The organism is Bacillus sp. 7705b (genome assembly GCF_002289525.1).
In the GTDB taxonomy this organism is placed as follows: domain Bacteria; phylum Bacillota; class Bacilli; order Bacillales; family Bacillaceae; genus Bacillus; species Bacillus halotolerans.
Genome location: NZ_NSDH01000039.1, coordinates 115343 through 159837 on the forward strand (window position 1 = coordinate 115343; position 44495 = coordinate 159837).

General features: G+C 44.3%; 41 protein-coding genes, 1 tRNA gene, 1 pseudogene, 1 riboswitch and 1 other annotated feature (1 of these 45 cut by a window edge). Of the genes and pseudogenes, 38 read left to right on the plus strand and 5 right to left on the minus strand.

The window, feature by feature from the left end; all coding sequences use genetic code 11:
• From etfB to CJU60_RS15730, 6 genes are all read left to right on the plus strand, one after another.
• Positions 1 to 367 carry the 3' end of an electron transfer flavoprotein subunit beta gene (gene etfB / locus CJU60_RS15700; RefSeq protein ID WP_024122404.1) on the plus strand. The gene continues 407 nt to the left of window position 1, outside the view, so 367 of the gene's 774 nt are visible here — the last part of the coding sequence; its start codon lies beyond the left edge, outside the window; the stop codon is at positions 365 to 367.
• Between the two features lie 35 nt (positions 368 to 402).
• Positions 403 to 1380: an electron transfer flavoprotein subunit alpha/FixB family protein gene (locus CJU60_RS15705; protein ID WP_095714266.1), complete on the plus strand. Its 978-nt coding sequence runs from the start codon at positions 403 to 405 to the stop codon at positions 1378 to 1380.
• A 205-nt stretch (positions 1381 to 1585) separates the two neighbouring features.
• Positions 1586 to 3073 (plus strand): alpha-N-arabinofuranosidase, encoded by a 1488-nt coding sequence (locus CJU60_RS15710; RefSeq protein ID WP_095714267.1) that lies wholly within the window; start codon positions 1586 to 1588, stop codon positions 3071 to 3073.
• A 308-nt stretch (positions 3074 to 3381) separates the two neighbouring features.
• Positions 3382 to 3696, plus strand: coding sequence for a thioredoxin (gene trxA / locus CJU60_RS15715; RefSeq protein WP_003222500.1), 315 nt, complete (start codon positions 3382 to 3384; stop codon positions 3694 to 3696).
• A gap of 135 nt (positions 3697 to 3831) precedes the next feature.
• Complete coding sequence (gene uvrC / locus CJU60_RS15720; protein WP_024122401.1) at positions 3832 to 5604, plus strand: excinuclease ABC subunit UvrC; 1773 nt, start codon at positions 3832 to 3834, stop codon at positions 5602 to 5604.
• 64 nt (positions 5605 to 5668) lie between these two features.
• Positions 5669 to 5848, plus strand: a riboswitch (Lysine riboswitch).
• Between the two features lie 125 nt (positions 5849 to 5973).
• Positions 5974 to 7206 carry an aspartate kinase gene (locus CJU60_RS15730; protein ID WP_095714268.1) on the plus strand — a complete coding sequence of 411 codons (1233 nt, stop codon included), beginning with the start codon at positions 5974 to 5976 and terminating at the stop codon, positions 7204 to 7206.
• A 41-nt stretch (positions 7207 to 7247) separates the two neighbouring features.
• On the opposite strand, the gene CJU60_RS15735 is transcribed toward CJU60_RS15730, so the two are convergent.
• A complete protein-coding gene (locus tag CJU60_RS15735) occupies positions 7248 to 7694 on the minus strand; it encodes a YslB family protein (protein ID WP_010335208.1) in 447 nt (148 codons plus the stop codon).
• Positions 7695 to 7986: 292 nt separating this feature from the next.
• Between CJU60_RS15735 and sdhC the strand changes: the two genes are divergently transcribed.
• The 12 genes from sdhC (at position 7987) to CJU60_RS15795 (ending at position 16902) form a co-directional block, all read left to right on the plus strand.
• The gene (gene sdhC, locus CJU60_RS15740) at positions 7987 to 8595 is read left to right on the plus strand and encodes a succinate dehydrogenase cytochrome B558 (protein WP_003237652.1); all 609 of its coding nucleotides are present in this window, start codon (positions 7987 to 7989) and stop codon (positions 8593 to 8595) included.
• A gap of 33 nt (positions 8596 to 8628) precedes the next feature.
• Positions 8629 to 10389 carry a succinate dehydrogenase flavoprotein subunit gene (gene sdhA / locus CJU60_RS15745; protein ID WP_024122398.1) on the plus strand — a complete coding sequence of 587 codons (1761 nt, stop codon included), beginning with the start codon at positions 8629 to 8631 and terminating at the stop codon, positions 10387 to 10389.
• Positions 10390 to 10391: 2 nt separating this feature from the next.
• Positions 10392 to 11153 carry a succinate dehydrogenase iron-sulfur subunit gene (sdhB, locus tag CJU60_RS15750; RefSeq protein WP_024122397.1) on the plus strand — a complete coding sequence of 254 codons (762 nt, stop codon included), beginning with the start codon at positions 10392 to 10394 and terminating at the stop codon, positions 11151 to 11153.
• Positions 11154 to 11211: 58 nt separating this feature from the next.
• Positions 11212 to 11655, plus strand: a complete 444-nt coding sequence (locus CJU60_RS15755; RefSeq protein WP_095714269.1) for an acyl-CoA thioesterase — start codon at positions 11212 to 11214, stop codon at positions 11653 to 11655.
• Between the two features lie 115 nt (positions 11656 to 11770).
• Positions 11771 to 11995: a spore germination transcription factor GerE gene (gene gerE, locus CJU60_RS15760; protein ID WP_003184172.1), complete on the plus strand. Its 225-nt coding sequence runs from the start codon at positions 11771 to 11773 to the stop codon at positions 11993 to 11995.
• 239 nt (positions 11996 to 12234) lie between these two features.
• Positions 12235 to 12675 (plus strand): MarR family winged helix-turn-helix transcriptional regulator, encoded by a 441-nt coding sequence (locus CJU60_RS15765; RefSeq protein WP_003222521.1) that lies wholly within the window; start codon positions 12235 to 12237, stop codon positions 12673 to 12675.
• A gap of 7 nt (positions 12676 to 12682) precedes the next feature.
• Positions 12683 to 13501: a glutamate racemase gene (gene racE / locus CJU60_RS15770; protein ID WP_095714270.1), complete on the plus strand. Its 819-nt coding sequence runs from the start codon at positions 12683 to 12685 to the stop codon at positions 13499 to 13501.
• Positions 13502 to 13616: 115 nt separating this feature from the next.
• Positions 13617 to 14717, plus strand: a complete 1101-nt coding sequence (gene gerM, locus CJU60_RS15775) for a spore germination protein GerM (protein ID WP_029441379.1) — start codon at positions 13617 to 13619, stop codon at positions 14715 to 14717.
• Between the two features lie 110 nt (positions 14718 to 14827).
• Positions 14828 to 15565 carry a ribonuclease PH gene (rph, locus tag CJU60_RS15780; RefSeq protein ID WP_024122393.1) on the plus strand — a complete coding sequence of 246 codons (738 nt, stop codon included), beginning with the start codon at positions 14828 to 14830 and terminating at the stop codon, positions 15563 to 15565.
• A gap of 12 nt (positions 15566 to 15577) precedes the next feature.
• Complete coding sequence (locus CJU60_RS15785) at positions 15578 to 16174, plus strand: XTP/dITP diphosphatase (RefSeq protein WP_095714271.1); 597 nt, start codon at positions 15578 to 15580, stop codon at positions 16172 to 16174.
• A gap of 14 nt (positions 16175 to 16188) precedes the next feature.
• The gene (locus CJU60_RS15790; RefSeq protein ID WP_095714272.1) at positions 16189 to 16698 is read left to right on the plus strand and encodes a YfcE family phosphodiesterase; all 510 of its coding nucleotides are present in this window, start codon (positions 16189 to 16191) and stop codon (positions 16696 to 16698) included.
• A 130-nt stretch (positions 16699 to 16828) separates the two neighbouring features.
• Positions 16829 to 16902 (plus strand) — tRNA-Arg (locus CJU60_RS15795).
• A gap of 56 nt (positions 16903 to 16958) precedes the next feature.
• On the opposite strand, the gene CJU60_RS15800 is transcribed toward CJU60_RS15795, so the two are convergent.
• The 3 genes from CJU60_RS15800 to CJU60_RS15810 form a co-directional block, all read right to left on the minus strand.
• Complete coding sequence (locus tag CJU60_RS15800) at positions 16959 to 17786, minus strand: YsnF/AvaK domain-containing protein (RefSeq protein ID WP_095714273.1); 828 nt, start codon at positions 17784 to 17786, stop codon at positions 16959 to 16961.
• A gap of 186 nt (positions 17787 to 17972) precedes the next feature.
• Complete coding sequence (locus CJU60_RS15805) at positions 17973 to 18428, minus strand: GNAT family N-acetyltransferase (RefSeq protein ID WP_095714274.1); 456 nt, start codon at positions 18426 to 18428, stop codon at positions 17973 to 17975.
• Between the two features lie 170 nt (positions 18429 to 18598).
• Positions 18599 to 18937 carry a hypothetical protein gene (locus CJU60_RS15810; protein ID WP_095714275.1) on the minus strand — a complete coding sequence of 113 codons (339 nt, stop codon included), beginning with the start codon at positions 18935 to 18937 and terminating at the stop codon, positions 18599 to 18601.
• Positions 18938 to 19387: 450 nt separating this feature from the next.
• Positions 19388 to 19637, plus strand: a binding site (T-box leader).
• A 121-nt stretch (positions 19638 to 19758) separates the two neighbouring features.
• Between CJU60_RS15810 and ilvB the strand changes: the two genes are divergently transcribed.
• The 13 genes from ilvB (at position 19759) to yihA (ending at position 36854) form a co-directional block, all read left to right on the plus strand.
• Complete coding sequence (ilvB, locus tag CJU60_RS15820) at positions 19759 to 21483, plus strand: acetolactate synthase large subunit (protein ID WP_095714277.1); 1725 nt, start codon at positions 19759 to 19761, stop codon at positions 21481 to 21483.
• Positions 21480 to 21998 (plus strand): acetolactate synthase small subunit, encoded by a 519-nt coding sequence (ilvN, locus tag CJU60_RS15825; protein ID WP_095714278.1) that lies wholly within the window; start codon positions 21480 to 21482, stop codon positions 21996 to 21998. The genes ilvB and ilvN overlap by 4 nt, the downstream gene beginning before the upstream one ends.
• A gap of 23 nt (positions 21999 to 22021) precedes the next feature.
• Positions 22022 to 23050, plus strand: a complete 1029-nt coding sequence (gene ilvC / locus CJU60_RS15830) for a ketol-acid reductoisomerase (RefSeq protein WP_024122384.1) — start codon at positions 22022 to 22024, stop codon at positions 23048 to 23050.
• Positions 23037 to 24593: a 2-isopropylmalate synthase gene (locus CJU60_RS15835; protein WP_024122383.1), complete on the plus strand. Its 1557-nt coding sequence runs from the start codon at positions 23037 to 23039 to the stop codon at positions 24591 to 24593. Before ilvC ends, CJU60_RS15835 begins: the two co-directional genes overlap by 14 nt.
• Positions 24594 to 24613: 20 nt before the next feature.
• Positions 24614 to 25711, plus strand: a complete 1098-nt coding sequence (gene leuB, locus CJU60_RS15840) for a 3-isopropylmalate dehydrogenase (protein WP_095714279.1) — start codon at positions 24614 to 24616, stop codon at positions 25709 to 25711.
• 51 nt (positions 25712 to 25762) lie between these two features.
• On the plus strand, positions 25763 to 27181 hold the full coding sequence (gene leuC, locus CJU60_RS15845; RefSeq protein WP_095714280.1) for a 3-isopropylmalate dehydratase large subunit: 1419 nt from the start codon (positions 25763 to 25765) through the stop codon (positions 27179 to 27181).
• A 12-nt stretch (positions 27182 to 27193) separates the two neighbouring features.
• A complete protein-coding gene (gene leuD, locus CJU60_RS15850; RefSeq protein WP_095714281.1) occupies positions 27194 to 27793 on the plus strand; it encodes a 3-isopropylmalate dehydratase small subunit in 600 nt (199 codons plus the stop codon).
• A gap of 121 nt (positions 27794 to 27914) precedes the next feature.
• A complete protein-coding gene (ddcA, locus tag CJU60_RS15855) occupies positions 27915 to 28919 on the plus strand; it encodes a DNA damage checkpoint antagonist DdcA (RefSeq protein WP_024122379.1) in 1005 nt (334 codons plus the stop codon).
• A gap of 227 nt (positions 28920 to 29146) precedes the next feature.
• Positions 29147 to 30421: a trigger factor gene (gene tig, locus CJU60_RS15860; RefSeq protein ID WP_024122378.1), complete on the plus strand. Its 1275-nt coding sequence runs from the start codon at positions 29147 to 29149 to the stop codon at positions 30419 to 30421.
• A 271-nt stretch (positions 30422 to 30692) separates the two neighbouring features.
• Positions 30693 to 31955, plus strand: a complete 1263-nt coding sequence (clpX, locus tag CJU60_RS15865) for an ATP-dependent protease ATP-binding subunit ClpX (RefSeq protein ID WP_024122377.1) — start codon at positions 30693 to 30695, stop codon at positions 31953 to 31955.
• 152 nt (positions 31956 to 32107) lie between these two features.
• Positions 32108 to 33766, plus strand: a complete 1659-nt coding sequence (gene lonB / locus CJU60_RS15870) for an ATP-dependent protease LonB (protein WP_024122376.1) — start codon at positions 32108 to 32110, stop codon at positions 33764 to 33766.
• Between the two features lie 179 nt (positions 33767 to 33945).
• Positions 33946 to 36270: an endopeptidase La gene (gene lon / locus CJU60_RS15875; protein ID WP_095714282.1), complete on the plus strand. Its 2325-nt coding sequence runs from the start codon at positions 33946 to 33948 to the stop codon at positions 36268 to 36270.
• Positions 36267 to 36854, plus strand: a complete 588-nt coding sequence (gene yihA / locus CJU60_RS15880; RefSeq protein ID WP_024122374.1) for a ribosome biogenesis GTP-binding protein YihA/YsxC — start codon at positions 36267 to 36269, stop codon at positions 36852 to 36854. Before lon ends, yihA begins: the two co-directional genes overlap by 4 nt.
• A 23-nt stretch (positions 36855 to 36877) precedes the next feature.
• Here the strand turns inward: yihA and CJU60_RS15885 are convergent, their stop codons facing one another.
• Entirely contained in the window at positions 36878 to 37375 is a 498-nt protein-coding gene (locus tag CJU60_RS15885) for a hypothetical protein (protein WP_024122373.1), read from the minus strand.
• Between the two features lie 230 nt (positions 37376 to 37605).
• On the opposite strand from CJU60_RS15885, the gene hemA reads away from it, so the two are divergent.
• The 7 genes and pseudogenes from hemA to CJU60_RS15920 form a co-directional block, all read left to right on the plus strand.
• Positions 37606 to 38973, plus strand: a complete 1368-nt coding sequence (gene hemA / locus CJU60_RS15890; protein WP_010335179.1) for a glutamyl-tRNA reductase — start codon at positions 37606 to 37608, stop codon at positions 38971 to 38973.
• Between the two features lie 7 nt (positions 38974 to 38980).
• Entirely contained in the window at positions 38981 to 39811 is an 831-nt protein-coding gene (locus tag CJU60_RS15895; RefSeq protein ID WP_010335178.1) for a cytochrome c biogenesis protein, read from the plus strand.
• A gap of 36 nt (positions 39812 to 39847) precedes the next feature.
• Positions 39848 to 40789: a hydroxymethylbilane synthase gene (gene hemC / locus CJU60_RS15900; protein ID WP_095714283.1), complete on the plus strand. Its 942-nt coding sequence runs from the start codon at positions 39848 to 39850 to the stop codon at positions 40787 to 40789.
• A complete protein-coding gene (gene hemD / locus CJU60_RS15905; RefSeq protein WP_095714284.1) occupies positions 40779 to 41567 on the plus strand; it encodes a uroporphyrinogen-III synthase in 789 nt (262 codons plus the stop codon). Before hemC ends, hemD begins: the two co-directional genes overlap by 11 nt.
• Positions 41564 to 42538: a porphobilinogen synthase gene (gene hemB, locus CJU60_RS15910; RefSeq protein ID WP_024122369.1), complete on the plus strand. Its 975-nt coding sequence runs from the start codon at positions 41564 to 41566 to the stop codon at positions 42536 to 42538. Before hemD ends, hemB begins: the two co-directional genes overlap by 4 nt.
• A gap of 29 nt (positions 42539 to 42567) precedes the next feature.
• Positions 42568 to 43860 carry a glutamate-1-semialdehyde 2,1-aminomutase gene (hemL, locus tag CJU60_RS15915; protein WP_059293481.1) on the plus strand — a complete coding sequence of 431 codons (1293 nt, stop codon included), beginning with the start codon at positions 42568 to 42570 and terminating at the stop codon, positions 43858 to 43860.
• Between the two features lie 134 nt (positions 43861 to 43994).
• Positions 43995 to 44495 (plus strand): annotated as a pseudogene (locus CJU60_RS15920) (stage VI sporulation protein D); the annotation flags it as partial.

Below are 44495 nucleotides of genomic sequence, written 5' to 3' on the forward strand. Positions count from 1 at the left end.
CATTCCATGCATCACGACGATCACCAAACTTGACATCAATGGAAGTGACGCAGAAGCGGAAAGGGACGTTGAAGGGGATGTTGAAAAAATCAAAACGACTCTTCCTTTGCTGGTCACAGCTCAGCAAGGCTTAAATGAACCGCGCTACCCATCGCTTCCGGGGATCATGAAAGCCAAGAAAAAACCGCTTGAAGAGCTTGAGCTGGATGATCTGGACTTGGATGAAGAAGATGCTGAACCAAAAATGAAAACAATTGAACGTTTTCTGCCTCCGAAAAAAGAAGCCGGAAAGCTTCTGCAGGGTGAGCCTGCCGAACAGGCAAAAGAGCTCGTATCATTGCTCCGCAGCGAGGCGAAAGTCATTTAGCGCTTGCACATTCAAAGAAACAGGGGGATGTTAGGATGGGAAAAAAAGTGATCGTACTCGGAGAAATTCGTGACGGAGAACTGCGAAATGTCACCTTTGAAGCGATCTCCGCTGGAAGAACCATTTCAGGTGATGGAGAAGTGATCGGTGTTCTTATAGGAGAAAACGTATCACAGCATGCAGAGGAGCTTATCCACTACGGTGCAGACAAAGTTCTCACAGCTGAGGACCCAAAGCTCAAGGCATATACGGCAGACGGATACAGCCAAGTGATGCGAACCATTATTGAAAAGGAGAAACCTGATGCGGTCGTATGCGGACACACTGCAATGGGGAAGGATCTGTCGCCGAAGCTTGCAGCCCGGCTCCAAACGGGATTGATTTCTGACGCTACAGATGTAAGCGTTACCGGAGAGAACGTTGTTTTCACAAGACCGATTTACTCAGGGAAGGCATTTGAACGTGTCATTTCAACGGATCCGATGACGCTTGTGACGATTCGTCCAAACAACATTCAAGCGTTAGAAAAAGACGCCAGCCGGGCAGGCAGCGTTGAAAGCATCGAAGTTTCCCTTACGGATCTCCGTACCGTCATACAAGAGATCGTCAAAAAAACAGCGGACGGCGTTGATCTCTCTGAAGCGAAAATCATTGTTGCGGGCGGCCGCGGTGTAAAAAGCAAGGAAGGCTTTCAGCCGCTGCAGGAGCTTGCCGAGGTGCTGGGCGCAGCAGTCGGCGCTTCACGCGGGGCGTGTGACGCTGATTATTGTGACTATGCTCTTCAAATCGGACAGACCGGAAAAGTTGTCACTCCTGATTTGTATATCGCCTGCGGAATTTCCGGTGCCATTCAGCATTTGGCGGGGATGTCCAACAGCAAGGTAATTGTCGCCATCAATAAAGATCCTGAAGCCGATATTTTTAAAATAGCTGATTACGGTATTGTAGGAGATTTATTTGAAGTCGTCCCATTACTGACTGAAGAATTCAAACAGCTGAATATTCACTCATAAAGGGAAGCCCCGGACTGCAAAAGTTCGGGGTTTTTGAATACATACGTACAAATATTTAGTAATAAAAAAAGTCGTTGACATGTACGGACATATATAATAAGGTTACTTTAAAAGCGCTTACATTCATGCTGGCTCCTCAGACAAAACACAGATCCTATATTTGACTGTGGTGCTTTTCATATTTGTATGAAAGGAATGATCAAGCATGTCTGAACATACAGCAGTAATTCAAACAGATATTGTAAAAGGAACGATCAACAAAAATATATACGGTCATTTTGCTGAGCATTTAGGAAGAGGGATTTATGAAGGGATTTGGGTCGGAACGGAATCAAGCATTCCTCATATAAACGGTATAAGAAAAGATGTGTTAGAAGCGCTGAAACAGCTGCGTATTCCTGTCCTCCGATGGCCGGGAGGCTGCTTTGCGGATGAATATCATTGGGCTAATGGTGTGGGTGACCGCAAGACGATGCTCAATACTCACTGGGGCGGTACAGTTGAATCGAATGAATTCGGGACACATGAATTTATGATGCTGTGCGAGCTGCTTGAGTGCGAACCTTACATTTGCGGCAATGTAGGAAGCGGAACAGTTCAGGAAATGGCAGAATGGATCGAATATATGACCTTTAAAGAAGGCACGCCCATGTCGGATTGGAGAAAACAAAACGGAAAAGAAGAGCCTTGGAAGCTGAAATATTTTGGGGTGGGCAATGAAAATTGGGGCTGCGGCGGCAACATGCACCCTGAGTACTATGCCGATCTATACCGCCGTTTTCAAACGTATGTCCGCAATTACAGCGGCAATGAAATTTATAAAATTGCCGGCGGTGCAAACGTCGATGATTTTAATTGGACGGACGTGCTCATGAAAAAAGCCGCTGGCCTGATGGATGGGCTAAGCCTTCATTACTACACGATTCCGGGAGATTTCTGGAAGGGCAAAGGATCGGCCACAGAATTTACAGAGGACGAATGGTTCATCACGATGAAAAAGGCCAAATACATTGATGAATTGATTGAAAAACACGGCACAATTATGGACCGGTATGATCCGGAACAGCGGGTCGGACTGATTATTGACGAATGGGGCACATGGTTTGACCCTGAGCCAGGAACAAACCCAGGCTTTTTATATCAGCAAAACACGATTCGTGACGCGCTGGTCGCAGCTTCTCACTTTCACATTTTCCATCAGCATTGCCGCCGGGTGCAAATGACCAACATCGCACAGACGGTAAACGTGCTTCAAGCTATGATTCTGACTGATGGAGAACGGATGCTATTAACGCCGACATACCATGTGTTTGATATGTTTAAGGTACATCAGGATGCCTCTCTTTTAGATACTGAAACAACGTCCGCTGACTATGAATGGAAGGGAGAAACGCTGCCTCAAATCAGTGTGTCAGCATCAAGAAATGCTGAGGGCGATATAAACGTCAGCATCTGTAACATTGATCATCAAAATAAAGCAGAGGTGGAGATCGAGCTGAGAGGTCTTGACAAGACTGTGGATCATTCCGGCGTTATCCTGACTGCTGAAAAGATGAACGCCCATAACACGTTTGATGATCCGGAGCACGTAAAACCTGAAGCGTTCAGCCGTTATTCTGTAAATAAAAACAAATTGAAAGCAAAGCTGCCGCCAATGGCAGTTGTCTTACTCACATTACGGACTGATTCTTAACCAAAAAAAGGAGCGCCGATCCACTAGAGGACAGCGCTCTTTTTTGTTTTGAAACAGCTCCAAAAGGGCATGGTAAAGTATATGACGGTTATAGAAGGGATGTTGTCCTATGCTTCGTACAATTTTAATGATCATTGGCGCAATCGTGGTGATCGGAGCGATTATCAGATTCGTGTTTTAATGCCCCATTCTTCTATGAGTAAACCGATTGTGATCAGGAAAAAATAATTTATAAGCATTTAAATAGCGTGAACGAATGGGAGATGCTATACTAAAAATCATCATTTCACAATTGGAGGAATTCTATAATGGCTATCGTAAAAGCAACTGATCAATCTTTCTCAGCTGAAACAAGCGAAGGCGTCGTACTTGCTGATTTCTGGGCTCCTTGGTGCGGACCTTGTAAAATGATTGCACCTGTTCTTGAAGAATTGGATCAAGAAATGGGCGACAAACTGAAAATCGTAAAAATCGATGTAGATGAGAACCAAGAAACAGCAGGCAAATACGGCGTTATGAGCATCCCGACACTTCTTGTCTTAAAAGATGGAGAAGTTGTTGAAACATCTGTAGGCTTCAAACCGAAAGAAGCGCTTCAAGAGCTTGTAAACAAACATCTTTAATGTTCGGCTGCTTACATGCCAGAGCGATTCCAATTGAGGGATCGCTTTTTTTATTCGCCAATCGTGAACCATGGAGAAAAACACCTGTTCGTGTTAAACTGGAAACAAAGGACTAACTATAAGGAAGGGTAACATATGAACAAACAACTGAAAGAAAAACTCGCCCTCCTTCCCGATCAGCCCGGGTGTTATTTAATGAAGGACCGTCAGCAGACAGTGATCTACGTAGGAAAAGCAAAAGTGCTGAAAAACAGAGTGCGCTCCTACTTTACCGGGTCTCATGACGCAAAAACACAGAGGCTTGTGACGGAAATCGAGGATTTTGAATATATCGTGACGTCCTCCAATCTTGAAGCGTTAATTTTAGAAATGAACTTGATCAAAAAGCATGATCCGAAATATAACGTCATGCTGAAAGATGATAAAACCTATCCTTTTATAAAACTCACCCATGAACGCCACCCAAGGCTGATTGTCACCCGCAATGTCAAAAAAGACAAAGGGCGCTATTTCGGACCCTATCCGAATGTGCAGGCCGCAAGGGAGACGAAAAAGCTGCTCGACCGTCTCTATCCTCTCAGAAAATGCTCAAAGCTTCCCGACAGAGTGTGTCTTTATTATCACCTCGGACAATGTCTTGCTCCGTGTGTAAAGGACATTTCTGAAGAGACAAACAGAGAGCTGGTTGAGAATATTACCCGTTTCTTAAAGGGCGGCTATAACGACGTTAAAAAAGAGCTTGAAGAGAAAATGCTTGAGGCGGCTGAGAACCTTGAATTTGAACGGGCAAAGGAGCTTCGTGACCAAATTGCCCATATCGAATCAACGATGGAAAAACAAAAAATGACGATGAACGACTTAGTCGACCGTGACGTATTCGCTTACGCTTATGATAAAGGCTGGATGTGCGTACAGGTCTTTTTCGTACGGCAAGGAAAGCTCATCGAACGTGACGTCAGTATGTTTCCGCTTTATCAGGAAGCAGATGAAGAGTTCCTTACCTTCATCGGGCAGTTTTATTCAAAAAACAACCATTTTCTGCCGAAGGAGATTTTAGTGCCGGACAGCGTCGATCAATCGATGATTGAGCAGCTGTTGGAAACAAACGTCCATCAGCCGAAAAAAGGGTCGAAGAAAGAATTGCTTATGCTGGCACATAAAAACGCAAAAATCGCGCTTAAAGAAAAATTCTCTTTAATCGAACGTGACGAGGAGCGTTCAATCGGTGCTGTGCAGAAACTCGGAGACGCCTTAAATATTTATACCCCGCACAGAATCGAAGCGTTCGATAACTCGAATATACAAGGGACAAACCCGGTTTCGGCGATGATTGTGTTCATCGACGGCAAACCATACAAAAAGGAATACCGCAAATACAAAATCAAAACTGTCACAGGGCCTGATGATTACGGCTCAATGAGAGAGGTTGTCAGACGAAGATATACAAGAGTGCTTCGCGAAAACCTGCCGCTCCCTGACCTGATCATTATAGACGGAGGGAAAGGCCAGATCAACGCGGCCCGTGACGTCATAGAAAACGAACTCGGCCTTGATATCCCGATTGCCGGCTTGGCGAAGGATGATAAACACAGAACCTCCAATTTATTAATCGGCGATCCGCTGGAGACGGTTTATCTTGAACGAAACAGCCAGGAATTTTACCTGCTTCAGCGCATTCAGGATGAGGTGCACCGGTTTGCGATCAGCTTCCACAGGCAAATCCGCGGGAAAAGCGCGTTCCAGTCTGTGCTAGACGATATACCCGGAATCGGAGAAAAAAGAAAGAAAATGCTGTTAAAGCATTTCGGTTCCGTCAAAAAAATGAAGGAAGCAAGCCTCGAGGACATCAAAAAAGCGGGTGTACCCGCAGCGGCGGCACAGCTGCTTTATGATAAATTGCAAAAATAATGTTGTCCTTTTGAAAAAGTTCTGATAAAATGTGAACTAATTTCATAATTAGATCGTGTAATATGGTGAAGATAGAGGTGCGAACTTCAAGAGTAAGCCTTTGGAGAAAGATGGATTCTGAGAAAAAGGCTGAAAGGGGAGCGTCGCCGAAGCAAATAAAACCCCATCGGTATTATTTGCTGGCCGTGCATTGAATAAATGTAAGGCTGTCAAGAAATCATTTTCTTGGAGGGCTATCTCGTTGTTCATAATCATCGTGATGATTAATTGATAAGCAATGAGAGCAATTCCTCTCATTGCTTTTTTTATTGTGGACAAAGCGCTCTTTCTCCTCACCCGCACGAACCAAAATGTAAAGGGTGGTTATACATGGGTCTCATTGTACAAAAATTCGGTGGTACTTCCGTCGGCTCAGTCGAAAAAATTCAAAATGCAGCAAACCGCGTCATTGCGGAAAAACAGAAAGGCCATCAAGTCGTTGTTGTCGTATCAGCTATGGGGAAATCCACTGACGCATTGGTCAGCCTTGCAAAAGACATCACTGATCAGCCGAGCAAACGTGAAATGGATATGCTGCTGGCAACAGGCGAGCAGGTCACCATTTCTTTGCTTTCCATGGCGCTGCAGGAAAAAGGCTATGACGCCGTTTCCTATACAGGATGGCAGGCGGGGATCCGCACCGAGGACGTCCATGGCAACGCCAGAATTACGGATATAAACACGTCTGCCTTAGAAAGCCAGCTTCAAAAGGGAAAAGTAGTTGTTGTGGCAGGATTTCAAGGCATGACAGACGACAGTGAAATCACGACTTTGGGCAGGGGCGGTTCAGACACAACAGCAGTGGCTTTGGCTGCCGCATTAAAAGCGGACAAATGTGATATTTATACCGACGTGCCCGGCGTGTTTACAACCGATCCGCGCTACGTGAAATCAGCGAGAAAGCTTGCCGGCATCTCTTACGATGAAATGCTGGAGCTTGCCAATTTAGGCGCCGGTGTTCTTCATCCAAGAGCTGTTGAATTCGCAAAAAATTACCAAGTGCCGTTAGAAGTGCGTTCAAGTACAGAAACAGAAGCGGGAACATTAATTGAGGAGGAATCATCCATGGAGCAGAACCTTATCGTCAGAGGCATCGCGTTCGAAGATCAAATCACAAGGGTAACCATCTACGGGCTGACAAGCGGCCTGACCACTTTGTCTACCATCTTTACAACTCTTGCAAAACGAAACATTAATGTGGATATCATTATCCAAACGCAGGCGGGAGACCATGAGACCGGTATTTCCTTCTCTGTTAAATCAGAAGACGCGGATCAGGCTGTTGCCGTACTTGAAGAGTACAAAGACGCGCTTGAATTCGAAAAAATTGAGACAGAAAGCAAATTAGCCAAAGTATCCATTGTTGGATCAGGCATGGTATCAAATCCCGGTGTAGCGGCTGAAATGTTTGCTGTACTGGCGGAAAAAAACATATTAATCAAAATGGTCAGCACATCTGAAATCAAAGTTTCAACAGTAGTGAGCGAAAATGACATGGTAAAAGCGGTGGAAGCACTGCACGATGCATTCGAGCTCTCGAAACATCCTTCAGCTGTGTCATGACAACCAAAAAGGCGGGACTCATGCAGTCACCGCCTTTTTCATTAAACAGGGTCTTTCATATCCCATTTAACAGTCAGAACCACTTTATCGGCTCTCTTTTTTACTTGTTCGTATGATTCGGCAATCTGATCATTCATCAATTGAATTTGCTCGGCGATGAAGCCAGCTTCCAGCTGAAAGCAAGGTTCTTTCTGATATTTTAGCCGATTGGAAATGATCTGTCCTTCAAGCTCGAATTCTAGCTCCTGTTTCTTTGCGCTAACGTTTGTGAGGGTTCCCCAGCCTGCTTCTTCAAAGAAAGCCGGAAATTCTTCCCATGATTCAAGAGGAAACTTTCGGGCGAGATGTTTCCCTGCCCAATACATCATGGAAGAGTAATCTTGGCCAAGCATGTCTGGGAGAACAATCTCTCGTATCAGTTCATAGGCATAGGCGTTCATTTCAATTTCTTTTAGATTATGTATTGATGCTTCATATTTAGACTTCATATCTGTCTCCCCTCTCTCCTTCGTATATTATAGCCCAAACAGGGGGGAGGATTACAGAATGATCCTGTAATTCTCATGAAAAATTAAGAAAGAATTATATATTGATAAAATAAAATTTTTGAATCAACTAATCAATTCGGAAAATTAGAATTTATGTACGCGTTTTCTTGACGCCCTTTTGTGGTAGGAGTAAAATGAAATTGTCAATAAATCTTAATAAAGTGCTTACAATTGAAAGAAGTGGGGGAAGAGATTTAGCACATTTCGCACTTATCAAACAGGGGGTAAAGTAATGTCTGGGAACAGAGAGTTTTATTTTCGAAGATTGCATTCCTTGCTTGGCGTCATACCGGTCGGCATCTTTTTGATTCAGCATTTGGTCGTCAACCAGTTTGCCGCAAGGGGCGCGGAAGCATTCAATAATGCTGCTCATTTTATGGATAGTCTGCCTTTCAGGTATGCTCTGGAAATCTTTATTATCTTCTTACCTTTAATTTATCATGCAGTTTATGGTGTGTACATAGCGTTTACTGCGAAAAATAACGCAGGACAATATAGCTATATGCGAAACTGGCTCTTCGTCCTGCAGCGTGTAACCGGTATCATCACTCTCATTTTTGTGAGCTGGCATGTGTGGGAAACCCGCATTGCTGCACAGATGGGCGCTGAGGTCAATTTCGACATGATGGCGAATATCTTGAGCTCGCCGGCTATGCTGGGCTTTTACATTGTAGGTGTTTTATCGACAATTTTCCACTTCTCGAACGGTTTATGGTCTTTTGCTGTCACGTGGGGCATCACTGTAACGCCACGTTCTCAAAGAATTTCGACGTACGTTACGCTGATTATCTTTGTTGCACTGTCATACGTAGGCTTAAAAGCGATTTTTGCATTTGTATAAGAGTACTAGATTACTAGAGGGAGAGGGGCTATCATGAGTCAAACAAGCATTATTGTAGTCGGCGGGGGTCTTGCCGGCCTCATGGCGACAATCAAAGCAGCGGAATCAGGAATGGCGGTTAAGCTGTTTTCCATCGTTCCTGTGAAACGTTCTCATTCGGTTTGTGCCCAAGGCGGCATCAACGGAGCAGTCAATACAAAAGGGGAAGGCGACTCTCCGTGGGAACATTTTGACGATACTGTATACGGGGGAGACTTTCTTGCCAATCAGCCGCCGGTTAAGGCGATGTGTGAAGCGGCGCCATCAATCATCCACTTATTAGACCGGATGGGCGTCATGTTTAACCGGACGCCTGAGGGGCTGCTTGATTTCCGCCGATTTGGGGGTACACAGCACCACAGAACAGCTTATGCAGGTGCGACGACTGGCCAGCAGCTGCTTTACGCTTTGGACGAGCAAGTGCGCAGATACGAGGTTGCCGGTCTGGTCACAAAATACGAAGGCTGGGAATTCCTTGGCGCTATATTAGATGATGACAGAACCTGCCGCGGAATTGTCGCGCAAAACCTGACAAACATGCAAATTGAATCCTTCCGTTCTGACGCTGTCATTATGGCGACAGGCGGACCGGGAATCATTTTCGGTAAATCCACAAACTCCATGATTAATACAGGGTCTGCTGCATCGATCGTTTATCAGCAGGGAGCGTATTATGCAAATGGAGAATTCATTCAAATCCACCCGACAGCTATACCGGGGGATGATAAATTAAGGCTGATGAGTGAATCGGCGCGCGGTGAAGGCGGACGTGTGTGGACATACAAAGACGGTAAGCCGTGGTATTTCCTTGAGGAAAAATATCCTGCATATGGAAACTTGGTGCCGCGTGATATTGCAACACGCGAAATATTTGATGTGTGTGTGAATCAGAAACTCGGCATCAACGGCGAGAACATGGTGTATCTCGATCTGTCTCATAAAGATCCAAAAGAGCTTGATATTAAGCTCGGCGGCATCATTGAAATTTATGAGAAGTTTATGGGAGACGACCCGCGTAAACTTCCGATGAAAATCTTCCCTGCGGTTCATTATTCAATGGGCGGCTTATGGGTAGATTACGATCAAATGACAAATATCCCGGGACTGTTTGCCGCTGGAGAATGTGATTACTCCATGCACGGCGGCAACCGCTTGGGAGCAAACTCCCTGCTCTCTGCGATTTACGGAGGAATGGTAGCCGGACCGAATGCTGTGAAATATGTAAACGGCTTAGAATCTTCCGCAGAGGATATGTCTTCATCGATATTCGATGCCCACGTGAAAAAAGAAGAAGAAAAATGGGCTGAGATTATGAATATGGACGGAAACGAAAATGCGTACGTCCTCCATAGAGAGCTCGGGGAATGGATGACGGCGAATGTGACGGTTGTCCGCCATAACGACAAGCTGTTGAAAACAGATGACAAAATTCAGGAGTTAATGGAGCGGTATAAAAAGATTAACATCAATGACACGACAAAATGGAGCAACCAGGGAGCTATGTTTACACGCCAGCTTTCAAACATGCTTCAGCTTGCCAGGGTGATTACACTGGGTGCTTACAACCGTAATGAAAGCAGGGGCGCCCATTATAAACCGGATTTCCCTGAGCGTAATGATGATGAATGGCTCAAAACAACAATGGCTAAACATGTAAGCCCGTATGAAGCGCCTGAGTTTGAGTATCAGGATGTCGATGTATCACTGATAACGCCTCGGAAACGGGATTACTCGAAGAAGAAGGTGGCGAAATAATCATGAGTGAGAAAAAGACCATACGATTTATTATCACACGTCAAGATACACCCGACAGCACGCCTTACGATGAAGAATTTGAAATACCATACCGCCCGAACCTGAACGTCATTTCCGCTTTAATGGAAATCCGCCGGAATCCGGTTAACGTGAAAGGTGAAAAGACAACTCCTGTCACATGGGATATGAACTGTCTTGAAGAAGTGTGCGGCGCATGTTCAATGGTTATAAACGGAAAGCCCCGCCAGTCTTGTACGGCGCTTGTTGACCAGCTTGAACAGCCGATCCGCTTAAAACCGATGAAAACATTCCCGGTCGTGCGTGATCTGCAGGTTGACCGCAGCAGAATGTTTAATTCTCTGAAAAAAGTAAAAGCGTGGATACCGATCGACGGCACGTACGATTTAGGACCGGGACCGAGAATGCCGGAAAAACGCCGCCAGTGGGCATATGAATTATCAAAATGCATGACGTGCGGTGTCTGCCTGGAAGCCTGCCCGAATGTAAACAGCAAATCGAAATTCATGGGGCCTGCTCCGATGTCTCAGGTCCGTCTGTTTAACGCCCATCCGACAGGAGCCATGAACAAATCCGACCGGCTGGAAGCGCTGATGGATGAAGGAGGCCTTGCAGATTGCGGCAACTCGCAAAACTGCGTTCAATCCTGTCCGAAAGGCATTCCGCTTACCACTTCTATCGCTGCCTTAAACAGGGATACAAACTTACAAGCATTCCGCAATTTCTTCGGAAGCGACAGAGTATAAGATGAAAAAACCTCTTCCGCATGGGAGAGGTTTTTTTAACAATAAGGAGATGAGTGAAATGAAGCTTCCTGCTTACATTGACATGCCGTTTCAAAAATGGAAAGAATCCTTTTCTTTTTTTAATGAAGTATCTGTACGATTTTCTGAAACAGATATGTTTGGGCATATGAATAATGTAATCCCTTTCATCTATTTTGAAGAAGCGAGGATATCTTATTTTAAAAATCTGAATATGATGAAACAACATAAGCAAACCATGACAGTCGTCGCCAGTCAGCAATGTGATTATCTGCGCCAAGTTATGCCTTATGAAGACTTGCGTATTTATGTAAAAACAAGCGCTGTCGGCAGTTCATCCCTCACCTTGCATTACCTCGGAGAAAACAGCGTAGGGGAGCCTTGCTTCACTGGAGCTGTTGTCATGGTTCAAGTGTCAAAGGATAGCGGAAAGGCTGTCAGCTGGACGAGTGAGGAGAAAGAAAAGCTTCTCCATACACCATAAACTAATTCTTCTGTAAACGTCACCTCCTGCGCCCTCCTGACATATGATATCTTGACTATATCAAAACCCATTCGTTTCAGATTCGCTCTCACCTTAGCAAGGAGGGTTACAATACTTGAAGGAGAAAGAATTTCAATCGAAGCCGCTGCTAACGAAAAGAGAAAGAGAAGTGTTCGAATTGCTCGTTCAAGATAAGACAACAAAGGAGATTGCAAGCGAGCTATTTATCAGTGAGAAAACCGTTCGAAACCATATTTCAAATGCCATGCAGAAATTAGGTGTGAAAGGGCGTTCGCAAGCCGTTGTTGAGCTTCTTAGAATGGGTGAGCTAGAGCTTTAATCCTTGCCGGTATTCCTTCTTTTCAGGAGGGAGCCGGTTATTGCTGTTTGTTTGAAAAGTTCCAAATTCCTATATTAAACTTGGATGATACGATATAAAACGAGATTTTCAATTTGCTTTCATTTGCCTAATGTCCCTCTATTTCTCGTCCCGCGAGTCTTGCATTTTCTTTAAAAAAGAAGGAAAATAGACACGGAACGCTTTTGTGCGTAAGAGATCCTTGAGTGAGGGATGGACAAATGACATCAAAACCTTTGGAGCATGTTGCGGACATTGAAAAGTCGCTCCGCCACATCGCCGCGATCATTAAACAAAAAGGAAGAGAAATCCTAAACCAATACGCGATCACGCCGCCGCAATTTGTCGGTCTGCAATGGCTTTATGAATTAGGAGACATGACAATCGGCGAACTATCGGGGAAAATGTATCTGGCATGCAGCACGACGACGGATCTCATCGACCGTATGCAAAAAAATGAGCTTGTCGAGCGGGTAAAGGATCCGGCGGACAGACGTGTCGTCAGGATACACCTTCTGCCCGAAGGAGAACGCATTATCCAAGAGGTCATTACAAAAAGGCAGGAATACCTGCGTGATATGTTCGAAACGTTTACAGATGAAGAAATAGCCATCTTCGAAAAATCATTGATGAAACTGCAGCATGAAATGAAGAGAAAATGAGGCGATTTTGTTGGAACAACCAATAGGAGTCATTGATTCCGGGGTTGGCGGGTTAACCGTTGCAAAGGAAATCATGAGACAGCTACCAAAAGAAAATATAATCTACGTAGGGGATACAAAACGGTGTCCGTACGGGCCGCGTCCTGAAGAAGAAGTGCTTCAATACACGCGGGAGCTGACAAATTATTTGTTGAAAAACCACCACATTAAGATGCTGGTGATCGCCTGCAACACCGCGACAGCAATTGCACTGGAAGACATCCAGCGCGACGTTGATATTCCGGTGGTCGGGGTGATCCAGCCTGGTGCGCGGGCAGCGATAAAAGTGACAGAAAATCAGCATATCGGTGTAATCGGCACAGAAAACACCATTAAGAGCAATGCTTATGAAGAAGCCCTTCTGGCATTAAATGCCGAACTGAAGGTCGAAAATCTTGCCTGTCCGCTGCTTGTGCCGTTTGTGGAAAGCGGAAAGTTTCTGGACAAAACAGCAGACGAGATTGTCAAAACATCATTATCTCCATTAAAAGATACATCGATTGACTCGCTGATTTTAGGCTGCACCCATTATCCTATTTTAAAAGACGCAATTCAAAGATATATGGGAGAGCATGTGAATATTATTTCGTCAGGCGATGAAACAGCCCGGGAAGTGAGTACGATTCTATCGTATAAAGGACTGCTGAATCAATCTCCGTTTGCCCCGGATCATCAATTCCTGACTACAGGAGAACGGGATCAGTTTGCGAAAATAGCAGATGACTGGTTTGGCCATGAAGTAGGTCACGTAGAATGCATCTCTTTGCGAGAACCAATTAGAAGATAGTTTTGCCCCGCAACGGCGTGTTGCGGGTTTTTTCTGTTTTTAATGGAATTCATCGGTCTATTTCCCGCAGAGGCTCGTATACATAGTAGTACAAACAGCCTTAGGAGGGAAAAGTATGCTGAAAAAAGGACCTGCAGTCATTGGTGCCACTTGTCTCACCTCTGCCTTGCTTTTATCCGGGTGCGGTTTATTTCAATCCGATAAGACAGCTGAGGAAATCGATCCGCCTCAAGACGTTACATACGTAAATGATGAAGCGGGGACCGATTCAAATACAACAGCAGCCGAAAAAACAAAAAATGAAAAAAGTGATACCGAAAAAGCGAATCAGGACTCTTCTACAGTGATGAGGGAGCTTTATCTCATTGATAAAAACGGTTATGTCGTTGCGCAAACGATGCCTCTTCCGAAAAGTGAAGGAACGGCTAAGCAGGCGCTTGAATACCTTGTGCAGGGCGGGCCTGTGTCAGAGATTCTGCCGAATGGCTTCAGAGCCGTTTTGCCGGCTGACACAACTGTTAACGTAGACATCAAAAAAGATGGCACTGCTATAGCGGACTTCTCGAAAGAATTTAAAAACTATAAGAAGGAAGATGAACAGAAAATCGTCCAATCGGTGACGTGGACGCTGACTCAATTCAGTTCAATTGATAAAGTGAAGCTGAGAATCAACGGCCATGAACTGAAGGAGATGCCTGTAGGCGGCACGCCGATCTCAGACGATTTAAGCCGTAAGGACGGGATTAATTTGGAAACTGCCGGCGTCAATGATCTCACAGCTACACATCCGCTGACAGTCTATTATTTAGCGGAAAACGATGACAGTGAATATTACGTGCCGGTAACAAAACGAATTGACAATTCCAAAACAGACGACATTACAGCGGCTATTAATGAACTGGCTGAGGGCCCGAGCAAGGCGAGCGGCCTGTTGACGGATTTCAGCGAAGATGTGAAATTGGTCAGTAAGCCGAAAATCAAAGATGGACGTGTAACGTTAGATTTTAATCAATCCATTTTCGGAAGCGCCGATGAAAAGACGAAAATGATTTCTTCAGAAGTGCTCAACAGCATTGTGCTGACTTTAACAGAGCAGCCGGATGTAAAAAGCGTATCTGTTAAAGTGAACGGAAAAGCCGAGCTTGTGAACGAAAAAGGCGAAAAACTTTCAGAAGCGGTATCCAGACCGTCTCAAGTGAATACGGGTAGTTTTTAAATTGGGATTTTTGATATACTAGAAAGAAAGAGGTTAGCGTTCCGGCTGCCTCTTTCTTTATTCAATTCCGGGACAAAAATGGTTTATGTACATACAATCGGAGGTAAAACATGAGACATGACGGAAGACAACATGATGAGCTGCGTCCAATCACGTTTGATTTGGACTTTATCAGCCATCCGGAAGGGTCTGTTCTAATAACAGCGGGGAATACAAAAGTAATCTGCAACGCATCTGTAGAGGATCGCGTACCGCCGTTTTTGCGGGGCGGAGGCAAAGGCTGGATTACAGCTGAATACAGCATGCTGCCGCGGGCTACAAATCAAAGAACGATCAGAGAATCTTCCAAAGGGAAAATTTCCGGCAGAACGATGGAAATTCAGCGTTTGATCGGCCGCGCGCTTCGGGCAGTCGTTGATTTAGAGAAACTGGGCGAACGGACGATTTGGATTGACTGTGACGTCATTCAGGCGGACGGAGGAACGAGAACGGCTTCCATTACCGGAGCATTTCTTGCCATGGCGATTGCGGTTGGCAAGCTTCTCAAAGCAGGAACGATTAAAACAAACCCGCTCACTGATTACCTGGCAGCGATCTCTGTCGGAATTGATAAAGAGCGGGGAATTTTGTTAGATTTAAATTATGAAGAAGATTCTGCTGCTGAAGTTGATATGAATGTCATCATGACAGGCAGCGGCCGCTTTGTGGAGCTTCAGGGAACAGGGGAAGAGGCAACCTTTTCACGTGAGGATCTGAATGGGCTTCTCGGTCTTGCAGAAAAAGGCATTCAGGAACTGATTGACAAGCAAAAAGAAGTACTGGGCGATTCTCTTCCAGAACGGAAATAATGACAGAAAGGCTTGATCATCATGAAAGAAGCAATTATTGCAACTCACAATCCGGGAAAAGTGAAGGAATTTAAAGAAATCCTTGAGCCGAAAGGGTACGAGGTAAAATCATTAGCTGAAATCGGGTTTACAGATGAAATTGAAGAGACAGGCCATACGTTTGAAGAAAATGCGATTCTAAAAGCGGAAGCGGTGGCGAAAGCAGTGAACAAAATGGTCATTGCAGACGACTCCGGCTTGTCCGTTGATAATTTAGGAGGCCGTCCCGGCGTCTATTCAGCACGCTATGCAGGGGAACAGAAAGATGACCAGGCGAATATCGATAAAGTGCTGAGCGAGCTGAGAGGCATCGAAAAAGAACAGCGTACGGCACGTTTTCGCTGCGCGCTTGCCGTAAGTATTCCGGGAGAGGAAACAAAAACAGTCGAAGGTCATGTTGAAGGTTATATTGCCGAAGAGCCGAGAGGAGAATACGGATTTGGCTATGACCCGATCTTTATCGTCAAAGATAAAGATAAAACTATGGCCGAGCTGACAAGTGATGAAAAAAATATAATCAGCCACAGGGCTGACGCGCTTAAAAAGCTGTCGAAGCTGTTGGAGGCATAAGGGGGAGCTTATATATGAACGTGCTGATGATCAGTGACAGCCATGGGCTTGAAGAGGAGCTTCAAACCATAGCGAAACGTCATGAAGCGGATGTTGATCTCATGATTCATTGCGGAGACTCTGAGCTTGAAACCGGCCATCCGGCGTTAGAGCCTTATTCCGTTGTAAAAGGCAATTGTGATTTTATCGGCGATTTTAAGGACGAGCTCCTGCTGGCGGCCGGTTCCAAAAAAATATTGGTTACGCACGGACACCTTCATGGTATTAAACAGACCTTATTAAACGTATACTATCGTGCAGAGGAGCTCGGAGCGGATATCATTTGCTTCGGGCATTCACACATCGCAGGAAGCGAAATGCTGCGCGGAAAACTGCTGATTAATCCCGGCAGCATCCGCCTTCCAAGAGTGCGCAGCACAGAAAGCTATGCTATACTGTCTTTAGAAAATGATACAGCAACAGTGCGTTTTTATAACCAAGCAGGCGATGAAATCATTGATTTGCAACACCGGGTAACCCTATGAAATATCACATGAGGAAGAAAATTTTCTTCCTCATGAAAAAAATTCTAAAAAACCGTTGACTTATCATTGCATCCCATATATAATAAATCTTGTCGCTGATAGTTAAAGCGAAAACAAAAAAACAAAACGTGTCCCAGTAGCTCAGCTGGATAGAGCAACGGCCTTCTAAGCCGTCGGTCGGGAGTTCGAATCTCTCCTGGGACGTACCAAGAAAAAACCTCAAATCTTAAAGGATTTGAGGTTTTTGTTTATGATGATTTTTATTTGTTATTTAACGTATCATCATCCAGATCGCGGACATTTCCTTCTTTATTCAGTCGCGGTTCTTCTTTTTTCACAGTTTCGGAAATATGTTCGTTTTCTTCGACAGTCCGTTTTCCGACAACCACTTCATCCGTAACAACTGGTTTTTTTGTCACTTCGAGCTTTTCCTCAACGATAGGAACTCTGACCGTTTCTGAGTCATTTACGGGAGAAGCGTCTGCCGTGTTTTCATCCACCGGACGGCGTTCAACGTAAATTTCATCATGTCTTACCGGAATGTCCATATCTCTTTGTTCTGTTTTGACTTCTTTTCCAATTTCCACTTCTCCGGTTTGGATATCTTCTTTATCCACTTTCAGCTGTTCTTCTCGAAGCGGCATGGTTTTTTCTTCTTTTGTTGTATAATCCACTGTCTCATTTGGATTTGCAAAGCCGCCTGAAAGGGTATTACCGTTATCAATAGTCGCATCTAAGTCTGCGTCTGTATCGACGGCTACGAGAAGCTTTCCGTCATCCAGGTCCTCTTGGTACTTGTCTATTTCGTCATTTGAGATATCCAGGTCTGATAATGCTTTGCTGTGCGCGCCTGTATCATCCATTGTGAAATAATCTTTCAGTTTATCGAAAAAGGATTCAGAATCGCTATCATTTGCTTCAAGGGTTTGATTTACTTCTGTCCCTGTACGAGATTCGAGATAATCAGTATCCCGGCGATTTGTGACAACAGAAATATCGTCAGAATCATACCCCTTTGTTAGTAAGCCTTCAATCACTGCAATGGTCTCTTGCGGAGTTTCGTATACACCAACTACACTTTTTGTCATATTAATCTCCTCCTCTGTAAAAATAAAATTTTATCGTTCTTGTCGTCTTTAATTCCCGTTACGTTTTAAAATAAACAAAATAGAAAACACTTGGTGCTGCCAACAGCATTCAGGCGAAAGACAGGAGGAAATAAAAAAGATAGATAAGACAGAAACATAGTCCCGCACTTATCTATCCTTTATATTTCACAATTCCTTTGTCATAAACACGCTGTTCGGATCTTCTATATAGTCTGCAAACGGCTGGCAATACCGAAAACCGAAGCTTTCATAAAGTTTTCTTGCCGGCTCGAAAGAAGTCATTGACCCCGTTTCCAAACTCAATCGCTGATAGCCGCGCCGCTTGGCTTCTACTATAATGTGCTGAAGAACCTTGCTGGCAACGCCCTTTCTTAAATGGGAAGAAGAGGTTCGCATCGACTTAATTTCTCCATGCCGGCTGTCCAGTTCCTTAAGTGCTCCGCAGCCGGCTAATTCATTGTCGTCCCAAGCGCTCCAAAATGTAATCTCAGGTTTTTTCAGCCTTTCTATGTCTAGGGCATGAACACTTTCAGCCGGAGACATGAGAGTCATGCTATGTAAATGCTCACTCACTAATTCGATCACTTGATGTCCGGTCAAATCATCTACTTTAATATGCAAAATGAATTCCTCCTCAAAAACCGTCACTCTGAACAGACTTATCATTTATCTTAAAATATATCCTTTTTGCTTCCAAATAGTAAGATAGGAAACCTCACAGTCTATTAACTTTATTAAAGATGAATAAATTAACAAGTGCCGAACATAGATGTTCGGCACCTCATGATATTTTAATATCGAAATCCTCCGTGTACTCCAGATGCTCCGCCGAATCCTCCGGCGTGCGTTGCGGGAATACTGAAACCGCCGCCATGGCCGCTATAGCCGGCACCTGAAAATTGCTGCCCGTAAAATCCTGAAGCATATGGAAATGAGGAGTACATAGCAGAGGGGGTGCTTTGCGGGCTGTATGCCTGGCTGTACGGCTGTCCGTACGGCTGTCCGTATCCAAAGCCTCCAAATGGCTGATGGCCTTGCTGATAAAAGCTGGGAGCTGCCGGATAAAATGGCTGGGGAAAGTTTGGAAAACCCCCGGGAAATCCTTGGATGTCTGCAAATGATTTATTCATCGTATCACCTTTTCTTTGCAAGATAACACCAGTGTATGACGAAAAATAATGAAAGAGCCTATCCGAACTGAAATCGTTTTTTTTGCGAGAAGATCTTTCATATAGACGTCTCATCGAAACAATAACACGTCATATTATGTGACATATTTATATGAAATTGAAAAATTCGAGTGTAAACTTGATAGATTAATAAAAAAATTACAAAAACTTTTATCTTTTGAAATTCCTTATATACCAATAATGAAAGCGTATACAGTATAGTTTGATTAATCTAAATTGTCTAATAATTTTAAAAAATGCTGTTGACACTGCGTCCAAAGCGGCGTAATATGAGTTCAACAAAAGATAAACGCAAGTTTCACAAGCACAAATGATTGCAATAGGATTCTAAAAAAATGAAAAACAAACGATCTTCTTGGACGGCAGAAAAGCTGTTCAAGAGACTGAATATGAAAAGCGCAGATGAGGATAAGTAGCCTTGAAAAAGCTTTCCACAGAGAACCGGATTAGCTGAGAACCGGCGAAGCTTTACAAGGTGAACTCGCCTCAGAGTGCCAGTCTGAAATCCCAGTAGGACTTGGCCGGGTGAACGATGATGTTTACTCGTTATTAAAACGGATAGGAATATCCATGAGACGGCCGTATGAAAGGCCGTAAACAAGGGTGGTACCGCGGAAAGAAGAGCCTTTTCGCCCCTTTTGGCTATCGCATTCAATGCGCGGCTGATTGTGGGCGGAAGGGCTTTTTTTATTGAATAATCAGCTATAAAGCTAATAAATGATGATCTTTAGAGGATGAAAATCCAAAAGGAGGAACTAAAAATGGGGACTAATGTACAGGTGGATTCAGCATCTGCCAAATGTACACAGACGATGAGCGGAGCGTTAATGCTGATTGAATCATTAAAGAAAGAAAAAGTAGAAATGATATTCGGTTATCCGGGCGGAGCTGTACTTCCGATCTACGATAAACTGTACAATTCAGGAATGGTACATATCCTTCCCCGGCACGAGCAAGGCGCCATTCATGCAGCAGAAGGATACGCGAGAGTTTCTGGAAAACCAGGGGTCGTTATTGCGACATCAGGCCCGGGAGCGACAAACCTTGTTACTGGACTTGCGGATGCCATGATTGATTCACTGCCTTTAGTCGTCTTTACAGGGCAGGTGGCAACCTCCGTTATCGGCAGCGACGCTTTTCAGGAAGCGGACATTTTAGGAATTACAATGCCGGTTACAAAACACAGCTATCAGGTCCGCCAGCCGGAAGATCTGCCGCGCATCATTAAAGAAGCATTCCATATTGCGACAACGGGAAGACCGGGACCTGTATTAATCGATATTCCGAAAGATGTTGCAACAATTGAAGGGGAATTCAGCTATGATCACGAGATGAATCTCCCGGGATATCAGCCGACAACGGAGCCGAATTATTTGCAGATCCGCAAGCTTGTGGAAGCTGTAAGCAGCGCAAAGAAACCGGTTATCCTAGCGGGTGCGGGCGTATTGCACGGAAAAGCGTCAGAAGAATTAAAAAATTATGCCGAGCAGCAGCAAATTCCAGTTGTACACACGCTTTTAGGACTTGGGGGTTTCCCGGCAGACCATCCGCTTTTCTTGGGGATGGCGGGTATGCACGGCACTTATACAGCGAACATGGCCCTTCATGACTGTGATCTTTTAATCAGTATCGGCGCCCGTTTTGATGACCGCGTCACAGGAAACCTGAAACATTTTGCGAGAAACGCAAAGATTGCCCACATTGATATTGATCCGGCTGAAATCGGAAAAATCATGAAAACACAGATTCCGGTTGTCGGCGACAGCAAGGTTGTCCTGCAAGAGCTGATCAAACAAAACGGCAAACAAGGCGATTCAAGCGAATGGAAAAAACAGCTTGCCGAGTGGAAAGAAGAGTATCCGCTCTGGTATGTAGACAATGAAGAAGAAGGCTTTAAACCTCAAAAACTGATTGAATACATTCATCAATTTACAAAAGGGGAAGCCATTGTCGCAACGGATGTCGGCCAGCATCAAATGTGGTCAGCGCAATTTTATCCGTTCCAAAAGGCAGATAAATGGGTGACATCAGGTGGTCTTGGAACAATGGGTTTCGGCCTTCCGGCAGCGATCGGCGCACAGCTGGCCGATAAAGATGCAACCGTGGTGGCGGTGCTTGGAGACGGCGGTTTTCAAATGACGCTACAGGAACTTGATGTTATTCGCGAATTGAATCTGCCGGTTAAAGTTGTGATCTTAAATAACGCTTGTCTCGGAATGGTAAGACAGTGGCAGGAGATTTTCTATGAAGAGCGTTATTCAGAGTCTAAATTCGCTTCACAGCCTGACTTTGTCAAATTGGCAGAAGCATACGGCATTAAAGGCATCAGAATCTCCTCTGATGCAGAAGCGAAGGAAAAGCTGGAAGAGGCATTGACATCAAAAGAACCGGTTGTCATTGACGTTCGGGTCGCCAGCGAAGAAAAAGTATTCCCGATGGTGGCTCCGGGGAAAGGGCTGCATGAAATGGTGGGGGTGAAACCTTGAAAAGAATTATCACATTGACTGTGGTGAACCGCTCCGGCGTGTTAAACCGGATCACCGGTCTATTTACAAAAAGACACTACAACATTGAAAGCATTACAGTTGGACACACAGAAACAAGCGGCGTTTCCAGAATTACCTTTGTCGTTCACGTTGAAGGAGAAAATGATGTTGAACAGCTGACAAAACAGCTTAACAAACAAATTGATGTACTGAAAGTCACTGACATCACAAATCAATCAATTGTCCAAAGGGAGCTGGCCTTAATCAAGGTCGTTTCCGCACCGTCAACGAGGACAGAGATTCACGGAATTATAGAGCCGTTCAGAGCTTCTGTCGTTGATGTCAGCAGAGACAGCATCGTTGTACAGGTGACTGGCGAATCTAACAAAATTGAAGCGCTGATTGAATTACTAAAACCGTATGGAATCAAAGAAATTGCGAGAACAGGTACAACGGCTTTTGCGAGGGGCACTCAGCAAAAGTCGTCATCCAATAAAACAATATCTATTGTATAAAACAAAACAAGGGAGAGATTGAAATGGTAAAAGTATATTATAACGGTGATATCAAAGAGAACGTATTGGCTGGAAAAACAGTAGCGATTATCGGTTATGGCTCACAAGGGCATGCACACGCGCTGAACCTGAAAGAAAGCGGAATTGACGTGATTGTCGGTGTCAGACAAGGAAAATCTTTCACTCAGGCGCAAGAAGACGGACATCGAGTATTTTCAGTAAAAGAAGCTGCGGCTCAAGCTGAGATCATTATGGTTCTTCTTCCGGATGAACAGCAGCAAAAAGTATATGAAGCTGAAATCAAAGATGAGCTGACTGCAGGCAAATCATTGGTCTTCGCTCACGGATTTAACGTTCATTTCCACCAAATTGTTCCACCGGCAGATGTTGACGTATTTTTGGTAGCGCCTAAAGGTCCTGGACATTTGGTTAGAAGAACATATGAGCAAGGAGCAGGCGTACCGGCGTTGTTCGCGATCTATCAAGATGTGACAGGTGAAGCGAAAGATAAAGCTTTGGCATACGCAAAAGGAATCGGCGGAGCAAGAGCAGGCGTTTTGGAAACGACATTTAAAGAAGAAACAGAAACGGATCTGTTCGGTGAGCAAGCTGTACTTTGCGGAGGATTAACTTCCCTTGTAAAAGCTGGATTTGAAACATTAACTGAAGCTGGTTATCAGCCGGAACTTGCATACTTTGAATGTCTTCATGAGCTGAAATTGATCGTTGACCTTATGTATGAAGAAGGCTTGGAAGGCATGAGATACTCTATTTCTGATACTGCTCAATGGGGAGATTTCGTATCCGGGCCGCGTGTTGTAGACGCAAAAGTAAAAGAATCAATGAAAGAAGTCTTAAAAGACATCCAAGACGGAACATTTGCAAAAGAATGGATCGTAGAAAACCAAGTAAACCGTCCTCGTTTCAACGCAATCAATACGAGCGAAAACGAACATCAAATCGAAGTGGTGGGAAGAAAGCTTCGTGAAATGATGCCGTTTGTCAAACAAGGCAAGAAGAAGGAAGCGGTGGTCTCCGTTGCGCAAAATTAATTTTTTCGATACGACGCTTCGTGATGGTGAACAATCCCCTGGAGTAAACTTAAATACACAGGAGAAACTTGCCATAGCAAAGCAGCTCGAAAGACTCGGGGCAGATATCATTGAAGCGGGATTTCCCGCTTCGTCCCGAGGTGACTTTTTAGCTGTGCAGGAAATCGCAAGAACCATAAAAAATTGTTCTGTGACAGGTCTTGCCCGCTGTGTAAAAGGTGATATTGATGCGGCCTGGGAAGCGTTAAAAGACGGTGCTCAGCCAAGAATTCACGTATTCATTGCCACATCGGACATTCATTTAAAACACAAGCTGAAAATGACGCGTGAACAGGTCATCGAAAGAGCGGTTGAAATGGTGAAATACGCAAAAGAGCGTTTCCCGATTGTTCAATGGTCTGCTGAAGATGCCTGCCGAACTGAACTGCCGTTTTTAGCGGAAATCGTAGAAAAAGTGATTGACGCAGGGGCTAGTGTCATCAACCTTCCGGATACAGTCGGCTATTTGGCTCCGGCAGAATACGGGAATATCTTTAAATATATGAAAGAGAACGTTCCAAACATTCATCAAGCAAAGCTGTCAGCTCACTGCCACGATGATTTGGGAATGGCAGTCGCCAATTCTCTCTCAGCGATCGAAAATGGCGCCGATCAAATTGAATGTGCGATTAATGGAATTGGTGAAAGAGCCGGAAATGCTGCATTAGAGGAAATTGCAGTTGCCCTTCATATCAGAAAAGATTTCTATCAAGTCGAAACAGGCATTACGCTAAATGAAATAAAACGCACTAGTGATTTAGTAAGCAAGTTCACAGGTATGGCTGTTCCGCGAAATAAAGCGGTAGTGGGCGACAACGCATTTGCTCATGAATCAGGCATCCACCAGGACGGTTTCTTAAAGGAAAAATCAACATACGAAATTATTTCACCAGAGCTTGTCGGTGTAACGGCAGATGCGCTTGTCCTAGGCAAGCATTCAGGACGCCATGCATTTAAAGACCGGCTGACTGCATTGGGATTCCAATTTGATAGTGAAGAGATTAATAAGTTCTTTACGATGTTTAAAGAGTTAACTGAGAAGAAAAAAGAAATCACTGATGAGGATCTTGTCTCTCTTATTTTAGAAGAAAAAGTAACAGACCGCAAGATTGGGTATGAATTTCTTTCTCTGCAAGTCCATTATGGAACATCTCAGGTCCCTACGGCTACGGTTTCTTTGAAAAATCAAGAAAACGCCCAGCTTATTCAGGAAGCGGCAACAGGAGCCGGAAGCGTGGAAGCGATATACAATACCCTTGAACGCTGTATTGATAAAGATGTGGAGCTCTTAGACTACCGCATTCAGTCCAATAGAAAAGGCGAAGACGCATTTGCCCAGGTTTATGTAAGAGTAGTAGTAAACGGAAAAGAATCAGCAGGGCGGGGCATAGCGCAAGACGTATTAGAAGCTTCGGCGAAAGCCTATCTGAACGCTGTCAACCGTCAATTGGTTTTCCAGTCTAATATGAACGGACTGCAAAACCATACAGCTGTCGGATCATAATAGAAAGGAGAACGGTTAACTTGAAGAAACGGATTGCTCTATTGCCCGGAGACGGGATCGGCCCTGAAGTATTAGAATCAGCGACAGACGTGCTGAAAAGTGTTGCCGGTCGCTTCAGCCATGAATTTGAATTTGAATACGGCCTTATTGGAGGAGCGGCAATTGACGAACACAACGACCCTCTCCCAGAGGAAACCATTGCGATTTGTAAAAAGGCTGATGCTATTTTGCTTGGTGCTGTCGGCGGCCCGAAATGGGATCAAAACCCTTCGGAGCTGAGACCCGAAAAAGGTCTGCTCAGCATTAGAAAACAGCTTGACCTGTTTGCGAATTTACGGCCTGTGAAAGTGTTTGAAAGCCTTTCTGACGCTTCGCCTTTGAAAAAAGAATATATTGATAACGTTGATTTCGTTATCGTTCGTGAACTGACAGGCGGTTTGTATTTCGGCCAGCCGAGCAAACGCTATGTAAACAGTGAAGGTGAACAAGAAGCGGTAGACACACTGTTTTATAAGAGGGAAGAAATTGAACGCGTGATCAGAGAGGGCTTTAAAATGGCGGCTGCCAGAAAAGGCAAGGTTACCTCTGTTGATAAAGCGAACGTTCTTGAATCAAGCAGGCTGTGGCGGGAAGTGGCTGAATACGTCGCAAAAGACTATCCTGATGTGAAACTTGAGCATATGCTCGTTGATAACGCGGCTATGCAGCTGATTTATGCACCGAATCAATTTGATGTCGTGGTGACTGAAAATATGTTTGGTGACATTTTAAGCGACGAAGCGTCCATGCTAACAGGTTCTCTCGGAATGCTTCCGTCAGCCAGCTTATCAAGCTCAGGACTCCATCTGTTCGAGCCTGTACACGGCTCAGCACCTGACATAGCAGGGAAAGGGATGGCAAATCCATTCGCGGCGATATTATCAGCGGCAATGCTTTTGAGAACATCTTTCGGGCTTGAAGAAGAAGCGAAAGCTGTAGAAGATGCAGTCAATCAGGTTCTTACTTCCGGAAAAAGAACAAGAGACTTGGCGAGAGGCGAAGAATACAGCAGCACTCAGGCCATTACAGAGGAAGTAAAGACGGCATTGATGAGTGAAAATACAATTTCTAACGTGTGACAGCTTATGGTGTAAGCGGTCTTAGTTCATAGGTAGAGGGAGGAAATAAAGATGATGCCTCGAACGATCATCGAAAAGATTTGGGATCAGCATATTGTAAAACATGGTGAGGGAAAACCGGATCTTCTCTATATTGATTTGCATCTCATCCATGAGGTGACATCCCCTCAGGCATTTGAAGGGTTGAGACAAAAGGGAAGAAAGGTCAGGAGACCGCAAAATACATTCGCAACGATGGATCACAACATTCCAACCGTCAATCGCTTTGAGATAACGGATGAAGTTGCGAAACGCCAAGTGACAGCGCTTGAGCGGAACTGCGAAGAGTTTGGCGTACGCCTTGCCGATCTTCACAGCGTAGATCAGGGGATTGTCCATGTAGTCGGGCCCGAGCTTGGCTTAACGCTTCCGGGAAAAACGATCGTATGCGGCGACAGCCATACTTCCACTCACGGTGCATTCGGCGCCCTGGCATTTGGAATCGGAACGAGTGAGGTTGAGCATGTTCTTTCTACACAGACACTCTGGCAGCAGCGTCCGAAAACGCTTGAGGTGCGTGTAGACGGGACACTGCAAAAAGGGGTAACGGCAAAGGATGTCATTCTTGCTGTTATCGGTAAATACGGCGTGAAATTCGGCACCGGTTACGTTATTGAATACACTGGGGAAGTATTCAGAAACATGACGATGGATGAGCGGATGACCGTTTGCAACATGTCAATTGAAGCCGGAGCAAGAGCAGGTTTGATTGCGCCTGACGAAGTGACATTTGAATATTGCAAAAACCGCAAGTATACGCCAAAAGGAGAAGAATTTGATAAAGCCGTAGCAGAATGGAAAGCACTTCGCACTGATCCAGGCGCTGTTTACGATAAATCAATTGTGCTTGACGGCAATGAAATTTCTCCTATGGTGACATGGGGTATCAACCCGGGAATGGTTCTTCCTATCGATTCTGAAGTTCCGGCGCCGGAAAGCTTTTCAGCGGAAGATGACAAAAAAGAAGCGATTCGCGCTTATGAATATATGGGGCTGACTCCTCATCAGAAAATTGAAGACATCAAAGTGGAGCACGTATTTATCGGTTCCTGTACAAATTCACGCATGACTGACCTCCGCCAGGCTGCCGATATGATCAAAGGAAAAAAGGTGGCTGAAAGTGTTAGAGCAATCGTCGTGCCTGGATCTCAGAGCGTAAAACTTCAGGCTGAAAAGGAAGGGCTTCATCAGATCTTCTTAGACGCTGGATTTGAGTGGAGAGAATCAGGCTGCAGCATGTGTTTGAGCATGAATAATGACGTTGTTCCTGAAGGAGAGCGCTGTGCGTCAACCTCTAACCGCAACTTTGAGGGCAGACAAGGAAAAGGCGCGAAAACACATCTCGTCAGCCCTGCGATGGCTGCGATGGCCGCCATTCACGGCCATTTCGTGGATGTCAGAAAGTTTTATCAGGAAAAAACAGTTGTGTAAGGAGTGCACGAGATGGAACCTTTGAAAACACATACGGGGAAAGCGGCCGTATTAAATCGTATTAATGTCGATACAGACCAGATCATTCCGAAACAATTTCTAAAGAGAATTGAAAGAACGGGCTACGGCCGTTTTGCATTCTTTGACTGGAGATACGATGCGAATGGCGAACCAAACCCGGAATTTGAATTAAACCAGCCGGCTTATGAAGGGGCGTCCATTTTAATAGCGGGAGAAAACTTCGGCTGCGGGTCATCGCGTGAACACGCTCCGTGGGCGCTTGATGACTACGGCTTTAAAATCATTATCGCACCGTCATTTGCTGATATTTTCCACCAAAACTGCTTTAAAAACGGTATGCTGCCGATTCGCATGCCGTATGACAATTGGAAAAAGCTTGTCGGACAATACGAAAATCAGTCACTGCAAATAACAGTCGATCTTGAAAATCAGCTTATTCACGACAGCGAAAGCAATCAGATCTCATTCGAAGTCGATCCGCATTGGAAAGAAATGCTGATCAACGGCTATGATGAAATTTCATTAACGCTTTTACTTGAAGATGAAATTAAGCAATTTGAGTCGCAGAGAAGCTCTTGGCTTCAAGCTTAAAAAAAGCTGCCCGGCAATTTGTCCGGCAGCTTTTTTTGCCTGGCAGAACCTTTCCTTTCTTGTTTTTGTGTACGGGTGTTGATACACTTGAACAAAATAAATGCCTGAAAGGAATATAGGTATGACGCATGACAAGAAAAACGCAAAAATTATTCCTTTTCCTCATTTGAAAGACCGTCTGGTGGAAAAAGGAATGTCCTCGCTGAAGGAGAAAAAGTATCAAGAGGCGCTGGAACTGTTTTCAGAAGCAATGAAATATGATGATACTGAATCAGATCTTCACTTGGGCATGGCCATTTGCTTTTTGGAGCTGGGCGAATTGGAAGAGGCAAAACGTGTATGCGAAAAGATGCTGAAAGAAGGATACGGCCAGTATTTTACAGTTTTACAAGTATACATGACGATCTTAATTCAGCTTAAGAAATACGAAGAAGTCAAAAGCACGATTGAGGCCGTCCTGGAGGAAAATCAGCTGCCCGCGGAAAGCGCCGAGCAATTTTATAAACTGCTTGATTTCAGCCGCAAAATGACCGACCCAGAGCGAGAAGACGAGGCTTGGGCCGAAGAGTATGAAGATGTGATTGACACGGAGAAAGTGTTAGCCAGCCCAGAGGAACAAATGAATTTAATCCATTCATTGAAAGACCGCAATGTAGCGAAGTATACGGGGCTGTTAAAAACAATTCTTGAAGATCCCGCTGCTCACCCGATTATCAAGACGATGATCGTGATGTTAATGGCGGAACACGACTACAGCAAACCGGTCCACATTACAAAATTCGGCGACTCCATGACAATCGAGCCGAGCGAGACTGTCCCGCCTGACGCCTCCCCGATTTTGCACCGCGTTCTCCGTGTGTTGGATGAAACGCTTGGGAATGAAAATCCGACCCTGTATGCTGCGGTAGAAGAACTGTGGAGAAGACATTTGTATGTTTTATATCCATTTCAGCCAAAACTGCTGTCTGCCGATCTTTGGGCGGCGGCCCTGCATAAAGTCGGCTATGAAATGCATGGGATTGAGATTGAAAGAGAAGAGCTGCATATGATGTATGAGTTTACCGACAGAGAACTTGATGAAGCGTGCACAATGATTAAAGATATTGAAGAAATTTCTTATTTGTAAATCACGCCATATAGTTGAAAGCGGTATGTGTTATGTTATAATATAATGGTTGTATTTGTGTATAACGGGTTATAAGAAATACGGTTGGACAGGCTTTGCAGTTCATTATTAAAATGTATACATAATGATTCTGATCTTTGGCAGCTTCGTTTTTGATGGACGAAGCCGAATGATTGCTTTAGAATGGAAGACCGACACAACCTGAATAGATTTTTGGAGGGAAACACATGTCTGTAAAATGGGAAAAACAAGAAGGCAACGAAGGCGTTTTAACGGTTGAAGTTGATGCTGAAACATTTAAAACGGCACTTGATGATGCATTTAAAAAAGTAGTTAAGCAAGTTTCAATTCCTGGATTCCGTAAAGGGAAAATTCCTCGCGGTTTATTCGAACAGCGCTTTGGCGTAGAAGCTCTTTACCAAGATGCTTTGGATATTCTTCTTCCTGTAGAATACCCTAAAGCGGTTGAAGAAGCCGGAATCGAGCCTGTAGACCGTCCTGAAATCGATGTTGAAAAAATCGAAAAAGGCGAAAGCTTAATCTTCACTGCAAAAGTAACAGTGAAACCTGAAGTGAAGCTTGGCGAATACAAAGGCTTAGGCGTCGAAAAAGACGACACAGCTGTAACTGACGAAGATGTTCAAAACGAACTAAAAGGGCTTCAAGAGCGTCAAGCTGAGCTTGTTGTAAAAGAAGAAGGCGCTGTTGAAGAAGGAAACACAGTTGTTCTTGACTTCGAAGGATTCGTTGACGGCGAAGCATTCGAAGGCGGAAAAGCTGAAAACTATTCACTTGAAGTGGGTTCAGGTTCATTCATCCCTGGCTTCGAAGATCAGTTAGTCGGCCTTGAAGCAGGTGCTGAGAAGGATGTTGAAGTAACATTCCCTGAAGAGTACCACGCTGAAGATCTTGCCGGCAAACCAGCTGTTTTCAAAGTGAAAATTCACGAAATCAAAGCGAAAGAGCTTCCTGAGCTTGACGATGAATTCGCAAAAGATATCGATGAAGAAGTGGAAACACTTGCTGAATTGACTGAAAAAACGAAGAAACGCTTAGAAGAAGCTAAAGAAAACGAAGCTGACGCTAAATTGCGTGAAGAGCTTGTTCTGAAAGCTTCTGAAAACGCTGAAATCGATGTTCCTCAAGCGATGATCGACACTGAGCTTGACCGCATGCTGAAAGAATTCGAACAGCGTCTTCAAATGCAAGGCATGAACCTTGAGCTTTACACTCAATTCTCAGGCCAAGACGAAGCTGCGTTAAAAGAGCAAATGAAAGAAGATGCTGCAAAACGCGTAAAATCTAACCTGACTCTTGAGGCGATTGCGAAAGCGGAAAACCTTGAAGTAACAGATGAGGAAGTTGATGCTGAGCTTTCTAAAATGGCTGAAGCATACAACATGCCTGTTGAAAATATCAAACAAGCCATCGGTTCTACTGACGCGATGAAAGAAGATTTAAAAGTTCGCAAAGCAATTGATTTTCTTGTAGAAAACCGTTAATATGGTGCATAATAATAGTAATAATAAAACAGGGCGCGAATGATTCGTGCCTTGTTTTGTACAATTATGATATATCTCTTTTTCTTGGGGCAATATAGTTAATGCAGGCTGTTTTTTGTCATACATATAGAATGTGCAAGTCAGAAACACAATGTTACCGTCTTTTTGGAAAGTATGGTAAAATGCAATACATACTCGTTTCGTTTCAAGAATCATTTTCTTTTGCTCTGCCGGTAAAAGAAAAAGTGAGACAAGATTAAGGGGTGAAAGAATGTTTAAATTCAACGAGGAAAAAGGACAATTAAAATGCTCGTTCTGTGGAAAAACACAAGATCAGGTTCGTAAGCTTGTAGCTGGACCTGGTGTATATATATGTGACGAATGTATCGAACTCTGCACTGAAATTGTGGAGGAAGAACTCGGAACAGAAGAAGAAGTAGAATTTAAAGATGTGCCGAAGCCGCAGGAAATTCGTGAAATTCTGAATGAATATGTAATCGGTCAGGATCAGGCGAAGAAATCACTTGCTGTTGCGGTGTATAACCACTACAAACGCATCAACTCCAACAGCAAAGTGGACGATGTCGAGCTTTCGAAAAGTAACATTTCATTAATCGGCCCGACAGGAAGCGGTAAAACCCTTCTTGCGCAAACTTTAGCCCGTATTTTAAATGTGCCGTTTGCGATTGCTGACGCTACGTCCCTGACAGAAGCTGGATATGTAGGTGAAGATGTAGAGAATATTCTCTTGAAACTCATCCAAGCTGCTGACTATGACGTGGAAAAAGCGGAAAAAGGCATTATTTATATTGATGAAATCGATAAAGTGGCAAGAAAGTCTGAAAACCCGTCTATTACACGTGATGTGTCAGGGGAAGGCGTGCAGCAGGCATTGCTAAAAATTCTTGAAGGAACTGTGGCGAGCGTGCCGCCTCAAGGCGGACGTAAGCACCCTCATCAAGAGTTTATTCAAATTGATACAACAAACATTTTGTTCATTTGCGGCGGTGCCTTCGATGGTATCGAACAAATCATCAAACGCCGTTTAGGACAAAAAGTGATTGGCTTCGGTTCAGATAATAAGGCTGCAGATCTGGAGAAAGAAGACCTTCTTTCAAAAGTGCTTCCAGAAGACTTGCTCCGTTTCGGATTAATTCCTGAATTCATCGGACGTCTTCCGGTTATTGCAAGCCTTGAAAAGCTTGACGAAGAAGCGTTGGTTGCGATCTTAACAAAACCGAAAAACGCTCTTGTGAAGCAGTTCAAGAAAATGCTTGAGCTTGATAATGTTGAGCTTGAGTTTGAAGAAGAAGCGCTGTCTGAAATTGCTAAAAAAGCAATTGAGCGTAAGACAGGAGCACGCGGACTCCGTTCCATCATTGAAGGCATTATGCTTGATGTGATGTTTGACCTGCCTTCCCGTGATGACATTGAAAAATGTGTGATTACTGGGGCGACTGTAACGCATGGAGAACCGCCTCGCCTTTTGTTAAAGGATGGAACTGAGGTTAGCCAAGATAAAACGTCTGCTTAAAAATGAAAATGAACCTCCTGAGTGGTAACATTCAGGAGGTTTTTTTGTTGTGTAAACTCTTCCGGAAAACGTTTATTCCCCTCTTTTGTGGGAGATACTAGCAATCAGAGGAATGAATTGGATACATAAATTGTTTTTCAGGAGGGACCACCATGAGTTGGACAGGGATCGCATTATTTATTCAGCTGTTTTTTGGGATTATCATTGGTTTGTATTTTTGGAATTTGCTTAAAAATCAAAGGACACAAAAAGTCACGATAGATAAGGAATCAAAGAAGGAAATGGAGCAGCTTCGCAAAATGCGGGCTATCAGCCTGTCCGAACCGTTATCTGAAAAGGTGCGCCCTAAAAGCTTTCAAGATATCGTCGGTCAGGAAGACGGGATTAAAGCGTTAAAAGCGGCATTGTGCGGACCGAATCCCCAGCACGTCATTGTCTATGGACCGCCGGGAGTCGGAAAAACAGCTGCTGCAAGGCTTGTGTTAGAGGAAGCCAAAAAACATAAGCAATCACCTTTTAAAGAGCAGGCTGTTTTTGTGGAACTCGATGCGACAACGGCTCGATTTGATGAAAGAGGAATTGCCGATCCGCTCATTGGATCTGTACATGATCCGATATACCAAGGGGCCGGAGCGATGGGACAGGCGGGTATTCCGCAGCCGAAGCAGGGGGCTGTCACGCATGCCCACGGCGGTGTATTGTTTATTGATGAAATTGGGGAGCTGCATCCGATTCAAATGAATAAAATGCTGAAGGTGCTTGAGGACCGGAAAGTCTTTTTAGACAGCGCTTATTACAGCGAAGAAAATACACAAATACCGAACCATATTCACGATATTTTTCAAAATGGGCTTCCGGCTGATTTTCGTCTGATCGGTGCGACAACAAGAATGCCTAATGAAATCCCTCCGGCAATCCGATCCCGCTGTTTAGAGGTGTTTTTCCGCGAGCTTGAGAAAGATGAGCTGAAATCAGTTGCCAAAACAGCAGTGGATAAGATTGAAAAGAATATTTCTGAAGAGGGGCTTGATTTGCTGACCAGCTATACGCGGAACGGCCGGGAAGCCGTCAATATGATTCAAATCGCGGCGGGAATGGCGGTGACCGAAGATCGGAAGGACATCACCATTGAGGATATAGAATGGGTGATTCATTCCAGCCAGCTTACCCCTAAGCACGAGCAGAAAATCGGCACTGCACCGCAAATCGGCATTGTAAACGGACTCGCAGTGTATGGCCCTAACAGCGGTTCGCTGCTGGAAATCGAAGTGAACGTAACACCGGCTCAGGATAAAGGTTCAATTAACATTACCGGAATAGCAGAAGAAGAAAGCATCGGCAGCCAATCAAAATCAATTCGCCGGAAAAGCATGGCAAAGGGCTCCGTTGAGAATGTGCTAACCGTACTGCGTACAATGGGAATGAAGCCTTCAGACTATGATATCCACATTAATTTTCCGGGCGGCATTCCGATTGACGGGCCGTCGGCAGGTATTGCCATGGCGGCGGGAATTTTTTCAGCCGTTCATAAAATTCCGATTGACAACACGGTTGCCATGACAGGCGAGATCAGTCTAAACGGACTTGTAAAACCGATTGGAGGCGTGATCCCGAAAATTAAAGCGGCAAAACAGTCCGGTGCCAAAAAAGTTATTATCCCGCATGAAAATCAGCAATCGATCTTAAAACAGATTGAAGGGATCAAAATTGTGGCGGTGAAAACGTTCCAGGAAGTGCTTGATGAAATTTTAGTGAACCCGCCTACTGAACAAAAACCGTTTAACATGCAAATGAATAAAGAATCGGTCTGACCCTATTTTAAAAATAGGGTTTTTTTCATGAAGGACATCTTTTCCTTTTTCAGATCAGAAAGAAAGGGTATACTACGAGGAGACTGTGTTATAGAAAATGAAACCATGCCGTTTATTGTACAAGGATGAAAAAGTTGTATTATAATGGTTCATACTAAAGTCACGGAGGTGTCAGTCACATGGCAGAAGAATTAAAACGCAGCATCCCGCTCCTCCCTTTAAGAGGTTTATTAGTGTACCCGACAATGGTTTTGCACTTAGATGTAGGACGTGACAAGTCGGTTCAGGCCCTTGAACAGGCAATGATGCATGATCATATGATATTTTTAGCTACTCAGCAGGATATTTCGATAGACGAACCGGGTGAAGACGAAATTTTTACTGTCGGCACCTATACGAAAATTAAACAAATGCTGAAGCTTCCGAACGGTACGATTCGTGTGCTGGTGGAGGGTATACAGCGCGCCCAGATCATTGAATACAATGAGCATGAAGATTATACATCAGTAGACATTCAGCTGATCCATGAAGATGATTCAAAAGATACAGAAGACGAAGCGCTGATGCGGACTTTGTTGGACCACTTTGATCAGTACATAAAAATTTCTAAAAAAATCTCAGCCGAAACGTACGCCGCGGTTACTGATATCGAAGAGCCGGGCAGAATGGCAGACATTGTTGCTTCTCACCTGCCTCTTAAACTAAAGGATAAGCAGGATATTTTAGAAACGGCTGATGTCAAAGACAGACTGAACAAGGTCATTGATTTTATCAACAATGAAAAAGAAGTGCTTGAAATCGAGAAAAAAATCGGCCAGCGCGTCAAACGTTCAATGGAGCGTACGCAAAAGGAATACTATTTGCGCGAACAGATGAAGGCGATCCAAAAAGAGCTTGGCGATAAAGAAGGCAAAACAGGTGAAGTTCAAACGCTGACCGAAAAAATCGAAGAAGCGGGCATGCCTGACCATGTGAAGGAAACGGCTCTTAAGGAATTAAACAGATATGAAAAAATTCCGTCCAGTTCTGCCGAAAGTTCTGTTATCCGCAATTATATTGACTGGCTGGTCGCTCTCCCATGGACGGATGAGACAGAAGATAAGCTTGATTTAAAAGAGGCTGAACATCTTTTGGACAAAGAACATCACGGACTTGAAAAAGTGAAAGAGCGTATTTTAGAGTATTTGGCTGTTCAGAAGCTGACAAAATCCTTAAAAGGTCCGATTCTCTGTTTGGCTGGACCTCCAGGGGTCGGAAAAACGTCCTTGGCCAAATCGATTGCTAAAAGTATGGATCGGAAATTTGTCAGAATTTCACTTGGCGGGGTGCGCGACGAATCAGAAATTCGCGGGCACAGACGGACATATGTCGGGGCAATGCCGGGACGTATTATTCAAGGCATGAAAAAAGCCGGCAAGCTGAATCCGGTCTTCTTACTAGACGAAATTGACAAAATGTCTTCTGATTTCAGAGGCGATCCGTCATCCGCAATGCTTGAAGTGCTTGATCCAGAGCAAAACAGTACCTTCAGCGACCACTACATTGAGGAGACTTTTGATCTGTCAAAAGTGCTCTTTATCGCTACGGCTAACAATTTAGCGACAATCCCGGGACCGCTTAGAGACAGAATGGAAATCATTAATATTGCGGGCTACACGGAAGTGGAAAAACTTGAAATTGTGAAAGATCACCTTCTTCCGAAGCAGATCAAGGAGCATGGGCTCAAAAAGAGCAACCTGCAGCTGCGTGATCAGGCCATTCTTGATATTATTCGCTATTATACGAGAGAAGCAGGTGTGAGAAACCTCGAACGCCAGCTTGCTGCCATCTGCCGCAAGGCCGCAAAAGCCATTGTTTCTGAAGATAGAAAACGGATTACAGTTACGGAGAAAAATCTTCATGACTTTATCGGAAAACGAATTTTCAGATATGGACAAGCAGAAACGGAAGATCAGGTGGGCGTCGTCACAGGGCTGGCTTATACAACTGTCGGCGGAGATACGCTGTCGATCGAAGTATCGCTTTCTCCAGGGAAAGGAAAATTGATCCTGACGGGTAAGCTTGGCGATGTCATGAGAGAGTCTGCTCAGGCGGCTTTCAGCTACGTGCGTTCAAAAACAAAAGAACTTGGCATTGAACCTGACTTTCATGAGAAGTATGATATTCATATACATGTTCCTGAGGGTGCGGTGCCTAAAGATGGTCCGTCTGCCGGTATCACAATGGCGACTGCGCTTGTTTCTGCTTTAACAGGACGGGCTGTATCGCGTAAAGTCGGAATGACTGGCGAAATTACGCTTCGCGGACGCGTGCTTCCGATCGGCGGACTGAAAGAAAAAGCACTCGGGGCACATAGAGCGGGATTGACGACCATTATTGCGCCTAAAGATAATGAAAAAGATATAGAGGATATTCCAGAAAGTGTCAGAGAGGGGCTTACCTTTATATTGGCATCCCACTTAGACGAAGTTTTGGAACATGCCTTAGTAGGAGAGAAGAAATGAAAGTCACAAAGTCAGAAATCGTAATCAGTGCAGTTAAACCTGAACAGTACCCTGAAGGGGGGCTTCCGGAGATTGCACTGGCCGGAAGATCGAACGTTGGAAAGTCATCTTTTATCAATTCATTGATTAATCGTAAAAATCTTGCGAGAACATCATCAAAACCGGGAAAAACACAAACATTAAATTTCTACATTATTAATGACGAATTGCATTTTGTTGATGTACCGGGTTACGGTTTTGCCAAAGTGTCAAAATCCGAGCGTGAAGCTTGGGGAAGAATGATTGAAACCTACATTACGACACGCGAGGAATTGAAAGCAGTGGTGCAGATCGTTGATTTGCGGCATGCACCGTCTAATGATGATGTGCAAATGTATGAATTCTTAAAGTATTACGGCATTCCTGTTATTATTATCGCTACAAAAGCGGATAAGATCCCGAAAGGAAAATGGGACAAACACGCGAAGGTTGTAAGACAGACATTAAATATTGATCCGGAAGACGAGCTGATTCTCTTCTCCTCAGAAACGAAAAAGGGGAAAGACGAAGCTTGGGGAGTGATCAAAAAAATGATAAACCGGTAGAGAATACTCTCTGCCGGTTTTATTTATCGTATAGATTTTTTTCGTTTTATCAATAATAACAATAAACTGATTCCGATAAATACAAACGGCCAATACTCTTTCAGCAGGGCCGTGGGAATATGCGCAGACTCGAGCCATGCCATAATCTGTTTGAAAAAGTAAAGAAACAGGGAAAAACAAATCATCGAAACAGCTTCATATACATATTCTTTTTTCTGAACGGTTGAAACGAGCAGTGAGAAGCCGACCATGAAGAGTAGCATTTCAAAATCATCCGGCCACCATGTCCACTTTGGCTTAGCGAAAAAGTGCAAACCGATTCCGAAGAGAAGCAAGCCGATAAAGAAATGGGGGGAGACAGCTTCTTTTTTTCCTTGGTATATAAAGGATGCGCCTAACAGCATAAGAAGAACAGGCCATTGATCCTGACCTGAAAACAGTTCGGCTTGGCCGCTTTCAAGCCATGCGTAAACGGATGCGGCGAGCAGCAGACAAGGAAATAAAATTGATTTTTGTTTCATGCATATCACCTTCTTGTTTTCTAGAGCTGATTTTAAGTAAGTTTCTGCTGTTTTTGGTATTGTCAATAGGAACATATTTTGTTCGTGAAGCTTTTTCTAATATAGCACAAGATTTTTGAAATCTGTTCACAATTTGCGAAAGAAACTATGTTATAATTATTATAAATAATGAATTCTATGTTAGAATAATTATAAATTAAAGTTTGGGTGTTGGGGGTGTAAGGAAAGCTATGCATATACTTGTTGTGGGAGTAGATTATAAATCCGCCCCTATTGAGATACGTGAAAAAGTAAGTTTTCAGCCGAATGAGCTTGCAGAAGCGATGGTGCAGCTAAAAGCAGAGAAAAGCATTCTCGAAAATATCATCGTATCTACCTGCAACCGCACTGAAATTTATGCGGTAGTCGACCAGCTCCATACCGGCCGTTATTATATAAAGAAATTTTTAGCTGACTGGTTTCACTTAAGCAAAGAAGACCTGTCGCCGTTTTTAAGATTTTATGAAAGCGATGCGGCTGTTGAGCATTTGTTCCGTGTAGCCTGCGGATTGGATTCTATGGTGATCGGTGAAACGCAAATTCTCGGTCAGGTGCGCGACAGCTTCAAAACAGCTCAGCAAGAAAAAACGATCGGCACGATTTTTAATGAGTTGTTTAAGCAGGCGGTTACAGTGGGTAAACGGACTCATGCCGAAACAGACATTGGCTCTAATGCAGTGTCTGTTAGCTATGCGGCCGTTGAGCTTGCGAAAAAAATCTTCGGAAACCTTTCAAGCAAGCATATATTGATCCTTGGTGCAGGAAAGATGGGCGAGCTTGCAGCCGAAAATCTGCATGGACAGGGAATCGGAAAAGTGACCGTCATTAACAGAACATACTTGAAAGCGAAAGAACTTGCAGACCGTTTCTCCGGTGAAGCGCGAAGCTTAAATCAGCTTGAAAGCGCGCTTGCAGAAGCCGATATTTTAATCAGCTCTACCGGTGCGAGTGATTTTGTTGTGTCTAAAGATATGATGGAAAACGCGAATAAGCTTCGCAAGGGCCGTCCTTTATTTATGGTGGACATCGCCGTGCCAAGAGACTTGGATCCCGCTTTGAACGATCTTGAGGGCGTCTTCCTTTATGATATAGACGATCTTGAAGGGATTGTAGAAGCGAACCTGAAAGAGCGGAGAGAAACCGCTGAGAAGGTTGAACTGTTAATCGAAGAAACCATTGTGGAATTTAAACAATGGCTGAATACACTTGGTGTAGTGCCTGTGATTTCCGCACTGCGTGAAAAGGCGCTGGCAATCCAGTCTGAAACGATGGATAGCATCGAACGGAAGCTGCCACATTTGACGACAAGAGAGAAAAAACTTTTGAATAAACATACGAAAAGTATCATTAACCAAATGCTGCGCGACCCAATATTAAAGGTGAAAGAACTTGCGGCAGAGGCTGATTCTGAAGAAAAGCTGGCTTTATTTATGCAGATTTTTGATATTGAAGAAGCTGCGGGCCGGCAAATGATCAAAAGCGTTGAAGGCAGCCAAGAGGTCCATTCTTATAAGAAGGCTGAATCAAGAGCGGGGTTTGCCCCACTTGTAAGTGAGTGAAAGCTGAATGATTGATACTGCAATGGCAAGGCTTAATGAAGGGACAATCGTCATTTACGCATTAAGTGTACTCTTTTATTTTATAGATTTTCTTCAACACAACCGGAAGGCTGGGAAAATGGCCTTCTGGTTGCTTTCTATTGTCTGGACTCTGCAAACCGTGTATTTAGCCTATTTTATGTGGGTGACGGGGAGGTTTCCGGTATTAAATGTGACGGAGGCGCTTTATTTTTATGCTTGGGTGCTTGTCACACTGTCACTTGTGCTGACAAAGCTGCTGCGTGTTGATTTTATTGTGTTTTTTACAAATGTAATAGGGTTTGCTATGATTGCCATTCATACATTTTCACCGACGGAGCAGCAGTCAGCGGCTTTTTCGGGTCAGCTCGTATCAGAGCTATTAGTGATTCATATTACAATGGCAATTCTTTCTTACGGCGCTTTTTCCCTTTCCTTTGTATTTTCTGTGCTCTATTTGTTTCAATATCATTTGTTAAAAAAGAAAAAATGGGGAAAGTGGCTGTTGAGAATAGAAGATTTGTCTAAGCTTGATTATATGGCGTACGTACTGAATGTCATTGGCGTCCCGATGCTCTTGCTGAGTTTGATTCTCGGCGTCATTTGGGCGTATGTGTCACTTGAAACGCTGTATTGGTTCGACGCCAAAGTGCTTGGTTCGTTTGTCGTCCTGCTTCTGTACAGCTACTATCTCTATATCAGGCTGATTAAAGAGCTTCAGGGGAAGGTCGCCGCACTGTGGAATACGGCTTGTTTTCTCGTGCTGATGATCAATTATTTCCTGCTCGGAAGCCTGTCTCAATTCCATTGGTTCAGTTAAATAATGTGCCCAAGCAGATTCGGGAGGAAAGAAAAAATGAGAACGATAAAAGTAGGTTCCAGACGGAGCAAACTCGCTATGACCCAAACAAAATGGGTCATCCGCAAACTGAAGGAAATCAATCCTTCTTTTGCTTTTGACATAAAAGAAATCGTCACAAAGGGTGACCGGATTGTCGATGTTACCCTGTCAAAAGTGGGAGGAAAAGGGCTGTTTGTCAAAGAAATCGAACAAGCGCTTTTAAACGAAGACATTGATATGGCGGTTCACAGCATGAAGGATATGCCTGCCGTTTTGCCTGAAGGCCTTGTGATCGGCTGTATTCCTGAACGGGAAGATCCTCGTGACGCTCTTATTTCAAAGAATCGTGTAAAGCTTTCTGAATTGAAGGAAGGTGCTGTAATCGGCACAAGCAGTTTAAGAAGAAGCGCGCAGCTTTTGATTGAGCGCCCTGACATTACAATTAAATGGATTAGAGGTAATATAGATACGAGACTTCAAAAGCTGGAAAACGAAGATTATGACGCAATTATTTTAGCTGCAGCAGGGCTTTCCAGAATGGGCTGGAAGCAGGATGTCGTAACTGAATTTCTTGAGCCTGAGCGCTGTCTTCCGGCTGTTGGCCAAGGCGCTCTTGCAATTGAGTGCCGCGAATCCGATCGAGAGCTTTTAACGTTATTTTCTCAGTTTACGGATGAGTATACAAAACGGACTGTACTGGCAGAACGTGCCTACTTAAACGCGATGGAGGGCGGCTGTCAGGTGCCGATCGCCGGCTACTCGGTGATAAACGGCCAGGATGAAATTGAACTGACAGGGCTTGTGGCTTCGCCTGATGGAAAAATCATTTTCAAAGAAACCGTCACCGGAAACGATCCGGAGGAAGTCGGTAAGCGCTGTGCGGCTCTCATGACTGATAAAGGCGCTAAAGATTTAATCGATCGCGTAAAACGGGAGCTTGATGAGGATGGTAAATGATTTTCCTTTGAAAGGAAAAACAGTGCTTGTCACCCGAAATAAGACGCAGGCAAAATCGTTTCGGCAGAAAGTGGAGCAGCTTGGCGGAAAAGCGGTATTGGCCTCATTGATCACGTTTCGCAGAGCTCTGCCGAATGATCTGGCGGAACAGGTGCGACTAGATCTAACCATACCCGGCTGGCTTGTGTTTACGAGTGTAAATGGAGCGGATTTCTTTTTTTCTTATCTGAAAGAAAATCAGCTTATTGTTCCCGGTCATAAAAAAATTGCGGCTGTTGGTGAAAAAACCGCACGCCGTTTAGAATCGTACAACGTATCGGTTGATGTAATGCCTCATGACTATATTGCAGAACAATTGGCGGACGCTCTTAAGCAGCATGCCGAACCGTCAGAACGGATTTCAGTCATAAAAGGCAATTTATCTCGCGATGTGATAAAAAAAGAGCTTACGCCTCTTGGCTTTGAGGTGAAGGAATGGGTCGTATATGAAACTGTTCCTGATGAAGATGGCATCGAGGAATTAAAAAAAGCCGCGAATCAGTATTCATTTGATTATGTGACATTTACAAGTTCATCAACCGTACATACATTTATGCATGTTCTGGGAGAAGGAATAAAAAAATGGCCGGCGCACCAGACGGCCTGCATCAGCATCGGACCGCTAACGAGGGACGCTCTGCTGTCGTACGGAATCACGTCGTATATGCCTGATACATTTACAATTGACGGCATGCTTGATTTAATGTGCCGCATGTCTAGAAAGGAAGATAGAATATGAGTCAATCATTTAACAGACACCGCCGTTTGCGGTCATCAAAAGCAATGAGAGAGATGGTGAAAGAAACTCGTCTGCATCCATCTGATTTTATTTATCCGATCTTTGTCGTTGAAGGTTTAGAAGGAAAAAAAGCTGTTCCTTCAATGCCTGATGTTTATCATGTATCTTTAGATCTATTAAAGGATGAAGTGGCTGAGCTGGTCAGTCTCGGAATTCAATCCGTCATTGTTTTCGGCATACCTGAAGAAAAAGATGATTGCGGAACGCAAGCTTACCATGACCACGGGATTGTGCAAGAAGCAATTGCCGAAATTAAAAAGCACTTCCCTGAGATGGTTGTCGTTGCTGATACATGCCTATGTGAATATACAGATCACGGACATTGCGGTCTCGTCAAAGACGGACAGATCCTGAATGATGAATCCTTGGAGCTATTGGCACAAACAGCTGTCAGCCAAGCAAAAGCCGGAGCGGATATCATTGCGCCTTCTAACATGATGGACGGATTTGTGACGGTTATCAGAGAAGCGTTAGATAAAGAAGGCTTCATCAATATTCCGATCATGTCTTACGCCGTGAAATATTCAAGTGAGTTTTACGGTCCGTTCCGTGATGCAGCAAACAGCACGCCTCAATTTGGCGACCGCAAAACGTATCAAATGGACCCTGCCAACCGTCTGGAAGCACTCCGTGAAGCCCAATCAGATGTTGAAGAAGGCGCGGACTTCCTGATTGTGAAACCTTCACTTTCTTATATGGATATCATGCGGGATGTAAAAAATGAGTTTACATTGCCGCTTGTGGCTTATAATGTAAGCGGAGAGTATTCTATGGTGAAGGCTGCAGCTCAGAACGGCTGGATCAAGGAAAAAGAGATTGTCTTAGAAATTTTGACAAGCATGAAGCGTGCGGGTGCCGACCTGATTATTACGTATCATGCAAAAGACGCAGCAAAATGGCTTGCGGAGTAATTTTATTCAGTTGACAGGAGTTGAGGCAGATGAGAAGCTATGAAAAATCAAAAGCGGCTTTTAAAGAAGCGCAAAAACTCATGCCGGGCGGTGTAAACAGCCCCGTTCGCGCCTTTAAATCGGTAGACATGGACCCGATTTTTATGGAGCGCGGAAAAGGCTCTAAAATCTATGATATTGATGGAAATGAGTATATTGATTACGTCTTGTCATGGGGGCCTTTAATTTTAGGACACACAAATGACCGCGTTGTAGAGAGCCTCAAAAAAGTGGCTGAATACGGGACAAGCTTCGGAGCTCCGACTGAGGTGGAAAATGAATTGGCGAAGCTCGTCATTGACCGAGTGCCGTCAGTAGAAATTGTACGGATGGTCAGCTCGGGAACCGAGGCGACCATGAGCGCGCTTCGTTTGGCAAGAGGATATACAGGCCGCAATAAGATTTTAAAATTTGAGGGCTGCTACCATGGACACGGAGATTCTCTGCTGATTAAAGCGGGTTCAGGAGTGGCAACACTCGGTCTGCCTGACAGCCCGGGCGTACCTGAAGGAATAGCGAAAAACACCATCACCGTTCCGTACAATGATTTAGAAAGTGTAAAGCTTGCATTCCAACAGTTCGGTGAAGATATTGCAGGCGTCATCGTAGAACCGGTTGCCGGAAACATGGGAGTAGTTCCGCCGCAAGAAGGCTTCCTGCAAGGATTGCGTGATATTACTGAACAGTACGGCACGCTGCTGATTTTTGATGAAGTCATGACTGGCTTCAGGGTCGATTACAAATGCGCCCAAGGCTATTTCGGCGTAACGCCTGACCTGACTTGCTTAGGAAAAGTGATCGGGGGCGGACTGCCTGTCGGCGCTTATGGCGGTAAAGCCGAAATTATGGAGCGGATCGCACCGAGCGGTCCGATTTATCAGGCAGGTACGCTGTCAGGCAACCCGCTTGCGATGACGGCTGGACTCGAAACATTAAAGCAGCTCACGCCTGAATCATACAAGACCTTTATGAAAAAAGGTGACAGGCTGGAAGAAGGCATTTCAAAAGCGGCAGAGGCGCACGGTATTCCGCATACCTTTAACCGCGCAGGTTCAATGATCGGTTTCTTCTTTACAAATGAACCTGTCATCAATTATGAAACAGCCAAAGCATCGGATTTGAAGCTGTTTGCCAAGTATTATAAAGGAATGGCAAACGAAGGTGTGTTCCTTCCGCCGTCTCAATTTGAAGGGCTTTTCCTCTCGACGGCTCATACTGATGAAGATATTGAAAAAACAATTCAGGCAGCTGAGAACGTATTTGCTGAGATCAGCCGCGGATAAGTACGATAAAAACCGGTATCAAGGACATCCTTGTACCGGTTTTTCTATGCTTCCCCATTCATATTTTCTCCATTTCATACATACACCTTTAGTGACATCTAATTTTAAGGATTAGATGAAAGGAGGATATGAACTTGCCGCAAAATCATCGATTGCAATTTTCTGTAGAAGAATCGATCTGTTTCCAAAAAGGACAGGAAGTTTCTGAACTGCTTTCCATTTCATTAGATCCTGATATTAGGGTTCAGGAAGTAAATGATTACGTTTCAATCAGAGGATCGCTTGAACTTACAGGTGAGTACAACATAGATCAGAGCAAAAATACTGAAGAGTTTTATACCGATAAGCGGTTTGTCGAAGAGGTCAGAACGAGAGAGGATGGAACTGCGGAACTGACTCATTGTTTTCCTGTCGATATTACCATCCCGAAAAATAAAGTCAGTCATTTACATGAAGTTTTTGTGTTTATTGATGCATTTGACTATCAACTAACAGACTCGCGCATCCTGACGATCCAGGCTGATTTAGCAATAGAAGGCCTTCTTGATGACACAGCAGACAGAGAGCAAGACATTCCTCTCTATGAAGCTCCTGATGAAGGTTTTTCTGAGCCGCCAGAGCTATTTGCTTTAGAA

Bases quoted from the DNA above. Each gene is read 5' to 3' on its own strand.
- CJU60_RS15705 (WP_095714266.1), top strand. From the start codon at position 403: ATGGGAAAAAAAGTGATCGTACTCGGAGAAATTCGTGACGGAGAACTG.
- CJU60_RS15710 (WP_095714267.1), top strand. From the start codon at position 1,586: ATGTCTGAACATACAGCAGTAATTCAAACAGATATTGTAAAAGGAACG.
- trxA (WP_003222500.1), top strand. From the start codon at position 3,382: ATGGCTATCGTAAAAGCAACTGATCAATCTTTCTCAGCTGAAACAAGC.
- uvrC (WP_024122401.1), top strand. From the start codon at position 3,832: ATGAACAAACAACTGAAAGAAAAACTCGCCCTCCTTCCCGATCAGCCC.
- CJU60_RS15730 (WP_095714268.1), top strand. From the start codon at position 5,974: ATGGGTCTCATTGTACAAAAATTCGGTGGTACTTCCGTCGGCTCAGTC.
- CJU60_RS15735 (WP_010335208.1), bottom strand. From the start codon at position 7,694: ATGAAGTCTAAATATGAAGCATCAATACATAATCTAAAAGAAATTGAA.
- sdhC (WP_003237652.1), top strand. From the start codon at position 7,987: ATGTCTGGGAACAGAGAGTTTTATTTTCGAAGATTGCATTCCTTGCTT.
- sdhA (WP_024122398.1), top strand. From the start codon at position 8,629: ATGAGTCAAACAAGCATTATTGTAGTCGGCGGGGGTCTTGCCGGCCTC.
- sdhB (WP_024122397.1), top strand. From the start codon at position 10,392: ATGAGTGAGAAAAAGACCATACGATTTATTATCACACGTCAAGATACA.
- CJU60_RS15755 (WP_095714269.1), top strand. From the start codon at position 11,212: ATGAAGCTTCCTGCTTACATTGACATGCCGTTTCAAAAATGGAAAGAA.
- CJU60_RS15765 (WP_003222521.1), top strand. From the start codon at position 12,235: ATGACATCAAAACCTTTGGAGCATGTTGCGGACATTGAAAAGTCGCTC.
- gerM (WP_029441379.1), top strand. From the start codon at position 13,617: ATGCTGAAAAAAGGACCTGCAGTCATTGGTGCCACTTGTCTCACCTCT.
- rph (WP_024122393.1), top strand. From the start codon at position 14,828: ATGAGACATGACGGAAGACAACATGATGAGCTGCGTCCAATCACGTTT.
- CJU60_RS15790 (WP_095714272.1), top strand. From the start codon at position 16,189: ATGAACGTGCTGATGATCAGTGACAGCCATGGGCTTGAAGAGGAGCTT.
- CJU60_RS15800 (WP_095714273.1), bottom strand. From the start codon at position 17,786: ATGACAAAAAGTGTAGTTGGTGTATACGAAACTCCGCAAGAGACCATT.
- CJU60_RS15810 (WP_095714275.1), bottom strand. From the start codon at position 18,937: ATGAATAAATCATTTGCAGACATCCAAGGATTTCCCGGGGGTTTTCCA.
- ilvB (WP_095714277.1), top strand. From the start codon at position 19,759: ATGGGGACTAATGTACAGGTGGATTCAGCATCTGCCAAATGTACACAG.
- ilvC (WP_024122384.1), top strand. From the start codon at position 22,022: ATGGTAAAAGTATATTATAACGGTGATATCAAAGAGAACGTATTGGCT.
- leuC (WP_095714280.1), top strand. From the start codon at position 25,763: ATGATGCCTCGAACGATCATCGAAAAGATTTGGGATCAGCATATTGTA.
- leuD (WP_095714281.1), top strand. From the start codon at position 27,194: ATGGAACCTTTGAAAACACATACGGGGAAAGCGGCCGTATTAAATCGT.
- ddcA (WP_024122379.1), top strand. From the start codon at position 27,915: ATGACGCATGACAAGAAAAACGCAAAAATTATTCCTTTTCCTCATTTG.
- tig (WP_024122378.1), top strand. From the start codon at position 29,147: ATGTCTGTAAAATGGGAAAAACAAGAAGGCAACGAAGGCGTTTTAACG.
- clpX (WP_024122377.1), top strand. From the start codon at position 30,693: ATGTTTAAATTCAACGAGGAAAAAGGACAATTAAAATGCTCGTTCTGT.
- lonB (WP_024122376.1), top strand. From the start codon at position 32,108: ATGAGTTGGACAGGGATCGCATTATTTATTCAGCTGTTTTTTGGGATT.
- lon (WP_095714282.1), top strand. From the start codon at position 33,946: ATGGCAGAAGAATTAAAACGCAGCATCCCGCTCCTCCCTTTAAGAGGT.
- yihA (WP_024122374.1), top strand. From the start codon at position 36,267: ATGAAAGTCACAAAGTCAGAAATCGTAATCAGTGCAGTTAAACCTGAA.
- CJU60_RS15885 (WP_024122373.1), bottom strand. From the start codon at position 37,375: ATGAAACAAAAATCAATTTTATTTCCTTGTCTGCTGCTCGCCGCATCC.
- hemA (WP_010335179.1), top strand. From the start codon at position 37,606: ATGCATATACTTGTTGTGGGAGTAGATTATAAATCCGCCCCTATTGAG.
- CJU60_RS15895 (WP_010335178.1), top strand. From the start codon at position 38,981: ATGATTGATACTGCAATGGCAAGGCTTAATGAAGGGACAATCGTCATT.
- hemC (WP_095714283.1), top strand. From the start codon at position 39,848: ATGAGAACGATAAAAGTAGGTTCCAGACGGAGCAAACTCGCTATGACC.
- hemD (WP_095714284.1), top strand. From the start codon at position 40,779: ATGGTAAATGATTTTCCTTTGAAAGGAAAAACAGTGCTTGTCACCCGA.
- hemB (WP_024122369.1), top strand. From the start codon at position 41,564: ATGAGTCAATCATTTAACAGACACCGCCGTTTGCGGTCATCAAAAGCA.
- hemL (WP_059293481.1), top strand. From the start codon at position 42,568: ATGAGAAGCTATGAAAAATCAAAAGCGGCTTTTAAAGAAGCGCAAAAA.